The sequence below is a fragment of the Streptomyces sp. NPDC051018 genome (assembly GCF_044456085.1).
In the GTDB taxonomy this organism is placed as follows: Bacteria; Actinomycetota; Actinomycetes; order Streptomycetales; family Streptomycetaceae; genus Streptomyces.
In genome coordinates this window covers 1-57,174 of record NZ_JBITFN010000004.1, presented here as the reverse complement: position 1 = coordinate 57,174, position 57,174 = coordinate 1, and the positions used below count along the sequence as shown (strand labels likewise).

Genomic DNA, 57,174 nt, shown 5'->3' with positions numbered 1-57,174 from the left:
CCCGCCTCGCGTGCTACATCACGGAGGGTGGGCTTCCCGGCCGGTTCGGACACGCTCACTCCTCGTATGAGATGCAGTTTGCAGCCCCGTCGGGCGGTGCTAGAGCGTACTGCACGGACATGGAAATCGTGTGCGGCGAAGCGCGCACCCCGCCGTGACAAGGACGCGGGCCCCGGCGGCACCCGCCCGGAGCCGTGCACCGGACCGTTCCGCCCGGCGGCCTCCGCTCCGGCGGGACACCCCGGATACCCTCCCCCTGAAGTCGGCGAAGAAACCACGTTCTCCCTGGAACAATCGATTGTATTCCTCTCTCGGCACCCTTGACGGCAGATCGGACCGCCACCTATGTTGACGCTGCAATGGTTTGCAGCGCAGATGGGAGCACCGAGTGCACCGCCGTGTTCAGCCGCCGGACGTCTTCGAGCCGGTGAAGGGCCTGTACACCCAGGTCGTCGCCGTGGCCGAAGGCCCGCGCTACGAGATCGCCGGCACCCTGCCGTACCACCTGGACGGAAGTCTCGACGAGCCGCTCGCCGTCCAGGCACAGGTCGTGATGGACAACCTGGAACGCTCCCTGGCCTCCGTTGGGCTCCGGCGCTCGGACATCGTCCGTATCCAGGTGTACACGACCAGGATGGACGAGTTCCTGGGGACCGCTCTCGACACCGTCTTCGGCTGGTTCGGCGAGGACCGCCCGGCATCCACCCTGGTCGAGGTGTCCCGGCTGGCCAACCCCCGGGTGCTGGTGGAGATCGACGCCAGTGCCGTCGGATCCCCCGTCCGGGCCGCGGAGTAGAGAATGACCGGCGCGATCCTCATCACCAACGGGCGGGTGCTCGCGTCGGGGACCGACGGCGCACCCGAGTGGGACGTCCTGATCGAGGACGGTGCGATCCGTGCGATCGGCCCCGGGCTGTCCCGGGACGGCGCGGAGGTCGTGGACGCCTCCGGAAAGCTCGTGGTCCCCGGGTTCGTGGACACCCATCTGCATCTGTGGCAGACGCCCCTGCGGGGTATGACCGCCGACCTGTGGGCGCGTGAGTACTTCCACACCGTCCATCCGATGTCGGAGTACTACACGCCCGAGGACATGTACTGGGCCACGTACGCCGGAGGGCTGGAACTGCTCAGCCACGGCGTCACCCAGGTCTTCGACTACTGCCACAGCGCCAACTCGCCCGAGCACGTGGACGCCTCCGTCCGGGGTCTGCGCGACGCCGGGATCCGGGCGACCTACGGCTTCGGCCTGTTCGAGCGGAACGGCGCGACCTACCGGGACCGGGCACACCGGCTCGACGATCTGGCCCGCGTCGCGGAGGGTGTGCAGGACAGCCTCCTGGTCGATGTCGCACTCGCCGTCGACCACGCGTACGACGCGGAGGCCGTCGCCCGCGCCCGCGAACTCGGCCTCGGCATCTCGGTGCACGGAAACCCCGTCGGTCTCGCGGCTCAGTTCGCCGAGGCCGGAGCGCTCGGACCCGATGTGCTGTGGGTGCACGGCAACTACGCCTCGGAGGCGGAGTTGGACGCGCTCGCCGCGGCGGGTGCCTATCTCAGCCTCACGCCCGACATCGAGATGGGCATGGGCAAGCCGACCGCCGTCTTCGACCGGGCCGTCCGGCGGGACATCCCCGTCACTCTCGGCGTCGACGTCGTCAGCTACGCCTGCGCCGACCTGCTCACCCAGATGCGGCTCGCCTACGCGCTGCACCGGCTGATCGACGGCGAGAAGGAGCGGGCCCGGGGCCATGTCCCGCCCCACCGCGACATCGACGTGCCGCTGGTGTCGACCCGTGACGTCGTGCGCTGGGCGACCGTCAACGGTGGACGGGCGCTCGCGCGGCAGTCCCACGGCGACGGCGCCGTGGGACTCACCGCCGGGGACCCGGCCGACGTCCTGCTCGTGGAGACCGAGCCGTTCGGGCTGTCCATGGGCGACCCGGCGGGCCATCTCGTGCTCCAGACCACCTCCCGCGACATCGACACCGTCATCGTCGGCGGGGAGGTCCGCTACAGCGCCGGCCGGCTCCACGGCGCCGACACCGCCGAGGTTTCCGCCCGGCTCAGGGAGTCCCGCGAGCGTCTGCTGAAGACCCGCGACCTGGGCACCACCCGCTGACCCTCGTTCCCTCTCATTGGAGAACCACCATGCGCATCGACGCCCACGCCCACTACTTCCCCACCGAATACCTCGACCTGCTGGAGCGCTACGGCAGCAAGGACACGCCCGTCGCGCGCGGCCTGTGCGCGGGCGACGACGAGGGCGACATCGACAAGCGGCTGGCCATGATGGACGCCGCCGGAGTCGATATGCAGATCCTCTCCACCACGCCGCAGCTCCCCACCTTCACCGAGGAGGCCCACGCGGTCGAGGCGGCCCGGCTCGCCAACGACCTCTACGCCGACCTCGTCAAGCGCCACCCGGACCGGTTCGCTGCCTTCGCCACCACTCCCCTGCCGCACGGCGAGGCCGCCGCGAAGGAGGCCGCCCGCGCGATCGACGAACTCGGCTTCACCGGTGCCACCATCGGTACGGCGGTGCTCGACAAGACGCTGGCGGACCCGTCGTTCGAGCCGCTGTGGGCCGCTCTGAACGAGCGCGGCTCGCGGCTGTACATCCACGCGTCGGGCAAGGACGCCGACTCCCCCCTCATCTCCGAGCACGGACTGAAGTGGATTCTGGGCGCGCCCGTGGAGGACGCCGTGGGTCTGCTCCACTTCGTACGGGCGGGGATCACCGCACGCTACCCGGACATCAAGGTGATCGTCGCCCATCTCGGCGGCCCGATCCCCTTCCTCGGGCAGCGCATCGACGACAACTTCAACCACTGGAACGAGGCGTTCCCCGAGCTGCCGAGCGACACCTTCAAGAAGATGTGGTGGGACGCGGCCAACTTCCACGCCCCGGCGCTGCGCTGCGCGGTCGACACCTTCGGTGCGGACCGCATCCTGATGGGCAGCGACTTCCCGTACTTCCAGAACGACCTCTACACGCGAGCCGCGGCCTACATCGAGGAGTCGGGTCTCGCCGACGGGGACGCCGAGCGCATCCTCGACCGGAACGCCGTCGAGCTGTTCGGACTCCGCGCGAGCTGACGCGGGAGCTGCGCCGCCCGGCCGTACCACTGCGGCCGGGCTTTCTTCCTCCACACACAACAATCGATTGCAGAGGATTCGTCATGACCAGCACCATCGAAACCACCGTCGGCTGGATCGGCTGCGGCAGAATGGGCGCCGCGATGGCCGGACGCCTTGCCCGGGCCGGCGCCCCGCTGACGGCCTGGAACCGGACGCGCAGCAAGGCCGAGGCGCTCGCTCCGCTGGGCGCCGCCGTGGCCGACACCATCGCCGACCTGCGGGACCGGGACGTCGTCTTCACGATGGTGTCGACGCCCGCCGACCTGAAGCAGGTCCTGCTCGGCGAGAACGGCCTCCTGGCCGACGCCGGCCGGCTGCCCGGCGCGGTCGTGGACTGCTCCACGGTCTCCATCGAGGCGTCCGCCGAGGTGCGTGAGGCCTGCGACCGGCTCGGGGTCGCGTTCCTCGCCTCGCCGGTCAGCGGCAACGGCAAGGTCGCCGAGACCGGCGGCCTGAGCCTCGTCGTGTCCGGGCCCGAGGACACCTTCCGCCGGATCGAGCCGCTGCTCGCGCTGATCGGCAAGTCCGTCACGTACGTCGGCGAGGGCGAGGGCGCGCGGCTGGTGAAGATCGCGCACAACCTGTTCCTCGGTGTCGTGACCCAGTCACTCGCCGAGATCACCGTGCTCGCGGAGAAGGGCGGCGTCTCCCGCGCCGCGTTCCTGGAGTTCCTGAACGACTCGGTGATGGGGTCGGTCTTCACCCGCTACAAGACCCCCGCCCTGGTCAACCTCGACTACACCCCCACCTTCACCCCGATCCTGCTCCGCAAGGACTTCGATCTCGGACTGGCCGCGGCGCGCAGGCTCGACGTCCCGATGCCGCTGGCCGCGCAGACGGCCCAGCTGGTGCAGGCGTCGGTCGGCAGCGGCCGGGTGGACGAGGACTTCGCGATTCTGCTCGATCTCCAGGCCGCGGCCTCGGGCCTGGAGCTGAAGCCCGAGAACGTTCAGGTCGACGACGGTCTCGGCGACGGCGGCAGCGACGGCGCCGGAGCGGAGTCCCGGTGACCGCGCAGCCCCTGCACGCGCCGGGCCACCGCGGCGTCGACTTCGAGACCAGGGTGGACTTCGACCGTCTGCGGGCCTACCGGCTGCGACGGGCGAAGCAGGCGCTCGAAGGCAGCGAGTGCGGCGCCTTCCTGCTCTTCGACGCGTACAACATCCGCTACACGACCCAGACCTGGATCGGGGGAGCGCTGCCGGACAAGATGACCCGGTACGCGCTCCTGACCAGGGACGCCGACCCGATGTTGTGGGACTTCGGCTCTGCGGCGCGCCACCACAAGCTGTTCGCGCCCTGGCTCAGGCCGGACGACTGCCATGCGGGAATGCTCGGCCTGCGCGGGGCGATAGCCCCGACCGCCGGTCTCATGGCGGACGCCGTGCGGCAGATCAAGGAACTGCTGACCGACGCGGGGCTCGCCGACGCGCCGGTCGGCGTCGACATCGTCGAACCGCCGTTCCTCTTCGAGATGGAGCGGCAGGGCCTGAGGGTCGTCGACGCGCAGCAGCTGATGCTCGACGCCCGTCAGATCAAGTCGCAGGACGAGATCATGCTGCTCACCCAGGCGGCGGCGATGGTCGACGGCGTCTACCAGGACATCGTCGACGTGCTCAAGCCGGGCATCCGCGAGAACGACATCGTGGCGCTCGCCAACAAGCGGCTGTACGAGATGGGATCCGAACAGGTGGAGGCGGTGAACGCGGTGTCGGGGGAGCGGTGCAACCCGCATCCCCACAACTTCACCGACCGGATCATCCGCCCCGGCGACCAGGCGTTCTTCGACATCATCCACTCGTACAACGGCTACCGCACCTGCTACTACCGCACCTTTGGTGTCGGCAGTTCCACGGCGAGCCAGCGCGACGCCTACACCCGCGCCCGCGAATGGATGGACGCCTCCATCGACATGATCCGCCCGGGCGTGGGCACCGACGAGGTCGCCCTCGTCTGGCCCGCCGCGACCGAGTTCGGTTTCCCGAACGAGATGGCGGCTTTCGGGCTCCAGTTCGGGCACGGGCTGGGCCTGGGTCTCCACGAGCGGCCGATCATCTCCCGTCTCAACAGTCTCAGGGAGCCGGTGGAACTCCAGCCCGGGATGGTCTTCGCCCTGGAGACCTACTGTCCCGCGAGCGACGGATTCTCCGCCGCGCGGATCGAGGAGGAGGTCGTCGTCACCGAGGACGGTGCCCGGATCCTCACGCTCTTCCCGGCGCAGGAACTCTTCGTCGCCAACCCGTACTGAGCGCCCGTACCGACGCGAGAGATCGCGAGGAACCACGAGGACCCATGATGTCCAGGACCACTATGCACCCCCATACAGATCTCCAGATCAACGGGAAGCCCGTGCCCTCCCGGTCCGGAAGCCGATTTCCGGTGACGGACCCGGCGACCGGCGAGGTCATCGCCATGGTCGCGGACGGTACGTCCGCCGACGCCATGGCCGCGGTGGACGCGGCCTCGGCCGCGGCGCGGGCGTGGGCCGCCACCGCCCCCCGCGAGCGCGCCCGGGTGCTCCTGAATGCGTTCGACCTGATGACCGAGCGCGCCGAGGAGATCGCCCGGCTGATATCCCGGGAGAACGGCAAGGCGATGCCCGACGCGCGCGGCGAAGTGGCGTACGCGGCCGAGTTCTTCCGCTGGTACGGCGAGGAGGCCGTACGAGCGCTGGGCTCGGTCGCCATGGCTCCTGGCGGCGCCAACCGGATCATGGTGCTGCATCAGCCCGTCGGTGTCTGTCTGCTGGTCACCCCCTGGAATTTTCCGGCCGCGATGGCCACACGCAAGCTCGGGCCCGCTCTGGCCGCGGGTTGCACCGCGATCCTGAAGCCGGCCAGCGCCACCCCGCTCACCGCCCTCGCGATCGGGGACATCCTGAACGAGGCCGGGGTTCCGCCGGGTGTGGTCAATGTGGTGCCGAGCCGCAGCTCCGGAGCCGTCGTCTCGGCGATGCTGCATGACGCCCGCGTCCGAAAGCTGTCGTTCACCGGCTCCACCGAAGTGGGCCGGAAACTTCTCCACGAGGCCGCCGACAACGTGGTGAACACCTCGATGGAACTGGGCGGCAACGCCCCGTTCCTGGTGTTCGCCGACGCCGACCTGGACGCGGCCGTGGACGGGGCCATGATCGCCAAGATGCGGAACGGAGGCTCCGCCTGCACGGCGGCGAACCGGTTCTATGTCGAGGCGTCCGTCGCCGACGCCTTCTCGCGCCGGCTCGCCGAGCGGATGGCCGCCCTGCGGGTCGGCCCGGGAACCGATGAGGACTCCGAGGTGGGGCCCCTGGTGAACGAGGAGACGGTGGACAAGGTCGACACACTGGTACGCCGTGCCGTCGAGGACGGGGCCCGGGTGCTGACCGGTGGCTCCCGGCCGGAGCGGACCGGCTGCTACTACACGCCGACCGTGCTCACCGAGGTGCCGTCGGACGCCGCGATTCTGCGGGAGGAGATCTTCGGGCCTGTCGCGCCCGTCGTCACCTTCGAGACGGAGGACGAGGCCGTCCGGGCCGCGAACGACACCGAGTACGGGCTGATCGCGTACGTCTACACCGGCGATCTCGCCCGGGGCCTGCGCGTCGGAGAGGCGCTGGAGGCCGGGATGGTCGGCCTCAACCGGGGCGTGGTGAGCGACCCGGCCGCGCCGTTCGGCGGAGTGAAGCAGAGCGGCATCGGGCGCGAGGGCGGTCATGACGGCCTGCTCGACTACATGGAACAGAAGTACCTGGCGGTGCAGTGGTGACCGGGGCGGCGAGCCGGGCGGGTCTGCCGGGCCTGCGAGGAGTCGACCACATCGGTATCACGGTGCCGGATCTGGAGGAGGCATCCCGGTGGCTGACCGAGGTGCTGGGCTGCACACCGATGTACACGCTCGGGCCCTACCGTGACGACGAGGGCACCTGGATGGAGCGCCACCTCGACGTCCATCCCCGCGCGGTCATGGAGAAGCTGCGGTTCTTCCGCTGCGGCAATGTGACCCTGGAGGTCTTCCAGTACGCGGCGCCGGTGCAGATCCAACAGCCGCCCCGCAACAGCGACATAGGCGGACACCACATCGCGCTGTACGTCGACGACCTCGACGAAGCGGTCAGCCATCTGCGAGGGCACGGCGTCACCGTCCTCGGCGAGCCGACCGCCAGCAAGGGCCCGAGTGAGGGCCAGCGCTGGGTCTACTTCCTGGCTCCGTGGGGTCTCCAGATGGAGTTGGTGTCGTACCCGGGCGGCAAGGCATACGACAGACGCGCCAGTGCGGTCGGACGGGAGTACTGACCATGACCACACAGGAGAGCCTCGCACCCGGTGCGCAGTGGGTGCGCATCAGTACGACCGACGCCGACTGGGACGCCGCCGATCCGCTGCTGCTGCGCCGGATGCTCGACATGATGATCCTCATCCGCGCGTTCGAGGAGTACGTTCTCGACCTCGCCGCAGCGGGTCTCGTCCACGGCCCGGTCCATTCGAGCATCGGCCAGGAGGCCGGGGCCGTGGGCAGTGTGCTGGCCCTCACCGGCCAGGACACGGTCAACGGATCCCACCGCGGACATCATCAGTTCCTGGCCAAGGCGATCCAGTACGTCGCCCCGGACTTCGATCTGCTCGCTCCAGCCGAGGACGAGTTGCGCGACGTTCTGCTGCGTACGCTCGCGGAGATCTGCGGGCTGGCCCGCGGATTCAGCGGCGGCCGGGGGGGCTCGATGCACCTCCAGTGGCTGGAGGCCGGCGCGATCGGCACGAACGCGATCGTCGGCGGCGGTGTCCCGACCGCGGCGGGCTACGCCTGGTCCCACCGGTTCGCCGGTACGGAGGAGGTCTCGGTGACCTACTTCGGCGACGGCGCGGTCAACATCGGCTCGACGCTGGAGACGATGAATCTCGCCGGCGCCTGGAAGCTGCCGGTCTGCTTCTTCATCGAGAACAACCAGTACGCCGTCTCCACCCATGTGGACGAGGTGACGGCCGAGCCGCGCCTGTCCGGGCGCGGACCCGGCTTCGGCATCGCCAGTTGGAAAGTCGACGGGATGGACCCGCTGGCCGTGTACGCCACCATGGTGGCCGCCGTCGACCACATGCGTGCCGGCAGCGGGCCGACGGTCGTGGAGGCGGACGTCTACCGCTACTTCCATCAGAACGGAGGTGTCCCCGGCAGCGCGTTCGGCTACCGGCCCAAGGCCGAGGAAGCCGAGTGGCGCGGACGCGACCCCATCGCCCAGGTCGCGTCCCACCTTCTGCGGCGTGGAATCCTCACCTCCGAGCAGTACGCGGAGCTGACCGCCAACGCCCAGGGAGTCATGGCCTCACTCGGCGAGGTCTTGCTGGAGCAACTGCCCGGCGGTGAGCCGGGACAGCGCCGGATCAAGCAGTCCGAGTGGCCCGACACATCCTTCGCCGAGGTCGGCATACGCGGCGACCTGAGCGAGTTCGACGGCGCGTACACCGCCGATACCGACACCTTCACCGGAGAGGTCGGGGAACAGAAGTTCATCAGCGCCGTCGCCGGGGTGATGCGGCGCAGGATGGCGACCGATTCGACGATCGTCGTCATGGGCGAGGACGTGCACCGGCTCAACGGTGGTACCAACGGTGCCACCCGTGGTATCCGCGAAGCCTTTCCCGGTCGGCTTCTCGGCACTCCCATCAGCGAGAACGCCTTCGCCGGACTCGCCGGAGGCATCGCGCTCGACGGTAGATGCAAGCCCGTCGTCGAGTTCATGTACGCCGACTTCATGTGGGTCGCGGCCGACCAGCTGTTCAACCAGATCGGCAGGGCCCGCCATATGTTCGGCGGTCGTTCGGACGTGCCGCTGGTGCTGAGGAGCAAGGTCGCCATGGGCACCGGCTACGGGTCACAGCACTCGATGGATCCGGCCGGTGTTCTCGCGACCAGCCCGGGATGGCGGATCGTCGCACCGTCGACCCCCTTCGACTACGTCGGGCTGATGAACTCGGCACTGCGGTGCAAGGACCCGGTCGTGGTCCTGGAACACGTGGACCTGTACAACAGCACCGGCATCGGCCCGGTCGACGACTTCGACTACTGCCTGCCGGTGGGGAAGGCGGCGGTACGCCGCTCCGGCAGCGGTCTCACGATCCTGACATACCTTCAGATGACGAACTTCGTACTCGAAGCCGTCGAACAGGTTCCCCAGGCCGACGCGGAAGTCATCGACCTCCGCTGGCTCGACCGGGCCAGCATCGACTGGGAGACCATCGGGGACAGCATCCGCAAGACCAACCGGGTTCTCATCGCCGAGCAGGGGACCGTCGGCGCGTCCTACGGCGGATGGCTGGCGGACGAGATCCAGCGCAGGTTCTTCGACCACCTCGACGCGCCGATCGCCCGTGTGACCGGAGGCGAGGCGTCTCCCAGCATCAGCAAGGTGCTGGAGCGCGCCGCCATCGCCCAGACCGCCGAGATCGTCGCCAAGCTGAAGGAACTGGCCGATGGCTGAGCTCATGCGCATGCCCGAAGTGCTCGCCGGGTCCACCGAGGCGACTCTCCAAAGCTGGCTGGTCGGACCCGGGGAGGAGTTCCAGGCGGGTGAGACCATCGCCGCGGTGGAGACCGAGAAGGCCGCCGTCGACGTCGAGGCCGAGCGGGGCGGGGTGATCCTGAGGCCCCTGGTGGAGGCCGGAGCCACCGTTGCGGTGGGCACGCCCATCGCGGTGCTCGGGGATGTGGGGGAGCCGGTCGGGGACCTCGACGCGTTGCTGGCCGGATGGGGGGTCGCCGCGGCCGGCTCAGAGGAGCACGCCCCGGACCCGGCCCCCCGGGCGCCGCAGGGCGCCCACGGAGCGGTCCCGGGAGAACGCGTTTTTGCCAGCCCCCTGGCCCGCAGGCTGGCCCGGGAACACGGTCTCGCGATCGACGAGATCACGGGCACCGGGCCGGGCGGCCGGATCGTACGCCGGGACGTGGAGGCCGCCACCGCCGTCGGCCGCAGGGCGGCGGAAACCGCGGCGCCCGCCGCCCCGGTCGTCCCCGGGAGGGACGTGGCGGCGGACTTCACCGATGAGCCCCACTCCCGTGTCCGCCGCGCGGTAGCGGAACGGCTGACCCTGAGCAAGCAGCAGGCCCCGCATTTCTACCTGCGGGCCACGTGCCGGGTCGACCGGCTCCTCGAACTGCGCCGTGAGATCAACGAGCGGGCCACCGTCCGGATCTCCGTCAACGACCTGGTCGTCAAGGCGGCCGCCGTCGCGCACACCGCCGTACCCGAGATGAACGTGATCTGGACCGAGGACGCGGTACGGCAGTACCGCTCCGTCGACATCGCGGTGGCCGTCGCGAGCGGGAGAGGTCTGCTCACCCCGGTACTGCGCGGTGTGGAGACGCTGACGGTCACCGCGCTCGCGGTGGCCGCGCGCGACGCCCGTGACCGTGCCGAGGCGGGCCGGCTCAGGCAGCACGAACTGGAGGGCGGCAGCCTGACCGTCTCCAACCTCGGCATGTTCGGCACCGAGGAGTTCGCGGCGATCCTCAATCCGCCCCAGGCCGCGATACTCGCCGTCGGGGCGGCCCGCGAGGAGCCGATGGTCGAGGACGGCCGGATCGTGCCCGGCACGGTCATGCGCGTGACGCTGTCGGTCGACCACCGGCCGGTGGACGGCGCCGTCGCGGCGAAGTGGCTCGCGGCCTTCGTCGACGCCGTCGAGCACCCGCTGAGTCTGCTCGTCTGACTACCGGCCAGAATCCCCTTGGATCCACAGAGAAAGAAGGCGAAACAATGACAGAGGCCACGCTGGAGAACCTCGCCAGGCGCGTGGAGACGCTGGAGGCCGAGTCGGCGATCCTCAAGACGCTGTTCCGGCTCGCGATCACGCTCGACTACGGTGATCACGAGACCTGGCTCGACTGCTTCGTCCAGGACGCCGTCTTCGAAATGGCAGAGGTCTCCGAGACCGGCCGTGTCGTGCGGGTACGGCACACCAGCCGTGACGCCCTGGCCGCGTTCATCCCGGGCCACTCGCACGCGCCCGCGCACTTCCACAAGCATCTGGTGGGCGATCCGCTGATCGAGGTCGACGGTGACAGCGCGACCAGTACCTCGTATCTGACCCGGATCGACAAGGGGGAGAACGGGCCCTTCCTCTGGTCCTTCGGCCGCTACCTCGACACCTTCACCAAGTGCGAGGACGGCAGATGGCGGCTCTCCCGCCGCACCATCGAGGTCGAGTCCCGTGCCGTGCCGGTGAAGGCGAGCGACATCGGGTCCCGCTGAGAACGGCCCGACGCAGAAGGTGGCCGCCCTCCCTAAGGAGGGCGGCCACCTTACTGTTCCCTTCCTCACCGGGCAACGAGTGCCCGTCCCAGGAATCTGGCGGCGTTGCCGCCGAGCAGGAGTTCGCGGGAGGCGTCGTCGAGGAAGTCCGCCTTACGCACCACATGGCCGACGGGGCGCTCCCCGAACGGGTACGGATAGTCGCTGCCCACCATGACGCGCTCGGCTCCCATGGTGTCCACCAGCAGCCGCAGCGCCCGGTCGTCGAAGACGACCGAGTCGACGCTGAACCGGTTCAGATAGTGGGAAGGCGGGTGCTCGGAGGTTCCCACGACATCGGGTCTCCGGTGCCAGGCGTTGTCCGCGCGGCCGACCCAGAAGGGGAACGAACCGCCGCCGTGGGCGAAGCAGATCCGCAGGGACTCGGGAATGCGGTCGAACGCTCCTCCGAGGATCAGGGAGAGGACGGACAGATGTGTCTCCGCCGGCATGCCGACAAGCCACTGGGCCATCCACCGGTCGAGACGGGCGGAACTCGGCATGTCCCACGGATGCACCAGCACCGGGGCCCCGACCTCGGCGCAGTGCTGGAGGAAGGTGACGACACCCTCATCGTCGAGATCACGGTCGCCGACGTGATTGCCGATCTCCACGCCGAGGTGCCCCGCCGCCAGACAGCGGTCCACCTCGGCACAGGCGGCATCGGTGTCCTGGAGCGGGACCTGACAGAACGGAAGCAGGCGGTCGGGTGCCGGCGCGCAGATCTCCAGGGCCAGATCGTTGAAGATACGTGACACCTTCAGCGCCTGGACCGCGGGCCGTGTGTAGGAGAAGAAGACCGGGGTGGGCGACACCACCTGGATGTCGACGCCATCGGCGTCCATGTCGGCGAGCCGCGCCTCCGCGTCCCAGCAGTCGTTCCGGATCCTGCGGAACTCCTGGGACCGGATCATGATGCACGCATCGCGTTCGGAGTCCGCCCGCAGCCAGGGCCAGTCGTCACCGCCTCCGGCGGCCCGTGCGAGATCGGGCCAGCCGCGGGGCACATAGTGCGTGTGAACGTCGATCGTCTTCATGAGGCGGTCAGCCCTTGCCCGGGTGGAGGGTTCCGCACGCGGCGCAGGTACGTGCCGCCTCGTCCCGGTAGAAGGCCTCGAAGACCGGCGGGAGGTCCTGGACGATGTCACGCACCTGGAGTTCGACCTCGTGGACGAGGCCTTGGCAGTGGGGGCAGTACCACTGGAACTTCTCCAGAGTCCCCTCCTCGCGGACTCGTTCGATGACGAGGCCGATGGACCCTTCTTCGGGCCGCTGCGGCGAATGCGGGACGTCACCGGGGAGCAGCCACATCTCACCTTCGCGGATCTGTACCGTACGCACACCCCCCTCGACGATGAGATTGACGTGCATATTGCCCTTGACCTGGTAGAACCACTCCTCGTAAGGATCGACGTGGAAGTCGGTCCGCTGGTTGGGCCCGCCGACCACCTGCACGATGAAGTCGCCGGTCCCCTCCCACATCTGGCGGTTGTTGACCGGCGGTCTGAGGAGATGCCCGTGTTCTCGGACCCACTTGCTGAAGTCGTGGACCTCTGGGATGTCGCTCATGGCTGGTGCTCCTGTGCTGTGTGGCGGGCGCGGTGCGCGACGGCCTGGATCTCGATGAGGAGATGCGGGTGCGGCAGCTGGTGTACGGCGACTGTGGTGCGAGTGGGCCCGCTCTCGTCGAAGTACGAACCGTAGACGTCGTTGTAGCCGCCGAAGTCGTTCATATTGGTCAGATATGTGGTTACTTGCGCAATATCCCCGAGGTCGCAGCCGACGTCGCGCAGGATGTCGCGGATGTTCTCGATCACCGCCCGGGTCTGCTCCCGGATATCGAGCCGGGTTGTGCCCATGTCGTCGGCTTCGGCGCCGGCGATCGAGTTGTCGGGCCGGCGGCTGCTGGTGCCCGAGACGAAGACGAGGTCACCGGCCACCCTCACATGGGGGAAACGTCCGCGGGGGGTGGCCTTCCCCGGGACCAGCCGGGCGTCAGTCATTCCCGGACCCTTCGGCCGGCGTGACGGACACGGTGACGCGGCCGAGGCCGGTGATCGCCGCCTCGACGACGGTCCCGGCCGACAGGGCGACCGCTTCCGTGGCCGCCCCTGCCAGGATCACCGTCCCGGCCGGCAGCGCCAGGCCGTACGAGGCCGCCATGCGCACGGCCGCGCCGAGCGCGCGCAGGGGATCGCCGAGAATCGCGGCCGTGGAGCCGAAGCCGACGGCCCGGCCGTCGACGGTGAGAACCACTCCTCGGTTGCCGATGCCGGTCCCCGGCGGACGCCACCTTCCCACCACGACGGCCGCGGCCGAGGTGTTGTCGGCGATCACGTCGGGCAGGCTGAATCGGAAGTCCCGGTAGCGGGAGTCGATGATCTCCAGGGCGGGGGCGACCGCGTTGATCGCCGTCACGGCGGAATGCGGGGGCTCGTCCGGGGAGACCGCACGGCCCAGCCGGAACGCGACCTCGGGTTCCACCCGGGGGTGCACGAAGCGCCCCAGGTCCAGCCGTCCCCCGTCGGGTACGAGCATCCCGGACGTCAGTTCCCCGATGATCACATCGGAAACGCCCATCTGTGCGGCCTTGGCGCGGCTGGTGAAGCCGAGCTTCACACCCACCCGGCGTTCCCCGCGTGCGACGCGCCGGTCGACGAGTGCGCGCTGGACGGCGTGGGCCTCGCCCAGGGACAGGGAATCGCTCGCGGACAGTTGCGGGATGGCGGTGGCGTTCAGCGCCGCCGCGTCGAGCCGTTTCGCCAGTTCGGCGGGCGAGAGCCGGGCGGTCACGCCGTCACCTCCGATCCGGGGGTGCTCACACGTTCCGCGAGCAGGTCCAGGGCTACGTCCACGATCATGTCCTCCTGGCCGCCCACCATCTGACGTCGGCCCAGCTCGACGAGAATGCTGCGCACATCGAGCCCGTAACGTTCGGCGGCCCGCTCCGCGTGCAGCAGGAAACTGGAGTACACCCCGGCGTATCCCAGGGTCAGAGTCTCCCGGTCGACACGCACCGGGCGTTGCTGGAGGGGACGGACCAGGTCGTCGGCCGCGTCCTGGAGCACGAACAGATCACAGCCGTGCTCCCAGCCGAGCAGGTCGGCCACGGCCACGAACGCCTCGATCGGGCAGTTCCCGGCACCCGCGCCGTGCCCGGCGAGGGAGGCGTCCACCCGCAGGGCACCGTGCTCGACCGCGGTGACGCTGTTGGCCACGCTCAGGGAGAGGTTCTCGTGCGCGTGGATTCCGATCTCCGTACCCGCGTCGAGGACTTGACGGTAGGCGGCGACCCGCTCCCCGACGTCCCGCATCGTGAGCCGGCCGCCCGAGTCGGTGACATAGACGCAGTGGGCGCCGGCGGACTCCATGAGCTTGGCCTGTTCGGCGAGCCGCGAAGGCGTCGTCATGTGGCTCATCATCAGGAAACCCGACACGTCCATGCCGTGATCGCGCGCCCAGCCGATGTGCTGGGCCGCTATGTCCGCCTCGGTGCAGTGGGTGGCCACCCGTACGCTTGTCACCCCCAGGTCGTGGGCGGCCCGGAGGTCGTCGACGGTGCCGATACCGGGCAACAGCAGGGTGGTCAGCCGGGCGCGGGTCATGACCTCGGCGGCTGCCGAGATCCAGGCCGCGTCCGAGGCCGCTCCCTGACCGTAGGTCACGCTCGAACCGGCGAGCCCGTCGCCGTGTGCGACCTCGATGGCGGACACTCCGGCGGCGTCCAGCGCCGCGGCGATCCGCCCGACCTGTTCGGGGGTGAACCGGTGGGCCACGGCGTGCATGCCGTCGCGGAGGGTCACGTCCTGGACGTACACCCGGTGTGGGGTCGAGGGCCGTGGCTCTCTCATGCCGTCTCCCAGCCGCGCAGTTCCACGAGACGTTCCGCGGTGCGCAGGGCCGCGGAGGTCATGATGTCGAGGTTTCCGGCGTAGTCGGGCAGATAGTGCCCGGCACCGGAGACCTCCAGGAAGACCGAAACCCTGGTGCCCGTGAAGGGCCTGCCCAGCGCGGGCAGCCACGGCTCGTCGACCGGATCGAACTGGACGTCCTGCTTGAGCCGGTAGCCGGGCACATAGCGGCGTACCTCGTCCACCATGGCGACGACCGACGCGTTCACCGCCGCCCGGTCCAGGGGCCCCGTGTGCTCCACGAGGCAGTACACCGTGTCCCTCATGACCATAGGAGGAGAAGCGGGATTGAGCACGATGATGGCTTTCGCCTCACCGGCGCCGCCCACGCTCCGCAGCGCCGCCGCCGTGGTCCGGGTGAACTCGTCGATGTTGGCGCGGGTCCCGGGCCCCGCGGACTTCGACGCGATGGAGGCGACGATCTCCGCGTACGCCACCGGGACGACCGCGGAGACCGCTGCCACCACCGGCACGGTCGCCTGGCCGCCGCAGGTGACCATGTTGACGACATCCGCGCCGAGATGGTCGTCGAGGTTGACCGGCGGGACGACATACGGGCCGACGGCGGCCGGAGTGAGGTCGACCATCAGTTTGCCGTGCGCCCGGACGACCTCCAGGTTCCGCTGGTGGGCCGCTGCCGAGGTGGCGTCGAAGACGATCCGCACGTCGGGGAACTCCGGCATGGAGGCCAGTCCGTGGACGCCCTCGTCGGACGTCGCGACCCCGAGCCGACGCGCTCGCGCCAGACCGTCGGACGCCGGGTCGATACCGACGAACGCGGTGACCTCGAGCCGTTCGGAAAGCCGCTTGACCTTGAACATCAGATCGGTGCCGATGTTGCCGGACCCGATGATGGCGGCGGGGATCTTCACTGGTGGTTCCCTTCAGTGCCGGGGGCGGGATCCGGGTCGGCGAACACCGCGCTCACCTCGCCCAGTCCGTCCATCCGGGCCCGGTACACCCCGGGGTGTGTGACCTGCACCATCGGTCCCAGAGCGCCGGAGAGGACCACCTCGCCCGCGCGCAGCGGGGATCCCCGGCGGGCGAGTTCGCGGGCGAGCCATGTCGCCGCGACAGCCGGCGAGCCCAGGCAGGCGGCTCCCACTCCCGTGGACGCCGGCTCTCCGCCGTGTTCGAGCACCATGCCGAGCCCGGTCAGATCGACGTCCTGGACCCGGCGGGGCGTCGTACCGAGCACGAAGGCCCCGCTGGAGGCGTTGTCCGCCACCGTGTCGGTGATGGTGATGTCCCAGCCGGCGATGCGGGAGTCGACGATCTCGATCGCGGGCAGGACGAACTCCGTGGCCCGCAGGATCTCCGCCACCGTTGCCCCGTACTCCACGTCCCGGCCGAGCACGAAGGCGACCTCGGCCTCCACTCTGGGCTGAAGCAGACGGTCGAGCGGAATCTCCTCGCCGTCCGCGTACGCCATGTCGTCGAGCAGTACGCCGAAATCGGGCTGGAAGACCCCGAACTGGCTCTGCACGGCGGGCGAGGTGAGCCCGATCTTGTGCCCGACGACCCGGCGGCCGCCGGCCACCCGTTCGCGTACGACAGCCTCCTGTACGGCATAGGCGGCGTCGAGGTCTGACGGGCCGATGAGCTCCCGTACCGGAGAGCACGGCCGGGACAGGCGCGCGGCTTCGCGCAGCCGTTCGGCGGCCCTCCGCACGGCGGTGCCCGTGGCCGAAATGTGATCCATGGCTTCCTTTCCGCCGGTCACAGCGCCACACAGACGTTGGTCGGCTCGCTGTAGAAGTGGAGTGAGTGCGTGCCGCCCTCACGGCCGATGCCGGACATCCCGGCTCCCCCGAACGGCGAACGGAGGTCGCGCAGATACCAGGTGTTCACCCATGACATGCCCACCCGCATCCGCCCGGCGACGCGGTGCCCTCGTTCCAGGTCCCGTGTCCAGACGGCGGCGGCGAGACCGTACGGAGTGTCGTTGGCGAGCCGTACGGCCTCGTCTTCCCCGGTGAACGGGATGAGCACGGCGGCCGGTCCGAAGATCTCCTCCCGCGCCACTCTGTGCCGGTTGTCGAGACCGGTCCACAACGCGGGCTCGATCCAGGCGCCGGCGTCGAGACCGCCACCCAGTTCGGGAACCCCGCCGCCGGCCAGGCAGTGGGCCCCCTCCTGCTCGGCGAGCCGGTAGTAGCCGAGCACCTTCTCCCGGTGCTTGAGCGAGATCAGCGGGCCGGTGGTGGTCAGGGGGTCGTCGGGGCGCCCGAACCTCAGTTCCCGGGCGCGCTGCGCGAGTCCCAGCGCCACCTCCTCGAACACGGAGGCTTCGACATACACGCGTTCGGTGCACAGACACACCTGGCCGGTGTTGGTGAACACCGACCGTGCCAGTCCCTCCACAGCACGGTCGAGATCCGCGTCGGCGAAGACCAGCGCGGCGTTCTTGCCGCCGAGTTCGAAGGAGACCGGACGCACCTGGGGCGCCGCGGCGCGCATGATGGCGGCGCCGGTCGCCGACGCCCCGGTGAAGGTGATGCCGTCCACCGCCGGGTGCGCGGTCAGGAACTCACCGGTGGAACCGGTACCGAAACCGTGCACCACATTGAAGACACCCTTCGGCACGCCCGCCTCCACCATGATCTCCGCGAGGAGCGAGGCCGACGACGGAGTCTCCTCCGAGGGCTTGACCACCACGGTGTTCCCGCAGGCGAGGGCGGGGGCCACCTTCCAGGTCAGGAGCAGCAGCGGAAGATTCCACGGCACGATCACGGCCACCACACCCAGGGGCCGGCGCAGCGCGTAGTTCAACGCGCGCCGTCCCTCCGGCAGCTCGGTCATGAAGGAGTCCATGCCGGTCGCCGCGACCACATCGGCGAACGTCCGGAAGTTCGCCGCCGCGCGGGCGACTTCCTGGCGGGCCAGGGCGGTCGGCTTGCCGGTGTCGGCGATTTCGGCGGCCAGCAGTTCGTCGGAGCGCTCCTCGATCCGGTCCGCGATCCTGCGGAGCAGCGCCGCTCGTTCGCCGACCGTGGACCGCCCCCATGGGCCTTCGAGAGCACGCCGGGCCGCCTCGACGGCACGGTCCACCACTTCCCGGCCCGCTTCGTGCACCTGGGCGACGAGCGAGCCGTCCACCGGGCTGATCTTGTCGAAGTGCGCGACGCCGTCGACAAACCGGTTGTCGACGAAGTTCCTCAGACCGGGGGGCGCAGTCATGTCCATCTCCCTGGGGGTTTCCCGATGACTGCGTTCATCGTGGTCAGACCTGACTATGCCCGTCCAATGCCAAATTGGTCCTCATGTATGCCTGAACGGGCATGTCAAGAATTCTCGGGAGGCTGATCCAAGGCCTCGCGAATGCTCCTGCCCACCTCCCTCAGATGGTGCAGCAGCAGGGCGGAGCCCGGGCTCGCCACGGAATCGCGGGACCGAGTGACTCCGACCAGCCGTCGGACGGTCTCCAGAGGTGTGGAGAGCATCGCGAGCTGCGTGTCCTCCCGCGCGATCAGCAGCGGCAGAGCCGCGATGGCGTCCGTGTCCAGCAGGATGCTCCGCAAGGTGAGGATCGAGGTGCACTCCACCCGGTCGGCGGGCAGCTGAAGCCCTTCGTCGAAGAAGGTCCTGTCCAGCTCGCCCCGGAGCGCCGTCTCCCCCACGGGGAGGATCCACGGATAGCCGAGCAGATCCGCCAGCCTCGGTGCCGCCAGCCCCAGCGCCGGGTGCCCGGCCCGGGTGACCAGCCGGATCGGTTCGGTGTACAGCCGGGTCTGGTGGACGAGGCCGCTCTCGTCGGACGGCGTCAGCCGCCCGACCATCAGATCGATGCCGCCGGTCAGCAGGTCGGCGGTGAGCACGTCCGGCGTCGCCTCCTTGACGACCACGGTCACGTGGGGGCGCTCCTGCTTCATCCGCACGATCGCTCGCGGCAGCAGGACATTGGCCCCCGCGAGATGAGTCCCCACGATCACCCTGCCGGCATGCGCGTCGCGCAGCTCGGCCACGTGCCGCCCCGCCTGCCGCACCTGCGCCAGGATCGCCCGCGCGTACTGGATGAACGCCTGACCGTAGACGGTGGGAGAGACACCTCGCGGAAGCCTCTCGAAGACCTCCACGCCGAGGATGGTCTCCAGCTCCCGCAGCCCGCGCGTGACGACCGGCTGCGTCACCCGGAGCTGCTCGGCGGCCCGCAGCACACTGCCGTGGTCGGCGATGGTGGTCAGCAGTACCAGATGCCGAAGCTTCAGGCGCCCGTCCAGCAGTCTTTCGTGGTCCATGCTCTCAGCGTGACATGCCCCCGAGGGCGTGCCGGGGCCCCTCCCGACACCTCGGGGATCGGTGGAAACGACACGAGGGATGAAACGGGCGCTTTGGTGAGGTCGCGGGTGAGACGTGCCGCTCGGATTGCTTCGAGTCCGGCCCGCTCCATCTGGCGAACTCCTCCGACCTGCGGAAACGTCATTCCGAGGGTGTGTTGGCAGGAGGCGGTGCCGTGAGGAGGCGCCCTGTACATTGCTGTTTCGTACAGAAGTGTCAAGAGGTGGCCCGGTGAACGAACGCGAGGCGTCGTCGAGCGCGTCACCGGCCGTCGGCCGGGCGCTGGACATGTTGATGTACCTCGCCGCGCGCCCCGGTCTGGTCCAGGCCGCGACGCTCGCCCGTGACCTCGACATCCCGCGGTCCTCCGTGTACCACATCCTCACGGTTCTGGCCGACCGCGGCTTCGTCACCTATGTGCCGACGGAGAAGGCGTACGGGCTGGGGGTCACCTCATTCGAGGTGGGCTCCGCCTATCTGCGCCACGAGCCCCTGGAGCGGCTGGCCAGGCCCATCCTGCGTACCCTCGCGCGCGGGCTGGGCCAGACGGTGCACCTGGGCATCCTGCACGGCGCGGAGACGGTGTACCTGCTCAAGGAACGGCCGCCCGCGGGCCGGGCCGGCGACATCGACATCGCCCTCGTCACCGACGTCGGCGTACGCCTGCCGGCCCACCTCACGGCCAACGGACGCGCCATCCTCGCCCACTCCCCCAAGGCGCAGGTGCGGGCGCTCTTCCCCCGGCCGGGTGATCTGACCACCCGCACGGGCAAGGGGCCGCGCACGCTGGCGGGACTCGTGGAGGAGCTGGCCCGGGAGCGTGAGCGCGGCTGGTCGCAGGAGGCCGAACTGGTCACCCGGGGGTTCTGCTCGATGGGGGTGGCGGCGTTCGATCACCATGAGCGGCCCATCGCGGCCCTCAGCACCACCTGGCGCCGCCGCCACCCCCGGCACGACGTCGATGAGGTGCGGGACGCCCTGCGCCACGCTGCCGCTCGGCTCACCGCGGCCGTCTCGGGCCACCCGCCGGCGACCGCTTGAGGCGGGAGGACCGTTGGCCCTCGCCCGGACTCAGGGGGCGCCGGTCCTCCCGCCGGCCGGTTCCCGGTGCGGCGGGCCACGAGGAGGCTGATGCCGCGGTACGGGGAAACGGTCTCGGATCCGAGAAACGCGCGCCATGCCGCTGGTCCGGCACCCGCCGCTGCCGTGTGATGAGGGGGCTACCACCCCATCCCTCCACAAGGAGTGCACATGACCAGCGTTTCCTCCGAGACACCGGGTGTCGTCCGGGCCCCGCGCGGCACCGAACTCAACTGCCTCGGCTGGCAGCAGGAAGGCGCCCTGCGCATGCTCATGAACAACCTCGACCCCGAGGTCGCCGAGCACCCCGAGGACCTCGTCGTCTACGGCGGCACCGGAAAGGCGGCCCGCAACCGGGAGGCGTACGACGCCATCGTCCGAACGCTGAAGACGCTGAAGGACGACGAGACGCTGCTGGTGCAGTCCGGCAAGCCCGTCGGTGTGATGCGCACCAGCGAGTGGGCCCCGCGCGTGCTGCTGGCCAACTCCAACCTGGTCGGCGACTGGGCCAACTGGGAGGAGTTCCGGTCGCTGGAGGCCCGTGGCCTCACGATGTACGGCCAGATGACGGCCGGTTCGTGGATCTACATCGGCAGCCAGGGCATCCTCCAGGGCACGTACGAGACGTTCGGCGCCGTGGCCCGCAAGAAGTTCGGCGGCAGCCTGGCCGGCACCATCACCCTCACCGCCGGTCTCGGCGGCATGGGTGGCGCCCAGCCGCTGGCCGTCACCATGAACGACGGTGTGGCCATCTGTGTGGACGTCGACCCGACGCGTATCGAGCGCCGCATCGCCCACCGCTACCTCGACGTCGCCGCCGACGACATCGACCACGCCCTCCGCCTCGCCGTCGAGGCACGCGACGCCCGCGAGCCTCTCTCCATCGGCCTGCTCGGCAACGCGGCCGAGGTCTTCCCCGAACTGCTGGAGCGCGGCGCCCCCATCGATATCGTCACCGACCAGACCAGCGCACACGACCCGCTGGCCTACCTCCCCGTCGGCGTGAGCGTGGAGGAGTGGCACGAGCAGGCCCGCCGGGATCCCGCCGACTTCACCGAGCGCTCCCGCGCCGCCATGGCCAGGCACGTCGAGGCGATGGTCGGCTTCCTCGACGCCGGCGCCGAGGTCTTCGACTACGGCAACTCGATCCGCGACGAGGCCCGCAAGGCCGGCTACCAGCGGGCGTTCGACTTCCCGGGGTTCGTGCCGGCCCACATCCGGCCGCTGTTCGAGGAGGGCCTCGGCCCGTTCCGCTGGGCCGCTCTCTCCGGTGACCCGAAGGACATCGAGGCCACCGACAAGGCCGTCATGGAACTGTTCCCGGAGAACGAGCACCTGCACCGCTGGCTGAAGATGGCCGGCGAGCGCGTGGCGTTCGAGGGCCTGCCCGCCCGCATCTGCTGGCTCGGCTACGGTGAGCGGCACCGCGCCGGCCTGCGCTTCAACGAGATGGTCGCCTCCGGCGAGCTGTCCGCCCCCGTCGCCATCGGCCGCGACCACCTCGACTCCGGCTCCGTGGCCTCGCCCTACCGCGAGACCGAGTCGATGCTCGACGGCTCCGACGCCATCGCCGACTGGCCGCTGCTCAACGCCCTGGTCAACACCTCCTCCGGCGCCTCCTGGGTCTCCATCCACCACGGCGGCGGTGTCGGCATGGGCCGCTCCATCCACGCCGGCCAGGTCTGCATCGCCGACGGCACCGAACTCGCGGCCCGAAAGCTCGCCCGCGTCCTGACCAACGACCCCGGCATGGGCGTCGTCCGGCACGTCGACGCAGGCTACGAGCACGCCACCTCGGTGGCCAAGGAGCGCGGCGTCCGCATCCCGATGACAGAGACCGCGGGCGGCGCGGAGTGAGCGCCGCGCTCACCCGGAGGGAAGACGAACCCGTCCGCACGGACGTGCCTGCCACGCCGTGGACCGGACGGGACGACGGCCCCGGCGCCGAGGACCTGCGCTGGCACCGGGCCGTTCACCTCGACCCGGAGCAGGCGGCGCCGGGCGAGGTCGCCTTCGTCGGCTTCCGCAGCGACGAGGGCGTACGCCGCAACAAGGGCCGGCAAGGCGCCGCCGACGGCCCGGGCGCCCTGCGCCGCGCCCTCGCGTCAATGGCGCTGCCGAAGCCGCTGCGGGCACTCGACGCCGGTGACATCGAGGTCACCGGGGACGGCGAGGACGTCCTGGAAGCCGGGCAGGAGCGCCTGGGACGCGCGGTCGCCTCGCTCGTCGACCGCGGTCACACGGTGATCGTGCTGGGCGGCGGCCACGAGGTGGCGTACGGCAGCTACCGCGGGCTGGAACAGACACGCGCCCTGCGTGAGGGATGCCGTCTCGGGGTGCTGAATCTCGACGCGCACTTCGATCTGCGCGACGACATCAGACCCAGCTCCGGCACCCCCTTTCTCCAGATGGCGCGGAGCGAGGAGCGGCACGGACGTGCGTTCGGCTACTGGGTGCTGGGTGTCAGCCAGCCGAGCAACACACAGCGGCTGTTCGGCACCGCGGCCGGGCTCGGCGTGCGCTGGCTGCCGGACACCGAGTGCGGCCTGCCGGACCTGGAGCGCACCGAGAGGTTCGTCGACGAGTTCCTCGCGAGCTGCGACATCGTGCATCTGAGCATCGACCTCGACGTGCTTCCGGCCGCGGTCGCGCCGGGCGTCAGCGCGCCCGCCGCCTACGGGGTGCCGATGGAGGTCATCGAGCGGGTCTGCGTCCGGGTGGCGGCGAGCGAGAAGCTCGCCGTCTGCGACATCGCCGAGCTGAACCCGGACTTCGACGTGGACCAGCGCACCGCCCGCGCCGGCGCTCGCCTGATCCACCGGATGGCTACCGCGCTGGCGTGAAGCTCCGCGGGCGCCTTGCCGGACAGTCCGCGAGGCCGTGACAGGCGACGAGAGCCGCGGTCCGGCGGCCGCGGCTCCCGGCGCGCACACCGGCTCCACGATCGCCGGCACTCCTTCGGCTCCGGAGCCGAGGCAGTGCCGGCCCGCGAGCAGGACGGCGTCGGGGCGGCCGAGCCGGACCGAGGCCCGCTCAAGTACTCCCCGGCGCGCAGGATCCGCGGTGCATGTGCTGCTCCGAGTCTGTTTCGAACTGCCGGAAACACGCCTCCCCCTGCCGCCGCGGCGGCAGGGGGAGGCGACACGTCATTCCCGGCCACGCGCCCGGCGCGCGTCCGCGAGCCGCGCGCCGAGCGCGGTCTCGGTGAAGACCCGGTACCCGGTCGCCGGGTCGTACCCGTGGATCTCGCGGGTGTCCAGAGCCGCCATGTAGGCCAGAACCTCCTTGCTGACCACCTGGCCCGGCACGAGCACCGGGAACCCCGGGGGGTAGGGGGTGACGAAGGTGGCGGAGACGACCGGACGGCCTTCGGCCAGCGCCTCGGTGATCTCCGCCGCTGAGAGGTGTTCGCAGGCGGTCTCGTCGTAGGCGAGGAAGAACGCCGCGCGCATGTCCCCCTCGGGCGTGTCGGCGCCGGGGCGGAAGGCCGGGTGGAACGCGCTGAAGTCCGGCAGGGCGGCGGGCCGGCTACCGACGCCGTTCACCGACCGGTGGTGGGCGGCGCGCTCCCCCGGGGCCATCTCCCCGACGCGCTCCTCCAGATCCTCGACGATCTTGACCAGCACCTCGATGAGATAGGCGACGGCGCTGCGCGTCGTACCGATGTTGGTCATGAACAGCAGTGTGTTGCGTGTGGTCTTGTTGACCTGTACGCCGTACCGGTCCATCAGCAGCTCGTGCTTGAAGGTCTCTCCGTCGACCCCGGTGAGCCCGATGTGCAGCGTCGCGCGGGCGGGGTCGAGGACGAACTCGTCCTCCTCCCAGGCCCGCCCCATCCGTGCCAGCCCCGTGCGCAGCGGCTGCTCGATCCCGGAGGAGCGGAAGCGGCGCGGGATCAGTTCCGGGGTGGTGAGGAAACGCAGGTAGCGGCTGAGCAGCGGGTGCTGCTCGATGGCGTCCCTGAGTACTCCCGCCTGTTCGAGCTGCTTCTGCACCAGTTCGAAGCCCTCCAGCACCGCCTGCCGGCGGCCGAGGTCCATGGAGGCGAGGATCTGGTAGTTGGGCGACGTCGACGTGTGCGTCATGTACGCCTCGCGGAATGTCTCCGCCGTCTTGTGCCGGAAGTCCTGGTCGAAGACGTGGATCATGGACCCCTGGCGCAGGGACGTCAGCGTCTTGTGCGTCGACTGGGTGGCGTACACCCGCACCCGGACCCGCTCCGGGTCGGGCATCAGCCGCCGGCGGAGGAGCGTCTCGTCGTCGGGGTCGTCACCGAGCCGCTCCTGGTGCGTGGCGTACTCCTCGGCGTACCCCGCCCGGTGGTAGCGGTCGGTCAGTTCGCGGGCCGCGGCCATCGCGGTGCGGCTGCGGTAGACGGGGTGGAAGCGGGCGAAGGCGAACCACGCCTCGTCCCACAGGAACGCCAGGTCCGGCTTGAGGGCCAGGCACTCCTCCATCACCCGGGAGGGGTTGTAGACGACGCCGTCGAACGTGCAGTTGGTGAGCATCAGCAGCTTGACGCGGTCGAGGGCACCGTGCCGCTTCAGCATCAGGAGCTTCCGCTTGATCTCCTCCACCGGCACGGCTCCGGACATGCCGTACTCGTCGAGGGGATAGGCGTCGAGGTAGACGACGTGGGCGCCCGCCAACACCAGTCCGTAGTGGTGGGACTTGTGGCAGTTGCGGTCCACGAGCACGATGTCGCCGGGACGCACCATGGCCTGCACGACGATCTTGTTGGCCGTGGACGTGCCGTTGGTCACGAAGTACGTCCGCCGGGCGCCGAACGCCGCGGCCGCCAGATCCTGCGCCTCCCGCAGCGGACCTGTGGGCGCCAGCAGGGAGTCCAGCCCCCCGGAGGTCGCGGAGGTCTCGGCGAGGAAGACGTTCAGCCCGTAGAAGCGGGCCATCTCCGGTATCCAGCGGGAGCCGACCACCGAGGTGCCACGGGAGACGGGCAACGCGTGGAAGACGCCCGTCGGTCGCCGGCTGTGGGCACGCAGTGCGGTGAAGAACGGGGCGCGGAAACGCTCGGCGACGCCTTGCAGGATGGACAGATGCAGTTCGAGGAGTCCTTCGCGGGCGTGGAAGATTCGCCTGAAGCACCGGCCCAGCCGGCCGGCCGTCGTCTCCACGGACGCCTCGGACACCAGATACAGATCCAGCTCCGGACGGAGCGAGCGCAGTTGGTCGCCCAGGACCTGGGCCCGCTCCTCGCCGTGCCGCCGTTCCGCCTCGGGGATGCCGGCGGAGGCCGGGACCGCCGCGGCGCCTTCGAAGAAGCGCCGCACCACGCGCAGGTCGTGCCGGGACCGGTCGGCGAACCGATGGTGGATCACAACAGCCTGGAGACTGGAGTTCACCAGTGACGCGATGACCGCGTCCTCGAAACTCGGAGCCACGACGACCTCGTAGACGAACTCGTCCTCGGCGCGGCGCATTCGGCGCAGCTCCTCGCGGAGAGCCTCCTCCACCTGGTCCGGATCGCCGACCACGAGGACTTCGAAGGCCGGCACCGCGGACGAGACCGCCTCGGGGGAGATGGCGCCGCGGTGGCCGTCGCCGCCCAGCGCGCGGTCGAGGGCCTCGGCGCGCCCGGCCAGCCGTTGCAGTTTCCCTTCCTCGTACAGCCGGCGAAGCTCCTCCAGCCGTGCCGTGCCGGGGAAGGCCCAGCAGTTCTCGATCGGTGCCAGGAGCTCGAACAGCTCCTCGATCCGCGCGGTCACCCCCGTCTGCGTGTCCGGGCCCCGCGCCGAGAGCAGACGGGCGAGGTCGGCCAGCGAACTCCAGGCGTCGGCGCGCAACTGCCCGACGCTGTTGTGCGTGCCGGCGGTCGGCGGTTCAGTCACCTCATGCACCGGGGCGGGCCCCTTCGCAGGCGCGGCCCGCTTGCCGGACCGCCGAGACCAGCGGCACCCCCGGGCGGTAGGCGAGATGCACAGGGGAGGGCGCCTCCAGGACGACGAGGTCCGCCCGCGCCCCCGGGGAGAGGCATCCGACGTCGGTACGGCGCAGGGCGCGTGCTCCCCCGGCCGTCGCCGCCCACAGCGCCTCGTCGGGCGTCATACGCATTTCCCGGACGGCCAGCGCGATACAGAAGGCCATCGAACTCGTGTACGACGAGCCCGGGTTGCAGTTGGGGGAGAGGGCCACCGTGGCGCCCGCGTCGAGGAGCCGGCGGGCGTCGGGGTAGGGCGAGCGGGTGGAGAAGTCCGATCCCGGCAGCAGGGTGGCGACGGTCTCCCCCTGAGCGAGGGCGTCCACGTCGGCGTCGGTGAGGTAGGTGCAGTGGTCGGCCGATGCCGCCCCCAGCTCCACGGCGAGTTGGACACCGGGACCGTGGGAGAGCTGGTTGGCGTGGACCCGCGGTACAAGGCCCCGTGCCCCCGCCGCGGTGAGGACCGCCCGCGCCTGGTCACCGTCGAAGGCGCCCTGCTCGCAGAAGACGTCCGCCCAGCGGGCGTGCGGCGCGCACGCGTCCAGCATGGGCCCGGTGACCAGGTCGACGTAGCCGCCCGGGTCGTCGGCGAACTCCGGCGGCACGAGGTGGGCACCGAGATAGGTGACCTCGTCGGTGTGGGCGGCGGCGATGGACACGGCGCGTGCCTCGTCCTCCACCGTCAGGCCGTAACCGGACTTGGTCTCCAGTGTGGTGGTGCCCTGCCGCAGCGCCTCGCGCACATGACGTCCGACCACCGTGTGCAGATGGTCGTGGTCGGCGGCCCGGGTGGCGTCGACGGTGGTCTGGATCCCGCCGGCGGAGTACGGACGCCCCGACATGCGGGCGTTGAACTCTTCGGTGCGGTCCCCGGCGAAGACGAGGTGGGAGTGGGAGTCGACGAAGCCCGGGATCACGGCACGACCGCCGACGTCCACCCGCTCGTCGGCAGCCGGGGCGCGGGCTGCGGGGCCGGCCCAGGCGATGACGGGGCCGTCGATGAGGAGCGCGGCGTCGGTGAGCAGCCCGAGCGGGCCCTCTCCGAGAGCGGGGTCGTTGGTGACCAGCGAGCCGATGTTGGTGAGGAGGGTGCTGGGCGGGTGGTGCGGGTCCATACGGATACTCCAGGGTGAGCGCGGAGGCGGCCGCCTCGGGCCGGGGAGCGCTGGCTGTCCCGCCGCGACGGGAGGACCGCGCCCGGACTCGTCCGGCGGGACGGCGGCCCCTCCCGGGCCGCCGGGGGCCCGGGAGGGGGTGGGACGACGGGCGTGTCAGACCAGCGGGCCGGTGACCGATTGCGCCGTGGCCACAGCGCGGCCGGAGACGACGTACTGGACGGTCGCCTCGATCTCGGGGGCGAGCCAGCGGTCGGTGCCGGGGCCGTCGACCGTCTCGCGCAGCCCGTCGCGCACCGCCGCCGTGGCCGGCGCCGGGGACAGCGGGGCCCGCAGGTCGAGAGCGCGGGCGGCGGTGTACAGCTCCACGGCGAGGACGCGACCGAGCCCGTCAAGGGCGCGGCGCAGCTTGCGGGCGGCGGACCAGCCCATGGAGACGTGGTCCTCCTGCATGGCGCTGGAGGGGATCGAGTCGGTGGAGGCCGGCACGGCGAGCCGCTTGAGCTCGGAGACGATGGCGGCCTGCGTGTACTGCGCGATCATGTGGCCGGAGTCGACGCCGGGGTCGTCGGCGAGGAAGGCGTTGAGGCCGCGGTTGCGGGCGGGGTCGAGGAACCGGTCCGTGCGGCGCTCGGAGATCGAGGCGACGTCGGCGACCGAGATGGCCAGGAAGTCGAGCACGGCGGCGACCGGGGCGCCGTGGAAGTTGCCGTTGCTCTCCACCCTGCCGTCGAGGGTGACGACGGGGTTGTCGACGGCACTGGCCAGCTCCCGGGAGGCCACCAGCTCGGCATGGGCGAGGGTGTCCCGAGCGGTGCCGTGGACCTGCGGCGTGCAGCGCAGTGAGTACGCGTCCTGGACACGGGTGCACTCGGGCCCCCTGTGGCTGGCGACGATCGCCGAACCCGCGAGCAGGGAGCACAGGTTGCCGGCGCTGTCCGCCTGGCCCGGGTGCGGGCGCAGCGCCTGGAGGTCCGCGGCGAACACGGCGTCGGTGCCGAGCTGCCCCTCGACGCTCATCGCGGCGGCGATGTCGGCCGTACGCAGCAGGCGGCGCAGGTCGTGAGCGGCGAGGACAAGCATGCCGAGCATGCCGTCGGTGCCGTTGATGAGGGCGAGACCCTCCTTCTCCTCCAGGACGACGGGGGTGATGCCCGCCTCGGCGAGCGCCTCGGCGGCGGGTTTGCGCACACCGTCGGCGGTGCGGACCTCACCCTCGCCCATGACGGCGAGCGCGCAGTGCGCGAGGGGGGCGAGGTCGCCGGAGCAGCCGAGCGAGCCGTATTCGTGGACGACCGGGGTGAGGCCGGCGTTCAGCAGCGCGGCGTACGCCTCCGCGGTCTGCGTCCGTACGCCCGTACGGCCCGTGGCGAGGGTGGAGAGCCGCAGCAGCATCAGGGCGCGGACGACTTCACGCTCCACCTCGGGTCCCGAGCCCGCCGCGTGCGAACGCACCAGGCTGCGCTGGAGCTGGGCGCGCAGCTCGGCGGGGATGTGGCGGGTGGCCAGCGCGCCGAAACCGGTGGAGACGCCGTAGTGGGGCTTGGCGTCGTCGGCCAGGGCCTGGACGATCTCACGACTGCGGGCGATCTCCTTCAGCGCGTCGGGGGCGAGGACCACCGGGGTCCCGAGGCGGGCAACGGACACGACTTCGTCGGCGGAGAGCGCGCCGACACCAACAACAACGGTCATGAACCCATGAAGCCGCAGCTAGACCCAGGTATGCGAGGGGTCATGAGCCGTTAGTGTCTGGCATCTCAGACAATCGGTGATGCTCTCGTCTGGGATACCAGACACAAGGTTCACGTTCTCACTGGTCTACGCTCGCCCTATGAGCATCGTCCCCGCCGCCGCGCAGGTGCTCGCGGTGCTGCGCTATCTGGCGCGGCAGGCGGCTCCTGTACCGGCGGCCGTCATCAGCCGCGACGTCGGCCTGCCGCGCTCGACGACGTACCACCTGCTCGATACTCTCGCGGCGGACGGCTTCGTGGTCCATCTGCCCGAGGAACGGCGCTACGGTCTCGGCGTCAGCGCCTTCGAACTGGCCTCGGGCTACGAGCGTCAGGCGCCGTTTCAGCGTCTGGCGCGGGCACCGCTGGCCACGCTTGTCGACCGCACCGGGCACAGCGCGAACCTCGCCGTGCTGCACGGCCGGGAGGTCATCTACGTCATCGAGGAGCGCGCGCCGGGCCGGGCACCGCTCGTCAGCGAGGTCGGGGTGCGGTTGCCGGCTCACCTGACCGCGAGCGGCCGGGCGGTGCTGGCGCTGCTGCCTCCCGCGCAGGTACGGGCGATCTTCCCGGACCGGTCCGCCTTCGTGCTGCGGCACGGCGTCGGGCCCGCGTCGCTGACCGCGCTGCGAGGACTGCTGGCTCAGGTGCGACGCCGGGGATACGCGACGGAGGAAGGTGAGGTCACCCCCGGCCTCTCCTCCGTCGCCGCGTCCGTGCGGGATCACCACGCCCATCCGATCGCCGGCGTCTCCGTCACCTTCCCGGACGACGCGGCCGACGCGTCGGAACGCGACCGGATCGCGGGCCATGTGGCGCAGACGGCGCGGGAGCTGACCCGCCGAGTGGGCGGCGTCACCACGGGGTGACCGGCCACCGGCGGCAAGCCGGCGTACCACTGGGCGGGCCTCTCCCCCGGCGCGGTCCGAGCGGTCTCACCACGGCCGGACCGGGCAGACCCCACGCGCCGTCCGTCACCGTCCGGCAGGTGCCCCACCGTTTGAGGCGGGACCGAAGCCGGTCCGCCCTGCCTGCGGTGTCACGTGTCCGGGTGCTCAGACGGGGCTGGACGGGCGAGTGGCGAGAGCGGGCCGACGAGGACGAGCGCGAGGCCGGTCAGGGCACCGCGTTCGTGCCCCTGTCGGTCACCATTGCCTGGGACGATCCCAGATGAACCGCCGACTTGTATGGGGGTATCGGGACGACTCCGTCCGCAAACGCCGGGTCGTCGGGATGATGGCCTTGGTGAAGGTAGAGCCTGCCGGCCTCGGTGACCCCCGTATGCACGGCACCACCATCGCGGCTGATCTTCAGGAGACCACGGTCGCGCAGGGCATACACCGAGGGCCATTCACCCGGCACCCAGGCATGGGGTTCTTCTCCGGCCGCGAGGCTTTCCAGCAGGACACGTTGCCGATCGTTCAGGGCAGACCACCGATACACACGGACCAGCCCACACCGCACACCCACACTCTGCATAGAGCAGAAAGGGTGACCGTGGGCGGTGGGATCTCTCTGGGACTTTTCTGGGACTTCCGGCTGGATCAACGGGCATGGCCGTGAAAGAGCCGAAAGACTGTTTGCGCAGGTCAGCAGCCTGAAGCCAGCAAACGCAGCAGGTCACAGACCTGGCTGGCCTCTTCCGGGACATCTGACATACAGATGCCATCGCACCCACCCTGCCTGACCTGCTGAAACACGGGTCTGGAAGGACGGGGCGACGCCGAGCGGTGGGCGGCGTACTTGGCACCGCTGCGCTCCCACGACCCGCGCCTGACAGGGCGGACCGAGTTCGCGGGAGGCGCCGGCCGCGGGCACGCGCTCCCGCGTGCCGCCGAGAGCGCACTCACACCCGGGACCCACGAAGAACAGGTGTGGACAACAACGTCACCCATGAGTCCGATGCGAGCGGGTGGCGGGCCGGGCACTTCAGGGCTGCGAGACCGACTCCTCGCCGGCACGTATCAGGGTCACACCCGGCAAGGCCGCGTCGTGGCGGGCAGCGCATGGTGCGCGGTGCCCGCCACGCCGGCGTCAGCCGAGCCCGTCGGCGCCGACCTGGATGGCGGACTCGTCCAGCAGGGCGTCGCTCACCGGTTGGAGGGTGCCGTCGAGAGCGAGGACCGGGGTCGCTTCCTTGTACCAGGACTCGATCACCGCGTTGCCCCAGAAGTCGCGCCGGCGGTCGTCGTGGACGTTCCACCGGTACGTCTCGTGGTCGGGATCGCCGGTGTAGTAGTCGGAGGTGTAGATCTCCACGCGGTGGCCGTCCGGGTCGCGCAGATAGACGTAGAACGCGTTGGAGACACCGTGTCGGCCGGGCCCGCGCTCAATGTGCTTCTCCTGGCGCAGCGCGCCGAAGATGTCAGCAGTGCGCAGGACCTGGTGGGATTCGTGCGTGGCCACCCCGAGGTGGTGCAGCCGGGGGCCCGCGCCACCGGTGAAGGCCACGTCGTGGACGGTCTGTTTGCGGTACATCCAGGCTGCGTACAGCTCGTGCTCATCCCCTTCGATGGTTTCGGAGCAGCCGAAGCCGAGGGACCTGTAGTGGGCGTACGCGGCCGGGATGTCCGGGGTGCAGATGTTGAAATGGTCCAGGCGGGCGATCTCCGCGCCGTGCCGTAGGTCGTAGCGCTGGATGAGGCGCTCGGCACGGTCGATCTCGTGGAAGAACTCCACCGGGAATCCGAGCGGGTCGACGACGCGCACGGCATCGCCCACGCCTTGGGTGCCCTCGCCCTTCCTCAGCCGCTTGACGGGACGGCCGAGCCGGGTGAAGAACCTCTCCGCCCTGTCGACGTCCTCGGGCGTGCGGACGCGGTAGGAGATGTGGTCGAGAGCGGCGGTCCCGCCCTTGCGCAGTACCAGGGAGTGATGGGTCAGCTCGTCGGTCCCGCGCAGGTAGAGGGAGTGGGCGTCCTCGTACTGGACGTAGAAACCGAGCATGTCCACCCAGAACCAGCGGGCCCTGGCCAGGTCGGTGACGACCAGTTGGGCGTAGGCGGAGCGGACCACGTCGGGTGCGGGTGCGGCAGGCATCAGGCGGCTCCGAATCGAGGGGTGTGGACATCGGCGAGAGCGACATGGACTGTCTTCGACTCGGAGTAGAAGTCGATGCTGTGGGCACCGCCCTCGCGGCCGACGCCGGATGCCTTGACGCCGCCGAATGGGGTGCGCAGGTCACGGACATTGTGTGAGTTGATCCAGACCATGCCGGACTCGACGGCGTGGGCCATGCGGTGGCCGCGCTTGAGGTCGGACGTCCAGATGTACGCGGCCAGGCCGTACTGGGTGGCATTGGCCAGCTCGACCGCCTCGGTCTCGTGATCGAAAGGCGCAACCGCCACGACGGGGCCGAAGATCTCCTCCTGGAAGATGCGATGGTTGCGCTCGGCGTCGGCAAAGACGGTCGGCTGGAGGTAGTTGCCCTCCGTGAGATGGTCGGGGCGTGCACCGCCCGCCACCAACCGGGCCTCCTGCTTGCCGATCTCGACGTAGTCCATGACGCGCTCGTAGTGCTCTGTGTGGACCAGCGCCCCGACCTCGGTGGTGGGGTCGGACGGGAGGCCGACCTTGACGCGCCCGGCTCGTTCCGCCAGGCGGTTGGTGAACTCCTCGTACAGGGGGCGCTCGACCAGGACACGCGAACCGGCGGTGCAGCGTTCGCCGTTGAGTGAGAAGACTCCGAAGACAACGGAGTCCAGGGCGGCTTCGACATCGGCGTCGGCGAAGACGACAACGGGAGACTTGCCGCCCAGTTCCATCGACGTGGTCTTCAGGTGCTTGGCCGAGGAGCTGATGATGTGGCGGCCTGTTTCGGTCGAGCCGGTGAAGGAGACGAGCGGCACGTCCGGGTGGTCGACCAGGGCCTGCCCGGCCTCGTCACCGATGCCGTGGACGATGTTCACGGCGCCGGCCGGCAAGCCCGCTTCGGTGAGGATCTCCGGCCAGAGCGAGGCCGACAGGGGAGTCCACTCGGCGGGCTTGAGGATCAGCGTGCAGCCGGAGGCGAGCGCGGGGGCCAGCTTCCAGCTCTCCAGCATGAACGGGGTGTTCCACGGGGTGATCAGGCCGGCGACCCCGACCGGGGTGCGGACCACGTAGCTGAACTGCTCGCTGCCTTGCCGGAATGCCTCCTCTCCGAGCCCGACGATGACGTCGGCGAAGTAGCGGAAGTTCTCGGCGGCACGTCGGGCCTGGCCCTTGGCCTGGGTTATCGGCAGCCCTGAATCATAGGACTCGAAGTGGGCAAGCCGGTCGTGGCGGGCCTCGATCGCATCGGCGACGCGGTACAGGATGCGCGCGCGCTCGCGGTTGGGGAGAGCCGACCACTCGGGGAAGGCCGCCCGCGCGGCGGTGACGGCCCGCTGGACGTCGGCCGCCGAGCCGCGGGCGGCCTGCGCGTAGGCGCTGTTGGTGACCGGGTCGGTCACATCGAAGGTGCGGCCGTCGGTCGCGTCGGCGAGTCGGCCGTCGATCCAGTGCTTGATGGTCGGGGGCACGTTCTCGGGGACAGTGCTCATGTGTTGGCTCCGATCTGCTGGGTCAGGTCCCCGCCCTCCGTGAGAAGGGCACGGATACGGGCGAGGCCGGATGCCGTGGGAGTGATCAGCGGTGCCCTCACATGAGCCGACGCGATCCGCCCCTGCTGGGCCAGTACCCACTTCGCCGGTGCCGGGTTGGTCTCCACGAACAGCAGGTCGACCAGCGGGTGCAGGCGGTAGTGCAGGTCCCGCGCGCCGGCGAGGTCCCCGGTCTCCCACAGTTCGTACATCCGCGCCACCGCACCGGGCGCCAGGTTGGACACCGCACTGACGAAGCCGGCCCCGCCCAGGGCCAGCAGCGGCAGGCAGAGCAGCTCGATACCGGACCACACCAGCAGCGATGGGCCGCAGGCGTGCAGCACCCGGGAGAAGTGTTCGAAGTCCTTGGTGGTCTCCTTGATCCCGACGAAGTTGTCGAAGTCGGTGAACAGGCGCTTGACCGTCTGCGGGGCGATGTCGACGGCCGTACGGGAGGGCACGTTGTACGCGATGACCGGCAGATCGGGGAACTCCCGGGCCACTGTGGCGTACCACTGGTACAGCGCCTCCTGGGTAGGGCGCGCGTAGTAGGGGGTGATCACCAGGGCCGCGTCGGCTCCCAGCTCCTGAGCGGCGGCGGTCAGCTCCAGGGTCTCCCCCAGCTTGTGCGAGCCGGTGCCGGGCAGGAACGGCACCCGGTCGCCGATCTCCTCGACCGCCGTACGCATGGCCGCGATCCGCTCGGCGGTGCTCTGTGCGCTGGGCTCACCGGTGGATCCGCCGAGCGAGATGCCGTGCGAGCCGGACTCCAGCTGGAAGCGGATGAGTGAACGCAGGCTGTCGTGGTCGACGGCGCCTTCGGCAGTGAACGGGGTGACGACCGGGGCGATGGATCCTCGGACGGTGGACGGATCGGTGCGGAACTTCATGTGGATTCTCCTTGCGAGGGGCCGAGGCCGCGACGCCATGTCTCGTACAGTTCGCTCCAGCGGGGGCCGAGGGGATACAGTCCGTCGACACCGTGTCCGGCGGCCACCTGCTCCGTGATGAAGCGCTCCCGCAGCTCCTGTTCCCGGCAGTCGGTGATCAGGTCCCCGGCCAGCTCGGGCGGTACGACGACCACGCCGTCCGCATCGCCGACGATCAGGTCTCCGGGCTGTACCAGGGCACCGCCGCAGGCGACGGGCACTCCCGTGTCCCACGGGACGTGGCGGCGGCCGAGCACGGACGGGTGCGTCCCGCCGTGGTAGACGGGCAGGCCGAGCGCAGCGACCGTGCCGCTGTCGCGCAGGCCGCCGTCGGTGACGACCCCTGCCGCGCCGCGCTTCTGGGCGCGGAGCGCGAGGATGTCCCCGAGAGTCCCTGCGGAGGTGTCGCCGCGGGCGTCCATGACCAGAACCTGGCCGGGCCTCAGTTCCTCGATCGCCCGCTTCTGGGCGTTCATGCCGGTGCCGTACTTCTTGAAGAGGTCTTCACGCAGTGGCAGGTAGCGCAGGGTGTGGGCTGTGCCGACCATGGTGTGGTCCGGCAGCGTGGGGCGGACGCCGTCGATGGACATGTGCGGCAGTCCGCGAGCCCGGAGTTGTGCGCTGAGGGTGGCGACGGCGACCGAGCGCAGGCCGTCCTCGATCCGCTTGTCCAGCAGCGGCTCGGGAACGTACGAGGCCCCGTACGCGGCCTCGCGCTCGGCCGCGTCGGCCTTCGGCATCGCGCCGTACGCCTCCAAGGCGGGCCCGCCGGCGATCGGGTTGCGCAACCGCCCGGTCGACAACTCTCCGGAGGTGACTTCGACCTCGACGAGGTCACCGGGACGGGCGACCGACGCGCCCGCCGGGGTGCCGGTGAGGATGACGTCTCCGGGCTCCAGCGTGACCAGCCGGGACAGGTCGGCGATCAGTCGGCCGAAGGGGAACAGAAGCGTTTCGGTGGTGTCGTCCTGGACGAGTTCGCCGTTCACCCAGGTCCTGAGCCGCAGCGCGGCCGGGTCGAGCCGACGGGCGTCCAGCAGGCGCGGCCCGATCGGTGTGAAGCCGTCGCCGCCCTTGGAACGGAGGTTGGAACCGCGGTCGGCGTGGCGCAGGTCGTAGACCCCGGCGTCGTTGGCGGCCGTCACCCAGCGGACGTACGACCAACCGTCCTCCGGTGCCACACGCTGCGCGCGTGAGCCGATGACGAGCGCGATCTCGCCTTCGAAGCCGAGGAGTTCGCAGCCGGCCGGACGGACGATGGCCTCCTTGGTGCCCGCGAGGGAGGACGGCGGCTTGAGGAAGTACGACGGCTGTGCGGGCACCCGTCCGCGTTCCCTGGCCCGGCTGGGGTAGTTGAGATGAACCGCGACGATCTTCGTCGGAGGGTTCCCGAGCGGGTGTGTCATCAGGAACGCTCCAGGAACGCCTGCACCCTGGCCTTGTACGGCTCGCGGTCGAAGCTCTTCACGTAGGCACCTGCCATCCGCACCGGGTCGCCGAAGAAGTAGTACTCGTACAGAGCCTGGCGGCTGGAGAAGGCGGAGATACAGGTGTCCCACACCAGGCGGAAGAGCTTGACCCGCTCCGGGCCGGACAGGGTGGCGGACTGCAGATATGCCTCGATGTCGGCGGCGGCCGGACCGGTGATGTCGAGTTCGGTCGGGGTGGCCATCAGGCCGGAGGCGCCGAGTTTGCGCAGGATCTGCGGGAAACGCTGGTAGAGCTTGGGGTACAGGTTGCGGGCCGCGTTCAGCGGAGCCCAGGCCGGGGTGAGCACTCCGTGCTCGTTGACCTCGGCGTCCGCCTCGGCCGCGCGCAGGAAGGCCCGCAGCATCTCCAGCGTGGCGATGATCTCGGCGATGTCCTCCTGGACGTGCTGGAACTGCTCGATGCCGATGGCCTCTGTCAGCAGCGACACCAGGCCCAGGACGTACTCGGTCTTCGCCGTCGTGCGGGTCACGACCTGATGGGTCATGTGCACCACGGACGACGTCTGCGAGTAGAAGCCGTTGCACAGCTCCGCGTCGCCGAGGGCGAAGCAGCGCTCGTAGGGCACATGTACATCGTCGAAGACGACCACACAGTCCGACTCCTCGAAGCGGGAAGCCAGGGGGTGGTCATGGCGGGGGCGGTCGTAGTCCAGCGGCTCGCGGGCGATGTAGCGCAGGCCCGGGGTGTCGTTTCGGATGGCGAAGGCGTAGGAGTACGGCTTGTCCTCGGGGGTGCCCCGCAGCACGGTGGACGGGAACACCAGCATCTCGTCCGCGAAGGGCGCGATGGTTGCGAGCATGCGTGCACCGCGGATGACGACACCGTTGTCGTCCTCCTTCACGATCCGGGCCGCGAGTTTGCCCCCGGCCTGCTGAGTGCCGGCCACGGCTCGATTGACCTGCGGCGGGATGAGGGTGTGGGTGCACAGCAGGTCCTCTTCGCGGACCTTTTCGTAGTAGCGGCGGATGTTCTCGCCGAACGCGGGGTTGACCTGGGCGAACCAGTCGGCGGCGGAGGCGAGGGCCATCAGCGAGCTGTTCATGTAGTCGCCGGTGCGGCCGAGCATGCCGTTGCTGTGATCGGCCCACACTTTGAACGCCGCGCGGCGCTTGGCCAGATCGCCCGCGGTCTTCGGGGTGAGGAAGGAGGTGCCGACGGGCTCGCCGGAGGTGGGAGAGGTGTAGGTGAGGACGTCCTTGTGTTCGTCCGAGTGCTGGAGGTCGTACAGCTCGGCGTAGGTCTGGACGACGTTGCGGAAGGCGGGGTGGTTCTGGATGCCTCCGGTGAGGGTCTCGCCCTGGATGTGGACGGTGGGGCGGGAAGCGGACAGTCGCTGGAGGAATTCCTTGCCGGTGCGTGCGGCCATGGGGGCTCTCCTGGAGAGTGAGGGTGATCGGGGTCAGATGAGGTGCTCGATGCCGTCGGTGGACTCGGCCGCGGTGCCGAAGCGGCTCCAGGCATAGGTGAGGGCGTCGCCGTCGCGGTGGCCGAGGTCGGTGACCCGGCCGATGACGAGGGTGTGGTCGCCGCCGTCGTGCGTACGCCACGGCTCGCACTCCACCCAGGCCAGGGGGTTCGCGAGGCGAGGCACCCGGGCTCCGGCTGCCCAGTGGGGCTCTGTGGTGCCCGCCGCCCCGGCGAACAGGCGTGCCAGTGGCTCCTGCTCGGCGCCGAGGATGTTGACGCAGAAGGGGCGGTCGAGCAGTTGGTCGTGGCAGCGGGCCCGCCGGGCGACGCTGACCAGTACCAGCGGGGGGTCCGCTGAAACGGATGTGAAGGAGTTCATGGTCGCGCCCCGGGGGCCGTCGTCACCTGCGTATGTCACGACGGTGACGCCGGTGGCGAACCGGGACATACAGGCGCGCAGAGGGCCGGGGCTGGGAGGGGCGAGTGCCTGTGACATGCGGAGAACTCCTTGAGCCAATCGCCGGCCGGGTCTTCTCACTGGCGAGCAGGTGGGGCGCTGCCCCGGCAGGCGTGGGACGAATCTGCCGAGATGCAGGCCAAGACATATAATCAAAGCTTTGATTATATGGGGACGGTACCTGTGAAGGCTGCTCCTGGGAAGCCCTGGAGCGGAGATTTCCCCACGGCCCCACCGCCCGGCGGCGATGGCCTCGGACCTCGGTGGCCGCGACGGATCCCACGACTCCGGATGTGGAGCATCGGCCCCGGCGGTCGTGGTCTGCCCGTGCCCGGGGCGTACCCAGGTGTCCGGCGGGAGCGGCGGAAGTTCACGGCGGATCGACCGGATGACGGTGGGGAAGTACGAGAATGAGCGCCCGTGGCGCCCGGACCGCCGGCGAAGAGCGTGTCGCCCGTGACGACGGGGTCCAGGTCCGGCGCTACAGGCAGTTGGACCCCGGACTATGGCCCGGAGTGTGCAGCACGATGAGCTCCGTACCGGCGGCGGTGAACCGACGGCGGTCGGCAAGGGAAGCCGTCCGGGGCTCTGTCCGGGTGGGTCCGCTGCCACAGGAGGCGGTCGTCCAGATGGAGCGGGACAGGCGCGCCGGTGCGATCGGCGGGTGCCGGAGCGGCGTTGATGCGGTCGTTGTGCGCGTGCGTGCGCACGATCGCAGTCAACCGCCGGTCGCCGACGGCCGCGCGATCACATCCGGGTCGTGGGAGGCGTCGATGACCACGGCTTCCTCGTCGTTCCCGGTGATCCAGACGTTGTCGTCCACCTCCCAGGAGCCGTCGTCGGGGCGGAATGCGCCGGCTGTGACTACGTGTTCGACCCTGCGGTCGCTCAGAACACCACCACGGACCGCAGCACCTCACCCGAGTGCATCTTCTCGAATGCGTTCTCCACTTCGTCGAGGGCGATCGTCTCGGTGACGAAGGCGTCCAGGTCCAGCCGCCCCTGCTGGTACAGATCGACCAGCATAGGGAAGTCCCTGGAGGGCAGGCAGTCGCCGTACCAGGAGGACTTCAGCGAACCGCCACGGCCGAAGACGTCCAGCAGCGGAAGCTCCACCTTCGCGTCGGGGGCCGGTACGCCGACCAGTACCACGACGCCGGCCAGGTCCCGGGCGTGGAAGGCCTGAAGATAGGTCTCCGGGCGCCCCACGGCATCGATCACGACATCGGCCCCGACCCCGCCGGTCAGCCCTCGTACCGCCGCTACCGGGTCGGTCGTACGGGAGTTGACCGTGTGTGTGGCGCCGAAGGTCTCGGCCAGAGCCAGCTTGCGGTCGTCGATGTCCACTGCGATGATCCTGCCTGCGCCGGCGAGGCGGGCGCCGGCGATCGCCGCGTCACCGACCCCGCCGCAGCCGATCACGGCGACGCTCTGGCCGCGGGTGACCGCGGCGGTGTTGAGCGCGGCTCCGAGACCCGCCATGACGCCGCAGCCGAGAAGGCCGGCCGCTTCGGGGCGGACCCGGGGGACCTTGGTGCACTGGCCGGCGGCCACGAGTGTCTTCTCCGCGAAGGCGCCGATACCGAGCGCTGGCGACAGCGCGGTGCCTTCCCCGACGAGTGTCATCTGCTGCCGTGCGTTGTGCGTATCGAAGCAGTACCAGGGTTCTCCGCGTCGGCAGGCACGGCAATCCCCGCACACCGCCCTCCAGTTCAGGATCACGAAGTCGCCGGCGGCGACGTCGGTGACGCCCTCACCGACCGCTTCGATCACTCCGGCGGCCTCGTGGCCGAGCAGAAAGGGGAAGTCGTCGCCTATGACCCCCTGCCGGTAGTGCAGATCGGTGTGGCACACCCCGCAGGCCTGCACCTGCACCAATGCCTCGCCCGGCCCCGGGTCGGGCACCAGGATGGTCTCCACCGACACGGGTCCGCCCTCGTACCGGGCCACAACACCCCTCACCTCATGAGGCATGTCCGTTGTTCCTTCCGTAGGACTTCTGAACAGGACGGGACACCCAGGCGCTGCGGAGATCCCGCCGCAGCCGCCCGAACTCCCTGGCGCTGTCGACGGCGAGCACCCCGGAGATCTCCCCGGCGTTTCGGTACACGGCCGCGAAGCTGTCGTCGAACGAGCCCGAAACGAGCTCGAGTACGTCACCGGCCGCGGGCCGGCCCGCGATCTGGAGGCGGACGCCGTACTGGTCGGACCACACATAGGGCAGCGGATCGTGGGCCGGCTGTGCCGCGGGGTCCTGTCCCTGAAACCCGGCCACCAGCGATCCGGCCGCGGTGACCGGCATGTCGCGCGCGTTGGTCCAGTGCTCGATGCGCAGACGTCCGCCACGGCAGCGGTAGGCGGCCGCGTCGCCCGCCGCGACAACTCCTGGCACGGTGGTGCGGCACCACTCGTCCGTGAGTACGCCGTTGTCACAGGCGACCCCGGAACCCGCCAGCCATTCGGTGTTGGGCACGGCGCCCACCCCGACGACCACCACGTCCGCGGGCAGCAGGCGGCCGTCGGACAACACCACCGCCCGCACCGAGTCCTCGCCCAGGAGGCCCGTGACACCCACACCGGTCACCAGTGCGACCCCGTGGTCCCTGTGCAGACGGCACAGGATCTCAGCCGCAGCCGGCCCCAACTGGCGTGCCAGAGGCATTGGTTCGCACTCGACGACGGTGACCTCGTGCCCGAGGCCGCGCGCCGAGGAGGCCACTTCCGCGCCGATGAACCCGCCCCCCACCACGACGACCCGGCCTGGTCGGGACAGGTCCGCGCGCAGTCGATGTGCGTCGTCGAGGGTGCGCAGGGTGTGCACCGCGCCCATGTCCGGCATCCCGGGAAGCCTGCGGGCGCGGGCTCCCGTCGCGATGACGACACCGTCCGCCGACAGGCTCCGGCCGTCGGCGAGAGAGAGCGTCCGTGAGACCGGATCGAGCGCGGTGGCGCGCACACCGAGCAGCCATTCGGCGTCGAGTGCGGCACGGGAGTCCTCGTCGGTCAGCGCTATGTCCCGGAGGTCACGCTCGCCCGACAGCACCTGTTTGGACAGCGGAGGCCGGTCATAGGGCTCCACTGTTTCCTCGCCGACCAGCACAAGACGTCCGTCGTAGCCTCCGGCACGGAGGGTCTCGGCGGCCCTGACACCGGCCAGTCCGATACCGACGACGGCGATCGTGGTCATCGCGTCGGCTCCACGGTCACCGCCACCGACGCCTCGTCGACGGACACCATGCCGTCGACCACCTGGACGGCATGCGTACGGATGGGGCGCCGGGCAGGCGGACAGTCGGGTTTGCCGGTGCGCAGATCGAAGCGTGACTCGTGCAGCGGGCATTCGATCTCATGGCCGTCCAGCCAGCCGTCCGAGAGTGAGGCCGTCTCGTGGGAGCAGATGTCGTCGACGCAGAAGATGCGTTCGCCGACCTGGACGAGCGCCAGGGGAACCGGCAGGCCGGGCAGGGAAATGCGAGTGACGGTGCCGGGGGTGAGGTCCTCGACGGGGCAGAGCTTGATCACCGGTCCGCTCCCTTCGCGCGTCGGACGTCGTGACGCATGTCGACCGACTCCGGTCCGCGGAACATCCAGCCGACCAGGTTCGGCGTGCGGGTGACGCGCAATCCGGTGAGGGAGGTGAACAGCGCGGGCACTGCGGTGCGCAGTTGCTCGCGTGCCAGATAGGTGCCGAGGCAGTAGTGGGCGCCCAGCGAGAACGCGAGGTGATCGGGCAGATCGGGACGGTCGATGTCGAAGGTGTCCGGGTCGGCGAACTTCCGCTCGTCCCGGTTGGCCGACGCAGCGAGTGCGAGCAGTTTGTCGCCCGCCCGCAGGGTCACGTCCCCGGCCGTGTGGTCGACGGCGAGCTGCCGTGGGAAGGCTCCGATGGGGCTGAGCCAGCGCATGGTCTCCTCGATGGCCGCGTCCAGGGCATCCGGGTCGGCCAGGACGCGGTCGCGCAGTTCCACCCGTGCACACAGCTGCCAGACCAGGGTGGCCAGTGCGTGCCAGGGTTCGTTGAAACCACCGGAGATCATCAGGCGCACCTGGGTGGCGATCTCCTCGTCCGTCAGCGGTTCGGCGATGTCGGCATGCACCATCGCGGAGATCACGGTGTGGTCCGGTGTGGCCTTCACCCGGGCGACGGCCTGGCGGACTCGTTCCCCCACCTCGGCCCTGGCGCGTCCGGCACGCTCCCAGACCACCGGGGAGTTCTCGTGGTTGGCCAGGCCCGCGATGAAGGCACCCGACCACTCGACCACCTGCTTGGTGGTCACGCCGGCAAGCCCCGTGGTCGTCATCAGCGCCTGAGCGGCGAACGGCGCCGCGAAGTCCTTCACCAGATCGAACTCCGGCGTCTCCGCCAGCCGCTCGGCGAGCTGTGTGGCGCTGGAGGTGAGACCCGCCGACCACTGCTGACGCACGTTGCGGCGTTTCAGCGGGCCGTCCACCGAGGAGCGCAGCCTGCGGTGGGCGTCGCCGTCGGTACGGATCATGACCAGGCCCATGGTGCGTTCGGCGAGGGAGTTCTTCTGGTGGGCGGTGAAGATCTCGGGGTGCTCGTCGACGAAGACGACGTCCTCGTAGCGACTGACGAGCCACATGCCGAGCCCGTCCGACCAGGCCCAGGGTTCATGGTCCCTGAGCTCGCGGTAGACGGGGTACGGGTCGGAGTGGAGGTCCTTGCTGATGAGATTCCGTGCGACGGGCATGGAGACTCCTCACAGGGGATGGGCGGCACATCGGGATGCCATGACTGTGGAGCACGCTGCCTGAGCGGGGAATACTCTGGAATCTGCGAAATTGCTGGAAACATCCACAGGAATCCTGAGGTATGAACGATGGCACTCTCCCTGCGCCAGCTCCGGTACTTCGTCGCAGCGGCCGAGGTGGGAACCATTTCGGGCGCGGCGGCGCGCGAGCACATCTCCCAGTCGGCGGTCGCCCTGGCCATCGGCGAGCTGGAGCGCACACTCGGAGTCCAGCTGTTCCTACGCCGCCAGGCCAAAGGGCTGACGATCACTCACGCCGGCCTGTCCGTGCTCGCTGACGCGCGCCCGCTGCTCGCCCACGCGGAGGAACTGGTCTCCAGCGCTCGCCATCTGGGTGGGCAGCTCTCGGGAGACCTGACCGTCGGCTGCTACACGACCTTGGCTCCGTTCCTGATGCCCAGCCTTCTGGAAGGGTTCGCCGCGGAGCATCCGACGGTGCGGCTGAGCTTTGTGGAGGGCTCGCAGGTGGAACTGCAGGAGAAGCTGCTCGACGGCAGGTGCGAGGTGGCCCTGCTGTACGACCTCGACCTGCAGCCGGGCGTTCACCAGGAGACGCTCTACCACACCCGGCCGCACGTCGTTCTGCCCGGCACGCATGCGCTGGCACGGCAGGCTTCGGTGAGTCTGCACGATCTCGCGGACGAGCCGATGATCATGCTCGACTACCCGCCGAGCCGGCACTACTTCACACAGTTGCTCGAGTCGCTCGGGGTACGCCCGGTGATCCGGCACACGACGAGCAGTTTCGAGACCGTGCGGTCGCTGGTGGCACGGGGCCTCGGCTATTCGCTGCTGATCCAGCGGCCTGCCTCCGGTGTCAGCCACGAGGGCAAACCGTTGGCCGAGTGCCCGATCCGGGAGCAGGTACCGGACATGCCCGTGCTGCTCGCCTGGCCCGCCCGCGCGAAGCTCACCAGACGGGCCGCGGCGTTGGCCGACTTCTGCCGCCGGACTCTTCCGGCCGGACCGGTGCCGTGCGGCCCGCGGTGAACGCCGGACACCCGCCCGGCGCCGAACGTGGGGCCGGTCCGGCATGCGAGGGCCGGCATCGGCGGGGCGATCAGCGCGCTTCCGGGCGCCCGCGGCCGAGCCGACTGGTCCGCACGACCGGCCGGGCGGGACGGAGGCGTACGACGGTCCGGCCTACACTCCCGGTGTGAGCATTGAGCACGCGGACAACGAGGACCTGCATTTCTGGTCGTTCATTGATCATGCGGTCGACCGCGCGAGCCGTGAGCTGCCCGGTGTCGATCCGCTGGCCATGCGGTTGGTGCTCACCCTCCACAGGGCCTCGAGCATGCTCGTCTACGACCTGGAATCGACCGTCCACCGGCCCCGCGGGTGGTCCTGGCCCGGCTTCCGAGTGGTGTTCGCGATCTGGCTGTCGGGACCCGTCGAGGCGAAGAAGGTCGCGCAGCTGTCCGGCATGAGCCGTGCGGCCGTGTCCGCGCTGGTGAACACCCTGGAGCGGGACGGCCTGGTCACCAAGGCACGTGCCCCGCACGACGGACGCGCGGTCCTCCTCAGCCTCACCGAGAGCGGTCTGCGGGCGATCACCACGGCATTCGCTGAGCACAACGCACGCGAACAGGAATGGGCGGGTTCGCTCAGCAGGGACGAACAACAGACGCTGATCACCCTGCTGGCGAAACTCGCCGCCCACTCCGGGGCCTTCGACGCCAGGCAACGGACGTAACGGCGAACGCACACCCGCGGCCCGAGGAGGCAACGACCTCCTCGGGCGGCGGCATCCCCCGTCTACTTCTCGGTGGCCCCGCCACGGAGCCGACGGGCCGGCTCCGGCCGCTCGACAGTGCCCGGCCCCGGCGAGCAGACCTCTGCCCGCGCATCGGTCCGATGCAGGCCGGGGCATATGACGACTGCTCCCGGTCGCGGAGAACCGGGAACCGCGAGTCCGTCGGCCGGAGAGCGGAATCGCCGGCGGACCGCCGGGGAGACCGAACCCCCGGCATACCCGGCAGCCAGGACCGGACATCCGGTGGAAGCCGGCCGGCGGGCCACCGGTACGCGCCGGGAACGCCGGAGACTCCGTCTTCAGCGCGCTGCGACCGCGGCCCGCTCCTTGTCCCGACTGCATGCGTCAGCCGCTGTGGGGCCCGATCCGGTTCCGCAGGGTTCCGATGCCGGTGATCCCGACTTCGAGAACGTCGCCGGGACGGGCGAGCAGCGGCGGAGTCCGGGTGATGCCGATACCGCTCGGAGTGCCGAGGGCGACGACGTCTCCGGGGCGGATGGTGAGCGCGCGGGAGATGTAGGACAGCACGGCACCGGGGGTGAAGATCATCTGGGAGGTGTTGGCGTCCTGGACGATGTCGCCGTTGAGCCGGGTGGTCAGACGGCGGCCCCTGTAGTCGAAGCCGTCGTCGGGAACGACGACGACAGGTCCGAGAGGCGCGGTGAGGTCCCCGTTCTTGCCCAGCGTCCATTGGCTGGTCGCCGTCTGGAGGCGACGTGCGCTGAGGTCGTTCATACAGGTCCAGCCCCAGATGGCTGCTGTTGCCTCACCCTCGTCGGCGTTGAGCAGTGGGCGGCCGACGACAGCAGCCAGTTCTCCCTCCCAGTCGAGTCCGTCGTCCCCGGGCGGCACGGGAACAGTTGTCCCGTGGGTGGTGAGGGTGTCTGCCCAGCGGCCGAACACAGTAGGGGCATCAGGTCCGGACGCGAGGCCGGTCTCCTCCGCGTGTTCACGGTAGTTAAGGCCGACACAGAACACCTTGGCCGTGAGAGGGACCGGTGGCGCAAGCTGGAGGCCGGCGAGCGCGAGGATGCTGTCGGGGCGGCCTCCGCGGGGCCCCGGAGAGGCATGGGTGACCCCCGTGGCAGCGAAGTAGCTGTCCACACTCGCGACAGGGCGGACGGCCCCGTCACTCAGCTCCCCGATCCACCTCTCACCTTCGTTCAGAAAACCGATCACTCGCACAGTAACTCCTCCTAGTTCGGTCTTATAGATTGAACGCTTCGATCCCTCCCCTGCAAGTGACCGGCGACGATCTGAAGCCGACAGATACCTTGACACAGCGGTGAACGCCCTATTCACTCGGACCCACGCCGCACGGAGGACATACCGCCGTCGTTCGTTTTGATGGACAGGTGCCCTTGCGCTCCCACTGGAGGGACCGATGAATCGAACATCTGTTACCGCCTTCACGAAGTCGCGGGCGTGGATGGACAGGGCCGGGACCGTCATTCCGACCGGGGCGACATCCGCGGCCCGGCTGGGAGTGCGTCCCACCCCGCTGGTCATGGCCGAGTCCGATGGCGCCCGCATGCGCGACATCGACGGGAACTCCTACCTGGACTTCGCACTGGCCAACGGGCCGCTTCTCCTGGGGCACCGGCCGCAGCCGGTGATCGAGGCAGTGACGGCCCAGATGCAGGCCGGGATGCTCTACGGCGCCCAGCACCGGCTGGAGGCGAAGCTCGCAGAGGCGCTGACGGACGTCATCCCGTCAGCCCAGGCGGTGTGCCTGTCGACGACAGGCAGCGAGGCGGTCCATGCCGCGCTCCGCTTCGCGCGGGCCGCGACGGGACGGCGGCTGGTACTGAGGTTCGAGGGTCACTACCACGGCTGGCTGTCGGACATCGCCTACTCGGGACCGGGCTCTGCGCCGGCGGCGCCGGAAGCCGACCGGACGCTGCCGCCGGTGGCCTTGTCCGCGGGGCTCGGCGCTGCGCCGGATCTGCTGGTGGCGCGCTGGAATGACACGGCAGGGCTGGAACGCGTGCTGGCCGACCACGGTTCGCAGATCGCAGCGCTGATCATGGAGCCTGTGCCCCTTGCCGGTGTACTGGAGCCGGCTCCCGGCTACCTGGAACAGGTCCGGGACCTCACACGGCGCCATGGGATCGTGCTGATCTTCGACGAGGTCGTCACCGGATTCAGGCTCGGACTCAGCGGTGCGCAGGGCAGGTACGGGGTGTTCCCGGACCTGACCGTGCTCGGCAAGGCGCTGGGGGCCGGCATACCGATAAGCGCCGTGGCCGGGGATCACGACATCCTGGCGATGGCCACCGGACCGGCCCCGCACATGGGTACCTTCAATGGACACCCGGTCGCGGCAGCGGCCGCCTGCGCGGCACTGGAGTGCTACCGCGAACCGGGCTTCGACACACGCCTGGATGAGTTGGCCGGGCGTCTTGCCCAGGGGCTGACCGAACTCGGACGGCAGCACGGACTGCCCGTGGTCACCCACCAGGCCGGTGCCCTGGTGCAGACACTCTTCGTACCCCGGGGCACGGAGCTGAGCGACTACGCGGCCCTGGTGTCGGCCACCGACAGGGACCGCGCGGCAGCCTTTGCGGAAGAACTACTGCGCCGGGGCGTCTACCTCCCGCCACGCAATACCTGGATGCTGTCCGCCGCGCACACGGATGACGACATCACAACAGCTCTGGAGTGCGCCGACGCTGCCCTGGGGCAGCTTGAGGAGAATCTGGTATGAGACGCGTGGTGATTATCGGCGGTGGCCACAACGGCCTGATCTCCGCCGCCTATCTCGCCCGTGCCGGGCTTGACGTGACACTCCTGGAGGCACGTGACACGCTCGGCGGAGCCTGCGTCACGGAGGAGGTGATGCCGGGCTTCCGGGCCTCCACTTGTGCCTTCGTCCTCGGACTGGTCCGCCCGGAGATCATCTCCGATCTGCGGCTGCGCGAGCACGGCCTGCGTCTCTACAGTTCGCCGGACGCGCTTGCATTCAGCACTGACACGGCCGGAAATCGGTTCTTCATGTGGAAGGAACCCGACCGGACACTGCGCGAGATCAAGAAGCGCTTCGGCCCGCGGGATGCGGATGCCTTCGTCGAGTTCGGCGTGCACATGCAACGGCTCAGCGCCATCATGCGGCCGATGCTCATGCAGCCCCCACTCCCCCTCAGCGGTTTCATCCGGGAGTTCGAACAGCGCGAGTCGATGGACCTGTTCCAGAGGTTCGTGACGGGCAGCGTGGCGGATCTGCTCGATCACTACTTCGATTCCGACATGCTCAAGGGCTTCCTGGCGTTCAGTGGGATGGTCTCCGTCCACGGTGCCCCCAGCACCCCGGGCACCGCGTACGTCCTCGCGCACCACAGCGTGGGAGAGTTCGAGGGACAGTTCGGCAAGTGGGGGTTCGCCAAGGGCGGAGTGGGGGCTCTGAGTGCCTCGATCGCCGCCTCGGCCACAGCGCACGGAGCGACACTGCGCAGCTCCTGCACCGTTGACCACGTGGACGTCCGCAATGGGAAGGCCCGGGGTGTCGTCCTCACCGACGGTGAGGAGATCGCTGCGGACATCGTGCTGTCCAATGCCGACCCGAAGCGTTCCCTGCTGCAGCTGGTGGGCCGCGAGCACCTGCCCGAGGAGATGGTGCGCGGCATCGAGGACTACGACGTGCGCGGCTCCCAGTGCCGGGTGCTCGTGGCAGTGGACCGGCTGCCGCAGTATGTCGGCATGCCGGAGGGAAAGGGGCCCCAGCACAACGGGCACGCCTTCCTCAGCCCGGACCTCGGCGCCTACGAGGACGCCTTCGACCGGGCCAGGCAGGGGCAGCTGCCCGTCGATCCGGTGGTCGAACTGACCATCGACTCGGTGCGGGAGCCCGACCTGGTCCCCGAGGACCGGCACATGATCGTCACAGGCGTACAGCAGTTGCCCTTCGAGCTGGCCGGCCGTACCTGGGACGACGCCCGACAGGATCTGATCGACCTGGTCCTGCGGCGGCTGTACGAGCATGCGCCGAACCTGCGCGGTGCGGTCCTGGGAACCCATGCCATCACCCCCCTCGACCTGGAGCGGGAGTACGGCTTGACCGGCGGGAACATCTACCACGGTGCGATGTCCGTGAACCAGCTCCTGGAAAACCGGCCGGGCTCCGGGCTGGGCGGGTACCACACCCCGATCGACGGCTTCTATCTGTGCGGCTCGGGGACTCACCCGGGTGGCGGGGTCATGGGCGCAAGCGGCTACAACGCGGCCATGGCGGTGCTCACCGCGCACGGAATGCCGACTCCTCGGCCCTGGGGGCATGAGCACACACTGCGGACTCTGCGACGCCGCGGGCTCGAGGATGCGCTTCACGCCGCGTATGCGGCGCCCGGCTTGCGCCGGATCATCAACGGCGCCGCGCGGCAGCGCTGGCTGCGCCCTTTCACGAGCCTGGGTACCCGCCGTCCTGGAGGCAAGGGATGAACGACACTCCAAGGGCGGGCGGAGAGCGCCGTCTGCGCAGTCAGCGCTGGTTCGGGACCGATGATCTGAGCGGGCTCGCCCACCGCAGTACGCTGACCCCCATCGGCCTGTCACGGGAGCACTTCGACGGGCGCCCCTTCATCGGCATCGCGCAGTCCTGGTCGGACTTCGCACCGTGCAACGTGCACTTCCGCCAGATCGCCGAGCACGTCAAGCGGGGGGTGGCCGAGGCCGGCGGTGTCGCGATGGAGTTCCCCACGATCTCGCTGGGTGAAAACCTTGCCAAGCCCACAGCGATGCTGTTTCGCAACCTGATGGCGATGGACGTCGAGGAGTCCATCCGGATGTATCCCATGGACGCGGTCGTCCTCCTGGGCGGATGCGACAAGACCCTGCCGGCCCAGCTGATGGGTGCGGCCAGTGTGGACATACCCACCATCGTGGTGACCGCAGGCCCGACGACTCCCCGCATTCACGCCGGACGGCAGCTGGGCGGCGGCACGGACGCCTGGAAGCTGGCTGAGCGGGTACGGTCAGGCGTCGCCGACGGCGCGGAAGTGGCCGATCTGGAGGCTTCCATCATGTCGACCCCGGGACACTGCAACGAAATGGGCAGTGCGTCGACGATCAGCGCGGCCAGTGAGGCGCTCGGTCTGGCTCTGGCCGGCTCCAGCACCATTCCGGCCATGGACGGCCGGCGTCTGGCTGCCGCGGCTGAGGCAGGACGCCGGGCGGTCCGGCTGGCGCGCGACGGAAGCCCGCTGCCGTCCGAGATCCTGAGCCGCGATGCACTGGAGAACGCCGTCACCCTGCTGATGGCGCTGGGGGGGTCGACCAACGCCATCGTGCATCTGCTCGCCCTGGCGGGCCGCCTCGGTGTCGGTCTGGATCTCGACGACTTCGCCCGGATCTCGGCGCGCACGCCCCTGCTGGCGAACCTGCGCCCGAGCGGCGAGTTCCAGGTCCAGGAGCTGGATGCGGCGGGCGGTGTCCCGGCGGTGCTCAAGGAACTGTCGCCACTGCTGCATCTGGATGCCCCGACCGTAACCGGCCGCACTATCGGGCAGGAGATCGCCGGAGCCCGGGTCACCGACCGGACGGTGATCGCTTCGATGGACGCTCCACTCGCCCGCACGGGCGGCCTGGCGGTGGTCCACGGATCGCTGGCACCGGACGGGGCCGTCATCAAGACCAGCGCTGCCAGCCCCGACCTGCTGGTCCACAGGGGTCGCGCGGTTGTCTTCGACAACATCCGAGACCTCGCCGCAAGGATCGACGATCCCGATCTGGAGGTCGCTGCCTCCAGCGTCCTGGTGCTGCGCAACTGCGGCCCCAAGGGCGGACCCGGGATGCCCGAATGGGGCATGCTGCCGATCCCGGCCAAGCTCCTCGCCCAGGGTGTCACGGACATGGTCAGGATCTCCGATGCCAGGATGAGCGGAACGGCATTCGGCACGAATGTGCTTCATGTGGCGCCCGAGGCGGCTGTCGGCGGACCGCTTGCCCTGGTCGAGGACGGCGACCTGATTGTTCTGGACGTGCCCTCCGGAATCCTCGACCTGGAGGTTCCGGCCACGGAACTCGAAGAACGCCGGCGGGAGCTGAAGCTGCCCCCGCCGCGCTACCGCCGCGGCTATGGCGCCCTCTACCTACGGCACGTCCAGCAGTCCAACACCGGCTGCGACCTCGACTTCCTGACCGCACAACCGGGTGACCCCGCGGACAACGAGCCCGAAGGCATCCTGGAGGGATGGCACGGTGGCTGGTGAACCGGGTGGGCTAGCGGCCGCCAGGGCCCGTTGTCGGGTTGGCGATCAGCAGAATGGTCTTGGTCTCGACGTCGTCCAGCGAACCGATCCGATAGGGCTCCTCCGGCAGCCGGTAGGTGTCGCCCGGTCCGAGCGTCTCCTCCTGCCCGGGCACTCCGGCGCTCACCCGGCCGTCGATCACGTACAAGTACTCGGTCATCCCCGGGCGCCCCCCGCTGGAGTTGTGCGTCTGACCGGGGAGAAATGTCACCTCGTAGACGTCGACACCCGTACCGACGGGGATCTGCGCAATGATCCGGCCGCGCGAGGACTCACTGTCGACACGTGCCCCCTCGTCCGCCCGAAGGACCTGCGGGATCTGCTCGTGGATGACATCCGCCAGAGTGCACCCCAGGGCTTCGGCGATGCTCCACAAGGTCTGAAGAGTCGGGTTCCCCGTCCCGGACTCCAGGTTTGTGAACGTCGATTTGGCAAGCCCCGTATGCCGCGCCATGTCGGACAGCGACATCCCGCTTCGCTTCCGCAGGCGGCGCAGGTTGGCAGCCACCGTTTGTTCTATTGAACCCACCCGTTCCCATCCTCCCTTTTCCTTCCCTGTCAGAGCGGAAGGAAGAGTACCCCGGCATCCCCGGGACGGTACCACATCGTTCATTTTACTGAACGATCCGTCGATCCGTCATCGGGGGGTGCCCCTGACCTGCGAGAGAGATGCCATGGCCCAGCCCCAGGTACACAACGAACTGTTCATTGGTGGAACGTGGCGGCCCTCCGCCGGCAGCGCAACCCACCTCGTGGTCAACCCCGCCGACAAGACCACGCTGGCGGCCTTCCCCATCGCCGACGCGGACGACGTCGACGCCGCCGTCGACGCCGCCGAACGCGCCTACGCCGAGTACCGGCGAAGCACGCCGAGCGAGCGGGCGCGCCATCTGCTCGCCCTCGCCGCCGCCATGGAAGCCGACCTGGACACCCTGGTCGAGCTGGAGTCCCAGAACGTGGGCAAGCCCCGCGGCAACGCGCGCCAGGAGATTGCGTTCGCCATCGACCTGCTGCGCTTCTGCGCCGGCGCAGCACGCACCATGGAGGCGAGTGCCGCCGGCGAGTACGTGCGGGGTCAGACCTCCATCGTGCGGCGGGACCCGCTGGGTGTGGTCGCGCAGATCGCGCCGTGGAACTACCCCATGGTGATGCTCGCCTACAAGCTCGGCCCGGCCCTGGCGACGGGCAACACCACCGTCTTCAAGCCGGCCGAGCAGACGCCGCTGTCCACCCTGCGTGTCGCCGAACTCGCTGCCGACCTGCTGCCGCCCGGGACGTTCAACGTCCTCACCGGAGACGGCAGGACCGGATCACTCCTGGTGCGGCACCCCACCGTGCGCATGGTCTCCCTGACCGGCGATTCCGCCACCGGCCGCACCGTCGCCCGAGAGGCCGCGGAGACACTCAAGCGTGTCCACCTCGAACTCGGCGGCAAGGCTCCCGCCCTGGTCTTCGACGACGCGGACCTCGACCACACGGTCTCTGTGCTCCGGCGGGCCTCCTTCTACAACAGCGGGCAGGACTGCACCGCCGTCACCCGCGTACTCGCAGCGGCCTCCATCGCCGACGAACTCACCGAGCGCCTCGTGGAAGCCGCCCGTACGACCCGCGTCGGCAACCCGGCTGAACACGATGACCTGGACATGGGACCGCTGGTCTCATCGGCCCAGCTCGAGCGGGTGAGCGGCTTCATCGACCGGCTGGAGTCAGGCAGCGGCAAGGTGGCGATCGGCGGCACCACGCCGGGCGACGAGGGGTTCTACTTCCAGCCGACCGTCGTCACCGGAGCCGCGCAGGACGACGAGATCATCCAACGCGAGGTCTTCGGCCCGGTCGTCACCATTCAGACGTTCGAGAACGAGGACGAGGCCGTCCGGATGGCCAACGGAACCGACTACGGACTGGCCGCCTCGGTGTGGACCAAGGACGCCGGCCGGGCGGTCGACGTCACCGGCCAGCTGGAATGCGGAGCCGTCTGGGTCAACGAGCACGATCTCGTCACCCCCGAGATGCCGCACGGCGGTATCAAGGCATCGGGCTACGGCAAGGACCTCTCGATGTTCAGCGTGCAGGACTACACCCTCGTCAAGCACGTGATGATCAACCACCGCCGCAGCTGACCGGCCGCACCGGCCCATCCGCCCCGCCCCAGGCGTCCGTGTGGCCGCCCGGGGCGGGCGGGACCACCACGGGGACGCCTCACCAACCGCTCATTCCATACCCAGGAGGTACCGTGACATCTTCCCCACAGCCGGGAGCAGCGGCCGGGCACAAGATCGGCTTTTTCCGCAACGTCGCCCAGCCATTGTCCGTGTCCGGCCCCTCCGCCGGCACCGCGGTCCTGCCAGGAACCATGGTGGCGGTCACAGGCACCGCAGGAGCCAGCTCGTTCCTGTTCGGCCTGCTGGCCGGCATGCTCGTCGCCTACGTCTTCGCCTCCCTCGCCAGGCACTTCCCCTCGGCCGGAGCGCCCTACTACTACGCCGGAATCCTGTCCGGGACCCGTATCGCCCTCCTCGTCGGCTGGGCTTATCTCCTCACCTACGTGGGCTTCGCCGGCAGCGTCCTTTCCAACGAGGCGAACTACGTCGAGGCGGCCATGGGATATGTGGACGCACCCACCCTCCCCTGGCCACTGGTCGCCTTCGTACTGTGGGTCTGCTGCATGATCATCGTGCTGCGCAGGATCGAGTTCAACACGGGATTCCAGGTCACCATGGAGACGCTGGGCGTCCTGGCCCTGCTGGTCGTCGGCATCGCCGTGCTGGTCTCGAGTGACACGGGAGGGCATGGGCTGGGCCTGGACGTCTTCTCGCTCAGCGGCGTCTCCCTGAGCAATCTCTTTCTGGGCATCACGATCGCCCTGAGTGCATACGGCGGCTTCGAGTCGGGGGCATCACTCAGTGAGGAGACCGAGCAGCCCGGACGCACGGTCCCCGCGAGCATGTGGACGTCCCTGCTGCTCAGCGGCGCGCTGTACATCTTCGCGTGCTGGTTCATCAACGTCGGATTCCACGGCGACCTGGACCGCCTCGCCGCCTCACCGTCCCCATTGTTCGATCTCGCTGAACGCCTGTTCGGATCAGTAGTTGCGTTCATCATGACGATCATCGTGCTCCTGGCCGGACTGTCCACCGTGACAGCAGCGTCCACGGGCGCCATCCGCACCTTGTTCGCGATGGTCCGCGACGGCCTGCTTCCCGCCCGAAGAGCCCGGGGAACCGATCCCCTGCAGACTGACGGATCAGTACCACGGCGCATTGTTCTCATGTGCATGATCCCTGTCCTTGCACTGAGTATCGGTTTCTTCACGACCGACGCGTACAGCGCGTTCGTCTACGTTGCCACCGCTGCCGCCTTCATGCTGACCACGGTCTACTTCGCCATCGCCCTCCTGAGCGTGCCCTGGTTCGCAAGGCTGCGCAGTTGGCTTGGACTGGCATGCTCTCTCATGGCCACCGGCCTGCTCGGCTATGCGCTGTATGTCACCATGGACTCTCAGACAGACCCCATACTGCGTGTTCTGCCCTTTGTCGACCTTGCGCTCCTCGGGATCGCCGGAGTCTTCGCCGTCTGCGCCGGACACGTCGTGCGGCGCATGAGCACCTCGCCCCACTGGGAAGCCGGGCGTGCGCGCCGCGATCAACTCATGACGGGCAGAGCGAGCACCCGCAGCCATCCCCCGGGCGCTGCATCACCCATGAGCAAGGAACCCGCGCCATGACATCCGGCACGCCTCTCGCGCCGGGATTCAGAGCCCTGCTCCACGAGCCGGACGCTGGCGACGAGCCGCCCCCCGAACCCTGGGACCTCCCGATCGCCGAGACCCGGCAGTTGTACCGGGACATGATGCTGGCCGGCAGCCCGCCCGAGTTCTGGTCACCCGTGGCCAGGACGACCGAAAGCACCCTGCCGCTGCCCAGCGGTCCCCGGCCGGCCCGCGTCCACTACCCGCTGCGGCCACTGGGCCGGACCGTGGTCTACTTCCACGGAGGGGGATGGACTCTCGGCGACCTCGACACTCACGACGGCGTCGCGCGGCTGATCTGTGACGAACTGGGTGCCACCGTCGTGAGTGTCCACCTCCCGCTGGCACCGGAGTCACCGTTCCCCGGGCCGATCATCAGCGCGGTCGAAGCCGTTCTCCACGTTTCGAGGGAGCGGGCGGGCCTCGGCGGTGCAGGGGCGCCCCTGATCGTCGCCGGCGACAGCTCGGGCGCCAACATCGCCGCCGCCGCTGTCCGCCGCATCGCCAACACCCGACCCGGGCTGGTTTCCGCCCAGTTCCTCCTGTACCCGGCCACTGACCTGTCCAGCGGATATCCCGACACCTTGCCCTGCGCCAGCGGCTACTGGTTCGAAGCCAAGCACGCCCGCTGGTTCGTCGAGCAGTACCTGCCCGACCCGGCACTCGCGCAGGATCCCGACGCGAGCCTGGTTTATGCCCAAGACCTGTCGGGCATGCCACCGACCGCTCTCGTCACCGGCTCACACGACCTGCTGCACGACGAGGGAGCACGCTACGCCGACCTGCTGCAACGGGCCGGTGTGAAAGCCACGTTCACGGAAGCACTGGGGATGATCCACGGCTTCTTCGGATTCGCCAGCACCATCCCCGAAGCAGGCGAGGCTGCCCGCCTTGGTTGCGCGGCCCTCACGGCACTACTGCCCCCTGGGTGAAGCTGCGCTCACGGTTACCGGGGCGGTCACCGCATACGACAACCTCCATGTCGCGAGGGATTCGGCGCTGGATGGTGCGGTGGCGGCAGGTAGGACCCTGTCCATAGGCGGGACGGTTTCAGCGAGTGAGGACCTCCACGTCACCAGGAGCGCATCTGTGGGGGGGCAACCTTTCCATCGGTGGCAGGGCCGGACGCCGGCACCTCGCCCGCTGCACGCGGGCCGAGCCGGGCCGGTCAGGCATGGCGGCCCTCCACCCGGGAACGGACCGGAGAGCACCCCGGCACCGGTCACCCCCGGCGCCCCGCGGGCAGCGCGAACTCGGCGTCAGGTCCGGCGCGGCATACGGGGCAGGAGATGCCCATTGAGCTGTACTGAGATTTGTGGAGTCCCTGATGCCAGGGTTACGGTCCTGGCGAAGGAGATCCACCAGCACCATGCCAGCACCCCGGAAGTACCCCGATGAACTCCGTGAGCGGGCGGTCCGCGAGGTCCGCACCACCGGCCGCCCGATCGCGCACGTCGCGAAGGACCTGGGCATCCACAAGGAGGCCCTGCGCGGCTGGGTCCGCCAGGCCGAGGCCGACCGTGGCGAGCGCGACGACCAGCTCACTACCGCCGAGCGGGACGAGCTGAAGCAACTCCGCAAGGAGAACGCCGAGCTGAAGCGGGCGAACGAGATCCTGAAAGCCGCCTCGGTGTTTTTTGCCCAGGAGATCGACCGTCCCCGGACGAGGCCGAGCAGGTGATCGACCACCTGCGTGACAACGGTCTCGGGGTCGATCCCGTCTGTCGGGTGCTGGACCTGTCGCCGTCGACGTATTTCGCCCGCAAGAAGCGGCCGAAGTCGGCCCGCCGGCTCCGCGACGAACAGCTCATGCCGGTGATCGAGGAGATCCACGTGGAATCGGGCGGGACCTACGGCGCCCGTCGGATCACGCGCGCTCTGCGGCGCAAGGGTGTCGAGGCGGCCCGCTGCACCGTCGAGCGGCTCATGGCCGAGCTCGGTCTGGAGGGCGTGATCCGTGGCCGGCGGCGCCGCACCACGATCCCGGAGCCTTCGGCGCCCCGTCCGCCGGACCTGGTGGACCGCAACTTCACCGCGGCGCGGCCCGATCAGCTGTGGGTGGCCGACATGACGTATGTCCGCACATGGTCGGGCTGGGCATATGTGGCGTTCGTACTGGACGTGTACTCACGGATGACCGTCGGCTGGCAGGCCGCCGACCACATGCGGACCGAACTGCCCCTGGACGCCCTGGAGATGGCGCTATGGCGCCGGAGAATCAAGAAGGACCCCGGCCTCATTCACCACAGCGACAGGGGCTCGCAAGGCGGATTCAACTGGTCGTCGCAACACCTCGTAGGCATGGAGGTGTTGGATGGTGCGTCGTCAGCAGGCAGCGGACCGGGCGCTGCGTCCGAAGC

Annotated in this window: 50 protein-coding genes and 1 pseudogene (1 of these 51 only partly in view); 25 read left to right on the top strand and 26 right to left on the bottom strand. The window is 69.7% G+C overall.

The window, feature by feature from the left end:
• Positions 1-53, bottom strand: partial view of a LacI family DNA-binding transcriptional regulator gene (locus ACIBCM_RS09130; protein ID WP_399241339.1) — the 5' portion only. 979 nt of this gene lie to the left of the window's left edge; 53 of the gene's 1,032 nt are visible here — the first part of the coding sequence; it begins with the start codon at positions 51-53; its stop codon lies off the left edge, out of view.
• Between the two features lie 335 nt (positions 54-388).
• Here ACIBCM_RS09130 and ACIBCM_RS09125 point away from each other — a divergent pair, with 335 nt between their 5' ends.
• The 10 genes from ACIBCM_RS09125 to ACIBCM_RS09080 all read left to right on the top strand — a co-directional run bounded on the left by ACIBCM_RS09125 (position 389) and on the right by ACIBCM_RS09080 (position 11,359).
• Complete coding sequence (locus tag ACIBCM_RS09125) at positions 389-796, top strand: RidA family protein (protein WP_399241338.1); 408 nt, start codon at positions 389-391, stop codon at positions 794-796.
• Between the two features lie 3 nt (positions 797-799).
• A complete protein-coding gene (locus tag ACIBCM_RS09120) occupies positions 800-2,119 on the top strand; it encodes an amidohydrolase family protein (RefSeq protein ID WP_399241337.1) in 1,320 nt (439 codons plus the stop codon).
• 29 nt (positions 2,120-2,148) lie between these two features.
• Complete coding sequence (locus ACIBCM_RS09115; RefSeq protein ID WP_399241336.1) at positions 2,149-3,096, top strand: amidohydrolase family protein; 948 nt, start codon at positions 2,149-2,151, stop codon at positions 3,094-3,096.
• Positions 3,097-3,179: 83 nt separating this feature from the next.
• The gene (locus tag ACIBCM_RS09110; RefSeq protein WP_399241335.1) at positions 3,180-4,148 is read left to right on the top strand and encodes an NAD(P)-dependent oxidoreductase; all 969 of its coding nucleotides are present in this window, start codon (positions 3,180-3,182) and stop codon (positions 4,146-4,148) included.
• Positions 4,145-5,386, top strand: coding sequence for a M24 family metallopeptidase (locus ACIBCM_RS09105; protein WP_399241334.1), 1,242 nt, complete (start codon positions 4,145-4,147; stop codon positions 5,384-5,386). The genes ACIBCM_RS09110 and ACIBCM_RS09105 overlap by 4 nt, the downstream gene beginning before the upstream one ends.
• A 47-nt stretch (positions 5,387-5,433) precedes the next feature.
• Entirely contained in the window at positions 5,434-6,882 is a 1,449-nt protein-coding gene (locus ACIBCM_RS09100) for an NAD-dependent succinate-semialdehyde dehydrogenase (protein WP_399241333.1), read from the top strand.
• Positions 6,879-7,409, top strand: coding sequence for a VOC family protein (locus ACIBCM_RS09095; protein WP_399241332.1), 531 nt, complete (start codon positions 6,879-6,881; stop codon positions 7,407-7,409). Before ACIBCM_RS09100 ends, ACIBCM_RS09095 begins: the two co-directional genes overlap by 4 nt.
• 2 nt (positions 7,410-7,411) lie before the next feature.
• Positions 7,412-9,589, top strand: coding sequence for a thiamine pyrophosphate-dependent enzyme (locus ACIBCM_RS09090; RefSeq protein WP_399241331.1), 2,178 nt, complete (start codon positions 7,412-7,414; stop codon positions 9,587-9,589).
• Positions 9,582-10,817, top strand: coding sequence for a dihydrolipoamide acetyltransferase family protein (locus ACIBCM_RS09085; protein ID WP_399241330.1), 1,236 nt, complete (start codon positions 9,582-9,584; stop codon positions 10,815-10,817). Before ACIBCM_RS09090 ends, ACIBCM_RS09085 begins: the two co-directional genes overlap by 8 nt.
• Positions 10,818-10,864: 47 nt before the next feature.
• Entirely contained in the window at positions 10,865-11,359 is a 495-nt protein-coding gene (locus tag ACIBCM_RS09080) for a nuclear transport factor 2 family protein (RefSeq protein WP_399241329.1), read from the top strand.
• 65 nt (positions 11,360-11,424) lie between these two features.
• On the opposite strand, the gene ACIBCM_RS09075 is transcribed toward ACIBCM_RS09080, so the two are convergent.
• The 9 genes from ACIBCM_RS09075 to ACIBCM_RS09035 all read right to left on the bottom strand — a co-directional run bounded on the left by ACIBCM_RS09075 (position 11,425) and on the right by ACIBCM_RS09035 (position 19,547).
• Complete coding sequence (locus ACIBCM_RS09075) at positions 11,425-12,435, bottom strand: amidohydrolase family protein (RefSeq protein WP_399241328.1); 1,011 nt, start codon at positions 12,433-12,435, stop codon at positions 11,425-11,427.
• Positions 12,436-12,442: 7 nt separating this feature from the next.
• Positions 12,443-12,967: a 3-hydroxyanthranilate 3,4-dioxygenase gene (locus ACIBCM_RS09070; protein WP_399241327.1), complete on the bottom strand. Its 525-nt coding sequence runs from the start codon at positions 12,965-12,967 to the stop codon at positions 12,443-12,445.
• Positions 12,964-13,401: a RidA family protein gene (locus ACIBCM_RS09065; RefSeq protein ID WP_399241326.1), complete on the bottom strand. Its 438-nt coding sequence runs from the start codon at positions 13,399-13,401 to the stop codon at positions 12,964-12,966. Before ACIBCM_RS09065 ends, ACIBCM_RS09070 begins: the two co-directional genes overlap by 4 nt.
• Entirely contained in the window at positions 13,394-14,191 is a 798-nt protein-coding gene (locus tag ACIBCM_RS09060) for a 2-keto-4-pentenoate hydratase (RefSeq protein WP_399241325.1), read from the bottom strand. The genes ACIBCM_RS09065 and ACIBCM_RS09060 overlap by 8 nt, the downstream gene beginning before the upstream one ends.
• Positions 14,188-15,249, bottom strand: a complete 1,062-nt coding sequence (dmpG, locus tag ACIBCM_RS09055) for a 4-hydroxy-2-oxovalerate aldolase (RefSeq protein WP_399241324.1) — start codon at positions 15,247-15,249, stop codon at positions 14,188-14,190. The genes ACIBCM_RS09060 and dmpG overlap by 4 nt, the downstream gene beginning before the upstream one ends.
• Complete coding sequence (locus tag ACIBCM_RS09050) at positions 15,246-16,181, bottom strand: acetaldehyde dehydrogenase (acetylating) (protein WP_399241323.1); 936 nt, start codon at positions 16,179-16,181, stop codon at positions 15,246-15,248. Before ACIBCM_RS09050 ends, dmpG begins: the two co-directional genes overlap by 4 nt.
• On the bottom strand, positions 16,178-17,011 hold the full coding sequence (locus ACIBCM_RS09045; protein ID WP_399241322.1) for a 2-keto-4-pentenoate hydratase: 834 nt from the start codon (positions 17,009-17,011) through the stop codon (positions 16,178-16,180). The genes ACIBCM_RS09050 and ACIBCM_RS09045 overlap by 4 nt, the downstream gene beginning before the upstream one ends.
• A gap of 17 nt (positions 17,012-17,028) precedes the next feature.
• Positions 17,029-18,489, bottom strand: coding sequence for a 2-hydroxymuconic semialdehyde dehydrogenase (locus tag ACIBCM_RS09040; protein WP_399241321.1), 1,461 nt, complete (start codon positions 18,487-18,489; stop codon positions 17,029-17,031).
• Between the two features lie 104 nt (positions 18,490-18,593).
• The gene (locus ACIBCM_RS09035) at positions 18,594-19,547 is read right to left on the bottom strand and encodes a LysR substrate-binding domain-containing protein (RefSeq protein WP_399241320.1); all 954 of its coding nucleotides are present in this window, start codon (positions 19,545-19,547) and stop codon (positions 18,594-18,596) included.
• Positions 19,548-19,818: 271 nt separating this feature from the next.
• On the opposite strand from ACIBCM_RS09035, the gene ACIBCM_RS09030 reads away from it, so the two are divergent.
• The 3 genes from ACIBCM_RS09030 (at position 19,819) to hutG (ending at position 23,510) form a co-directional block, all read left to right on the top strand.
• Positions 19,819-20,628 carry an IclR family transcriptional regulator gene (locus ACIBCM_RS09030; RefSeq protein ID WP_399241319.1) on the top strand — a complete coding sequence of 270 codons (810 nt, stop codon included), beginning with the start codon at positions 19,819-19,821 and terminating at the stop codon, positions 20,626-20,628.
• Positions 20,629-20,838: 210 nt separating this feature from the next.
• Complete coding sequence (hutU, locus tag ACIBCM_RS09025; RefSeq protein WP_399241318.1) at positions 20,839-22,524, top strand: urocanate hydratase; 1,686 nt, start codon at positions 20,839-20,841, stop codon at positions 22,522-22,524.
• A 44-nt stretch (positions 22,525-22,568) separates the two neighbouring features.
• Positions 22,569-23,510 carry a formimidoylglutamase gene (gene hutG / locus ACIBCM_RS09020; protein ID WP_399241317.1) on the top strand — a complete coding sequence of 314 codons (942 nt, stop codon included), beginning with the start codon at positions 22,569-22,571 and terminating at the stop codon, positions 23,508-23,510.
• 303 nt (positions 23,511-23,813) lie between these two features.
• Here hutG and ACIBCM_RS09015 read toward each other — a convergent pair whose 3' ends face one another.
• The 3 genes from ACIBCM_RS09015 to hutH form a co-directional block, all read right to left on the bottom strand.
• The gene (locus ACIBCM_RS09015; RefSeq protein ID WP_399241316.1) at positions 23,814-26,525 is read right to left on the bottom strand and encodes an aminotransferase class I/II-fold pyridoxal phosphate-dependent enzyme; all 2,712 of its coding nucleotides are present in this window, start codon (positions 26,523-26,525) and stop codon (positions 23,814-23,816) included.
• Positions 26,518-27,720 carry an imidazolonepropionase gene (gene hutI / locus ACIBCM_RS09010; RefSeq protein WP_399241315.1) on the bottom strand — a complete coding sequence of 401 codons (1,203 nt, stop codon included), beginning with the start codon at positions 27,718-27,720 and terminating at the stop codon, positions 26,518-26,520. The genes ACIBCM_RS09015 and hutI overlap by 8 nt, the downstream gene beginning before the upstream one ends.
• 156 nt (positions 27,721-27,876) lie before the next feature.
• A complete protein-coding gene (gene hutH, locus ACIBCM_RS09005; protein ID WP_399241314.1) occupies positions 27,877-29,412 on the bottom strand; it encodes a histidine ammonia-lyase in 1,536 nt (511 codons plus the stop codon).
• 139 nt (positions 29,413-29,551) lie between these two features.
• On the opposite strand from hutH, the gene ACIBCM_RS09000 reads away from it, so the two are divergent.
• Positions 29,552-30,319 (top strand): IclR family transcriptional regulator, encoded by a 768-nt coding sequence (locus tag ACIBCM_RS09000; protein WP_399241313.1) that lies wholly within the window; start codon positions 29,552-29,554, stop codon positions 30,317-30,319.
• A gap of 167 nt (positions 30,320-30,486) precedes the next feature.
• A complete protein-coding gene (locus ACIBCM_RS08995) occupies positions 30,487-30,624 on the top strand; it encodes a hypothetical protein (RefSeq protein ID WP_399241312.1) in 138 nt (45 codons plus the stop codon).
• A gap of 860 nt (positions 30,625-31,484) precedes the next feature.
• On the opposite strand, the gene hpaD is transcribed toward ACIBCM_RS08995, so the two are convergent.
• The 11 genes and pseudogenes from hpaD to ACIBCM_RS08940 form a co-directional block, all read right to left on the bottom strand.
• Positions 31,485-32,489 (bottom strand): 3,4-dihydroxyphenylacetate 2,3-dioxygenase, encoded by a 1,005-nt coding sequence (hpaD, locus tag ACIBCM_RS08990; protein ID WP_399241311.1) that lies wholly within the window; start codon positions 32,487-32,489, stop codon positions 31,485-31,487.
• Positions 32,489-33,973 carry a 5-carboxymethyl-2-hydroxymuconate semialdehyde dehydrogenase gene (gene hpaE, locus ACIBCM_RS08985; protein ID WP_399241310.1) on the bottom strand — a complete coding sequence of 495 codons (1,485 nt, stop codon included), beginning with the start codon at positions 33,971-33,973 and terminating at the stop codon, positions 32,489-32,491. The genes hpaD and hpaE overlap by 1 nt, the downstream gene beginning before the upstream one ends.
• Positions 33,970-34,902 (bottom strand): 4-hydroxy-tetrahydrodipicolinate synthase, encoded by a 933-nt coding sequence (dapA, locus tag ACIBCM_RS08980; protein WP_399241309.1) that lies wholly within the window; start codon positions 34,900-34,902, stop codon positions 33,970-33,972. Before dapA ends, hpaE begins: the two co-directional genes overlap by 4 nt.
• Entirely contained in the window at positions 34,899-36,347 is a 1,449-nt protein-coding gene (locus ACIBCM_RS08975; RefSeq protein WP_399241308.1) for a fumarylacetoacetate hydrolase family protein, read from the bottom strand. Before ACIBCM_RS08975 ends, dapA begins: the two co-directional genes overlap by 4 nt.
• Positions 36,347-37,798 carry a 4-hydroxyphenylacetate 3-monooxygenase, oxygenase component gene (gene hpaB / locus ACIBCM_RS08970; RefSeq protein WP_399241307.1) on the bottom strand — a complete coding sequence of 484 codons (1,452 nt, stop codon included), beginning with the start codon at positions 37,796-37,798 and terminating at the stop codon, positions 36,347-36,349. Before hpaB ends, ACIBCM_RS08975 begins: the two co-directional genes overlap by 1 nt.
• 33 nt (positions 37,799-37,831) lie before the next feature.
• On the bottom strand, positions 37,832-38,335 hold the full coding sequence (locus tag ACIBCM_RS08965; protein ID WP_399241306.1) for a flavin reductase family protein: 504 nt from the start codon (positions 38,333-38,335) through the stop codon (positions 37,832-37,834).
• A gap of 224 nt (positions 38,336-38,559) precedes the next feature.
• A pseudogene (locus ACIBCM_RS08960) lies at positions 38,560-39,188 on the bottom strand (MBL fold metallo-hydrolase); the annotation flags it as partial.
• On the bottom strand, positions 39,185-40,270 hold the full coding sequence (locus ACIBCM_RS08955; RefSeq protein WP_399241305.1) for an S-(hydroxymethyl)mycothiol dehydrogenase: 1,086 nt from the start codon (positions 40,268-40,270) through the stop codon (positions 39,185-39,187). The gene ACIBCM_RS08955 and the pseudogene ACIBCM_RS08960, both read right to left, overlap by 4 nt.
• Positions 40,260-41,483 carry an NAD(P)/FAD-dependent oxidoreductase gene (locus tag ACIBCM_RS08950; RefSeq protein WP_399241304.1) on the bottom strand — a complete coding sequence of 408 codons (1,224 nt, stop codon included), beginning with the start codon at positions 41,481-41,483 and terminating at the stop codon, positions 40,260-40,262. Before ACIBCM_RS08950 ends, ACIBCM_RS08955 begins: the two co-directional genes overlap by 11 nt.
• Complete coding sequence (locus ACIBCM_RS08945; protein ID WP_399241303.1) at positions 41,480-41,818, bottom strand: bifunctional 3-phenylpropionate/cinnamic acid dioxygenase ferredoxin subunit; 339 nt, start codon at positions 41,816-41,818, stop codon at positions 41,480-41,482. Before ACIBCM_RS08945 ends, ACIBCM_RS08950 begins: the two co-directional genes overlap by 4 nt.
• A complete protein-coding gene (locus ACIBCM_RS08940) occupies positions 41,815-43,008 on the bottom strand; it encodes a cytochrome P450 (RefSeq protein WP_399241302.1) in 1,194 nt (397 codons plus the stop codon). Before ACIBCM_RS08940 ends, ACIBCM_RS08945 begins: the two co-directional genes overlap by 4 nt.
• Before the next feature lie 129 nt (positions 43,009-43,137).
• Between ACIBCM_RS08940 and ACIBCM_RS08935 the strand changes: the two genes are divergently transcribed.
• Both ACIBCM_RS08935 and ACIBCM_RS08930 read left to right on the top strand, forming a co-directional pair.
• Entirely contained in the window at positions 43,138-44,058 is a 921-nt protein-coding gene (locus tag ACIBCM_RS08935; protein WP_399241301.1) for a LysR family transcriptional regulator, read from the top strand.
• A gap of 166 nt (positions 44,059-44,224) precedes the next feature.
• Positions 44,225-44,764 (top strand): MarR family winged helix-turn-helix transcriptional regulator, encoded by a 540-nt coding sequence (locus tag ACIBCM_RS08930; RefSeq protein ID WP_399241300.1) that lies wholly within the window; start codon positions 44,225-44,227, stop codon positions 44,762-44,764.
• Between the two features lie 405 nt (positions 44,765-45,169).
• Here the strand turns inward: ACIBCM_RS08930 and ACIBCM_RS08925 are convergent, their stop codons facing one another.
• Positions 45,170-46,003 carry a fumarylacetoacetate hydrolase family protein gene (locus ACIBCM_RS08925; protein WP_399241299.1) on the bottom strand — a complete coding sequence of 278 codons (834 nt, stop codon included), beginning with the start codon at positions 46,001-46,003 and terminating at the stop codon, positions 45,170-45,172.
• A 205-nt stretch (positions 46,004-46,208) separates the two neighbouring features.
• Between ACIBCM_RS08925 and ACIBCM_RS08920 the strand changes: the two genes are divergently transcribed.
• The 3 genes from ACIBCM_RS08920 to ACIBCM_RS08910 are packed head-to-tail and all read left to right on the top strand — an operon-like array spanning position 46,209 to position 51,027.
• Positions 46,209-47,531, top strand: a complete 1,323-nt coding sequence (locus ACIBCM_RS08920) for an aspartate aminotransferase family protein (RefSeq protein WP_399241298.1) — start codon at positions 46,209-46,211, stop codon at positions 47,529-47,531.
• Positions 47,528-49,258 (top strand): phytoene desaturase family protein, encoded by a 1,731-nt coding sequence (locus ACIBCM_RS08915; RefSeq protein ID WP_399241297.1) that lies wholly within the window; start codon positions 47,528-47,530, stop codon positions 49,256-49,258. Before ACIBCM_RS08920 ends, ACIBCM_RS08915 begins: the two co-directional genes overlap by 4 nt.
• Positions 49,255-51,027: a dihydroxy-acid dehydratase gene (locus ACIBCM_RS08910; protein WP_399241296.1), complete on the top strand. Its 1,773-nt coding sequence runs from the start codon at positions 49,255-49,257 to the stop codon at positions 51,025-51,027. The genes ACIBCM_RS08915 and ACIBCM_RS08910 overlap by 4 nt, the downstream gene beginning before the upstream one ends.
• A 10-nt stretch (positions 51,028-51,037) precedes the next feature.
• Here the strand turns inward: ACIBCM_RS08910 and ACIBCM_RS08905 are convergent, their stop codons facing one another.
• Positions 51,038-51,679: a helix-turn-helix domain-containing protein gene (locus ACIBCM_RS08905; RefSeq protein WP_399241295.1), complete on the bottom strand. Its 642-nt coding sequence runs from the start codon at positions 51,677-51,679 to the stop codon at positions 51,038-51,040.
• Positions 51,680-51,740: 61 nt separating this feature from the next.
• On the opposite strand from ACIBCM_RS08905, the gene ACIBCM_RS08900 reads away from it, so the two are divergent.
• From ACIBCM_RS08900 to ACIBCM_RS08880, 5 genes are all read left to right on the top strand, one after another.
• On the top strand, positions 51,741-53,186 hold the full coding sequence (locus ACIBCM_RS08900) for an aminobutyraldehyde dehydrogenase (RefSeq protein ID WP_399241294.1): 1,446 nt from the start codon (positions 51,741-51,743) through the stop codon (positions 53,184-53,186).
• Positions 53,187-53,299: 113 nt separating this feature from the next.
• The gene (locus tag ACIBCM_RS08895; RefSeq protein ID WP_399241293.1) at positions 53,300-54,790 is read left to right on the top strand and encodes an APC family permease; all 1,491 of its coding nucleotides are present in this window, start codon (positions 53,300-53,302) and stop codon (positions 54,788-54,790) included.
• A complete protein-coding gene (locus ACIBCM_RS08890; protein ID WP_399241292.1) occupies positions 54,787-55,746 on the top strand; it encodes an alpha/beta hydrolase in 960 nt (319 codons plus the stop codon). Before ACIBCM_RS08895 ends, ACIBCM_RS08890 begins: the two co-directional genes overlap by 4 nt.
• A 437-nt stretch (positions 55,747-56,183) precedes the next feature.
• Positions 56,184-56,495 carry a transposase gene (locus tag ACIBCM_RS08885; RefSeq protein WP_399241291.1) on the top strand — a complete coding sequence of 104 codons (312 nt, stop codon included), beginning with the start codon at positions 56,184-56,186 and terminating at the stop codon, positions 56,493-56,495.
• The coding region (locus tag ACIBCM_RS08880) for an IS3 family transposase (protein WP_399241290.1) at positions 56,492-57,174 on the top strand (683 nt) is incomplete at its 3' end. The genes ACIBCM_RS08885 and ACIBCM_RS08880, both read left to right, overlap by 4 nt.

Bases quoted from the DNA above. Each gene is read 5' to 3' on its own strand.
- ACIBCM_RS09120 (WP_399241337.1), top strand. From the start codon at position 800: ATGACCGGCGCGATCCTCATCACCAACGGGCGGGTGCTCGCGTCGGGG.
- ACIBCM_RS09115 (WP_399241336.1), top strand. From the start codon at position 2,149: ATGCGCATCGACGCCCACGCCCACTACTTCCCCACCGAATACCTCGAC.
- ACIBCM_RS09110 (WP_399241335.1), top strand. From the start codon at position 3,180: ATGACCAGCACCATCGAAACCACCGTCGGCTGGATCGGCTGCGGCAGA.
- ACIBCM_RS09100 (WP_399241333.1), top strand. From the start codon at position 5,434: ATGTCCAGGACCACTATGCACCCCCATACAGATCTCCAGATCAACGGG.
- ACIBCM_RS09090 (WP_399241331.1), top strand. From the start codon at position 7,412: ATGACCACACAGGAGAGCCTCGCACCCGGTGCGCAGTGGGTGCGCATC.
- ACIBCM_RS09085 (WP_399241330.1), top strand. From the start codon at position 9,582: ATGGCTGAGCTCATGCGCATGCCCGAAGTGCTCGCCGGGTCCACCGAG.
- ACIBCM_RS09080 (WP_399241329.1), top strand. From the start codon at position 10,865: ATGACAGAGGCCACGCTGGAGAACCTCGCCAGGCGCGTGGAGACGCTG.
- ACIBCM_RS09075 (WP_399241328.1), bottom strand. From the start codon at position 12,435: ATGAAGACGATCGACGTTCACACGCACTATGTGCCCCGCGGCTGGCCC.
- ACIBCM_RS09070 (WP_399241327.1), bottom strand. From the start codon at position 12,967: ATGAGCGACATCCCAGAGGTCCACGACTTCAGCAAGTGGGTCCGAGAA.
- ACIBCM_RS09065 (WP_399241326.1), bottom strand. From the start codon at position 13,401: ATGACTGACGCCCGGCTGGTCCCGGGGAAGGCCACCCCCCGCGGACGT.
- dmpG (WP_399241324.1), bottom strand. From the start codon at position 15,249: ATGAGAGAGCCACGGCCCTCGACCCCACACCGGGTGTACGTCCAGGAC.
- ACIBCM_RS09045 (WP_399241322.1), bottom strand. From the start codon at position 17,011: ATGGATCACATTTCGGCCACGGGCACCGCCGTGCGGAGGGCCGCCGAA.
- ACIBCM_RS09040 (WP_399241321.1), bottom strand. From the start codon at position 18,489: ATGACTGCGCCCCCCGGTCTGAGGAACTTCGTCGACAACCGGTTTGTC.
- ACIBCM_RS09035 (WP_399241320.1), bottom strand. From the start codon at position 19,547: ATGGACCACGAAAGACTGCTGGACGGGCGCCTGAAGCTTCGGCATCTG.
- hutU (WP_399241318.1), top strand. From the start codon at position 20,839: ATGACCAGCGTTTCCTCCGAGACACCGGGTGTCGTCCGGGCCCCGCGC.
- hutI (WP_399241315.1), bottom strand. From the start codon at position 27,720: ATGGACCCGCACCACCCGCCCAGCACCCTCCTCACCAACATCGGCTCG.
- hutH (WP_399241314.1), bottom strand. From the start codon at position 29,412: ATGACCGTTGTTGTTGGTGTCGGCGCGCTCTCCGCCGACGAAGTCGTG.
- ACIBCM_RS09000 (WP_399241313.1), top strand. From the start codon at position 29,552: ATGAGCATCGTCCCCGCCGCCGCGCAGGTGCTCGCGGTGCTGCGCTAT.
- hpaD (WP_399241311.1), bottom strand. From the start codon at position 32,489: ATGCCTGCCGCACCCGCACCCGACGTGGTCCGCTCCGCCTACGCCCAA.
- hpaE (WP_399241310.1), bottom strand. From the start codon at position 33,973: ATGAGCACTGTCCCCGAGAACGTGCCCCCGACCATCAAGCACTGGATC.
- dapA (WP_399241309.1), bottom strand. From the start codon at position 34,902: ATGAAGTTCCGCACCGATCCGTCCACCGTCCGAGGATCCATCGCCCCG.
- ACIBCM_RS08975 (WP_399241308.1), bottom strand. From the start codon at position 36,347: ATGACACACCCGCTCGGGAACCCTCCGACGAAGATCGTCGCGGTTCAT.
- hpaB (WP_399241307.1), bottom strand. From the start codon at position 37,798: ATGGCCGCACGCACCGGCAAGGAATTCCTCCAGCGACTGTCCGCTTCC.
- ACIBCM_RS08965 (WP_399241306.1), bottom strand. From the start codon at position 38,335: ATGTCACAGGCACTCGCCCCTCCCAGCCCCGGCCCTCTGCGCGCCTGT.
- ACIBCM_RS08955 (WP_399241305.1), bottom strand. From the start codon at position 40,270: ATGCCTCATGAGGTGAGGGGTGTTGTGGCCCGGTACGAGGGCGGACCC.
- ACIBCM_RS08950 (WP_399241304.1), bottom strand. From the start codon at position 41,483: ATGACCACGATCGCCGTCGTCGGTATCGGACTGGCCGGTGTCAGGGCC.
- ACIBCM_RS08940 (WP_399241302.1), bottom strand. From the start codon at position 43,008: ATGCCCGTCGCACGGAATCTCATCAGCAAGGACCTCCACTCCGACCCG.
- ACIBCM_RS08935 (WP_399241301.1), top strand. From the start codon at position 43,138: ATGGCACTCTCCCTGCGCCAGCTCCGGTACTTCGTCGCAGCGGCCGAG.
- ACIBCM_RS08920 (WP_399241298.1), top strand. From the start codon at position 46,209: ATGAATCGAACATCTGTTACCGCCTTCACGAAGTCGCGGGCGTGGATG.
- ACIBCM_RS08915 (WP_399241297.1), top strand. From the start codon at position 47,528: ATGAGACGCGTGGTGATTATCGGCGGTGGCCACAACGGCCTGATCTCC.
- ACIBCM_RS08910 (WP_399241296.1), top strand. From the start codon at position 49,255: ATGAACGACACTCCAAGGGCGGGCGGAGAGCGCCGTCTGCGCAGTCAG.
- ACIBCM_RS08905 (WP_399241295.1), bottom strand. From the start codon at position 51,679: ATGAACGATGTGGTACCGTCCCGGGGATGCCGGGGTACTCTTCCTTCC.
- ACIBCM_RS08900 (WP_399241294.1), top strand. From the start codon at position 51,741: ATGGCCCAGCCCCAGGTACACAACGAACTGTTCATTGGTGGAACGTGG.
- ACIBCM_RS08890 (WP_399241292.1), top strand. From the start codon at position 54,787: ATGACATCCGGCACGCCTCTCGCGCCGGGATTCAGAGCCCTGCTCCAC.
- ACIBCM_RS08885 (WP_399241291.1), top strand. From the start codon at position 56,184: ATGCCAGCACCCCGGAAGTACCCCGATGAACTCCGTGAGCGGGCGGTC.